Annotated in this window: 58 protein-coding genes (2 of these 58 running past the window's edge); 35 read left to right on the top strand and 23 right to left on the bottom strand. The window is 37.6% G+C overall.

Going from position 1 to position 57,671, the window contains the following annotated elements:
• Positions 1 to 246, bottom strand: the 5' portion of a protein-coding gene (gene gpmI / locus ACN1CD_RS13205) for a 2,3-bisphosphoglycerate-independent phosphoglycerate mutase (protein ID WP_419130862.1). Its footprint begins 1,278 nt before the window's first position; the window shows 246 of its 1,524 coding nt (coding positions 1-246); its start codon is at positions 244 to 246; its stop codon lies beyond the left edge, outside the window.
• A gap of 205 nt (positions 247 to 451) precedes the next feature.
• Here gpmI and ACN1CD_RS13200 point away from each other — a divergent pair, with 205 nt between their 5' ends.
• The 4 genes from ACN1CD_RS13200 (at position 452) to ACN1CD_RS13185 (ending at position 3,366) form a co-directional block, all read left to right on the top strand.
• Positions 452 to 817 (top strand): DUF4783 domain-containing protein, encoded by a 366-nt coding sequence (locus ACN1CD_RS13200; protein WP_419130861.1) that lies wholly within the window; start codon positions 452 to 454, stop codon positions 815 to 817.
• A 109-nt stretch (positions 818 to 926) separates the two neighbouring features.
• Entirely contained in the window at positions 927 to 1,769 is an 843-nt protein-coding gene (gene nadC, locus ACN1CD_RS13195) for a carboxylating nicotinate-nucleotide diphosphorylase (RefSeq protein ID WP_419130860.1), read from the top strand.
• A gap of 50 nt (positions 1,770 to 1,819) precedes the next feature.
• On the top strand, positions 1,820 to 2,467 hold the full coding sequence (plsY, locus tag ACN1CD_RS13190; RefSeq protein WP_419130859.1) for a glycerol-3-phosphate 1-O-acyltransferase PlsY: 648 nt from the start codon (positions 1,820 to 1,822) through the stop codon (positions 2,465 to 2,467).
• A gap of 92 nt (positions 2,468 to 2,559) precedes the next feature.
• Positions 2,560 to 3,366 (top strand): M48 family metallopeptidase, encoded by an 807-nt coding sequence (locus tag ACN1CD_RS13185; RefSeq protein ID WP_419130858.1) that lies wholly within the window; start codon positions 2,560 to 2,562, stop codon positions 3,364 to 3,366.
• Between the two features lie 284 nt (positions 3,367 to 3,650).
• On the opposite strand, the gene ACN1CD_RS13180 is transcribed toward ACN1CD_RS13185, so the two are convergent.
• From ACN1CD_RS13180 to ACN1CD_RS13160, 5 genes are all read right to left on the bottom strand, one after another.
• Entirely contained in the window at positions 3,651 to 4,907 is a 1,257-nt protein-coding gene (locus ACN1CD_RS13180; protein WP_419130857.1) for an anthranilate synthase component I family protein, read from the bottom strand.
• A 44-nt stretch (positions 4,908 to 4,951) separates the two neighbouring features.
• Complete coding sequence (locus ACN1CD_RS13175; protein ID WP_419130856.1) at positions 4,952 to 5,788, bottom strand: Bro-N domain-containing protein; 837 nt, start codon at positions 5,786 to 5,788, stop codon at positions 4,952 to 4,954.
• A gap of 161 nt (positions 5,789 to 5,949) precedes the next feature.
• Entirely contained in the window at positions 5,950 to 7,230 is a 1,281-nt protein-coding gene (locus ACN1CD_RS13170; RefSeq protein ID WP_419130855.1) for an adenylosuccinate synthase, read from the bottom strand.
• A 32-nt stretch (positions 7,231 to 7,262) separates the two neighbouring features.
• Positions 7,263 to 7,760: a Fur family transcriptional regulator gene (locus tag ACN1CD_RS13165; RefSeq protein WP_419130854.1), complete on the bottom strand. Its 498-nt coding sequence runs from the start codon at positions 7,758 to 7,760 to the stop codon at positions 7,263 to 7,265.
• 202 nt (positions 7,761 to 7,962) lie between these two features.
• Positions 7,963 to 10,170: a RelA/SpoT family protein gene (locus ACN1CD_RS13160; protein ID WP_419130853.1), complete on the bottom strand. Its 2,208-nt coding sequence runs from the start codon at positions 10,168 to 10,170 to the stop codon at positions 7,963 to 7,965.
• 110 nt (positions 10,171 to 10,280) lie between these two features.
• Here ACN1CD_RS13160 and ACN1CD_RS13155 point away from each other — a divergent pair, with 110 nt between their 5' ends.
• From ACN1CD_RS13155 to ACN1CD_RS13140, 4 genes are all read left to right on the top strand, one after another.
• Positions 10,281 to 10,895 (top strand): DUF4294 domain-containing protein, encoded by a 615-nt coding sequence (locus tag ACN1CD_RS13155; protein WP_419130852.1) that lies wholly within the window; start codon positions 10,281 to 10,283, stop codon positions 10,893 to 10,895.
• A 5-nt stretch (positions 10,896 to 10,900) separates the two neighbouring features.
• Positions 10,901 to 11,416, top strand: a complete 516-nt coding sequence (locus ACN1CD_RS13150; protein ID WP_419130851.1) for a glutathione peroxidase — start codon at positions 10,901 to 10,903, stop codon at positions 11,414 to 11,416.
• 2 nt (positions 11,417 to 11,418) lie between these two features.
• The gene (gene bshB1, locus ACN1CD_RS13145; protein ID WP_419130850.1) at positions 11,419 to 12,135 is read left to right on the top strand and encodes a bacillithiol biosynthesis deacetylase BshB1; all 717 of its coding nucleotides are present in this window, start codon (positions 11,419 to 11,421) and stop codon (positions 12,133 to 12,135) included.
• A gap of 290 nt (positions 12,136 to 12,425) precedes the next feature.
• Positions 12,426 to 13,787, top strand: coding sequence for an acyl-CoA dehydrogenase family protein (locus ACN1CD_RS13140; protein WP_419130849.1), 1,362 nt, complete (start codon positions 12,426 to 12,428; stop codon positions 13,785 to 13,787).
• A 75-nt stretch (positions 13,788 to 13,862) separates the two neighbouring features.
• Here the strand turns inward: ACN1CD_RS13140 and ACN1CD_RS13135 are convergent, their stop codons facing one another.
• Entirely contained in the window at positions 13,863 to 14,264 is a 402-nt protein-coding gene (locus tag ACN1CD_RS13135; protein ID WP_419130848.1) for a hypothetical protein, read from the bottom strand.
• Positions 14,265 to 14,267: 3 nt separating this feature from the next.
• Complete coding sequence (gene lat / locus ACN1CD_RS13130; RefSeq protein WP_419130847.1) at positions 14,268 to 15,599, bottom strand: L-lysine 6-transaminase; 1,332 nt, start codon at positions 15,597 to 15,599, stop codon at positions 14,268 to 14,270.
• A gap of 680 nt (positions 15,600 to 16,279) precedes the next feature.
• Here lat and ACN1CD_RS13125 point away from each other — a divergent pair.
• The 12 genes from ACN1CD_RS13125 to ACN1CD_RS13070 all read left to right on the top strand — a co-directional run bounded on the left by ACN1CD_RS13125 (position 16,280) and on the right by ACN1CD_RS13070 (position 23,963).
• A complete protein-coding gene (locus ACN1CD_RS13125) occupies positions 16,280 to 16,825 on the top strand; it encodes a transposase (protein WP_419130846.1) in 546 nt (181 codons plus the stop codon).
• A 224-nt stretch (positions 16,826 to 17,049) separates the two neighbouring features.
• On the top strand, positions 17,050 to 17,376 hold the full coding sequence (locus ACN1CD_RS13120) for a hypothetical protein (protein WP_419130845.1): 327 nt from the start codon (positions 17,050 to 17,052) through the stop codon (positions 17,374 to 17,376).
• 245 nt (positions 17,377 to 17,621) lie between these two features.
• A complete protein-coding gene (locus ACN1CD_RS13115; RefSeq protein ID WP_419130844.1) occupies positions 17,622 to 17,969 on the top strand; it encodes a hypothetical protein in 348 nt (115 codons plus the stop codon).
• A 214-nt stretch (positions 17,970 to 18,183) separates the two neighbouring features.
• On the top strand, positions 18,184 to 18,735 hold the full coding sequence (locus tag ACN1CD_RS13110; RefSeq protein WP_419130843.1) for an REP-associated tyrosine transposase: 552 nt from the start codon (positions 18,184 to 18,186) through the stop codon (positions 18,733 to 18,735).
• Between the two features lie 74 nt (positions 18,736 to 18,809).
• Positions 18,810 to 19,052, top strand: coding sequence for a hypothetical protein (locus tag ACN1CD_RS13105; RefSeq protein ID WP_419130842.1), 243 nt, complete (start codon positions 18,810 to 18,812; stop codon positions 19,050 to 19,052).
• A gap of 5 nt (positions 19,053 to 19,057) precedes the next feature.
• On the top strand, positions 19,058 to 19,528 hold the full coding sequence (locus ACN1CD_RS13100) for a hypothetical protein (RefSeq protein ID WP_419130841.1): 471 nt from the start codon (positions 19,058 to 19,060) through the stop codon (positions 19,526 to 19,528).
• A 429-nt stretch (positions 19,529 to 19,957) separates the two neighbouring features.
• The gene (locus tag ACN1CD_RS13095) at positions 19,958 to 20,368 is read left to right on the top strand and encodes a transposase (RefSeq protein ID WP_419130840.1); all 411 of its coding nucleotides are present in this window, start codon (positions 19,958 to 19,960) and stop codon (positions 20,366 to 20,368) included.
• 256 nt (positions 20,369 to 20,624) lie between these two features.
• Positions 20,625 to 21,176 (top strand): REP-associated tyrosine transposase, encoded by a 552-nt coding sequence (locus tag ACN1CD_RS13090; protein WP_419130839.1) that lies wholly within the window; start codon positions 20,625 to 20,627, stop codon positions 21,174 to 21,176.
• Positions 21,177 to 21,278: 102 nt separating this feature from the next.
• Complete coding sequence (locus ACN1CD_RS13085; protein ID WP_419130838.1) at positions 21,279 to 21,608, top strand: toxin-antitoxin system YwqK family antitoxin; 330 nt, start codon at positions 21,279 to 21,281, stop codon at positions 21,606 to 21,608.
• A 14-nt stretch (positions 21,609 to 21,622) separates the two neighbouring features.
• Entirely contained in the window at positions 21,623 to 22,126 is a 504-nt protein-coding gene (locus tag ACN1CD_RS13080) for an endonuclease V (protein ID WP_419130837.1), read from the top strand.
• 373 nt (positions 22,127 to 22,499) lie between these two features.
• Positions 22,500 to 22,997: a hypothetical protein gene (locus tag ACN1CD_RS13075; protein WP_419130836.1), complete on the top strand. Its 498-nt coding sequence runs from the start codon at positions 22,500 to 22,502 to the stop codon at positions 22,995 to 22,997.
• 669 nt (positions 22,998 to 23,666) lie between these two features.
• Positions 23,667 to 23,963: a GIY-YIG nuclease family protein gene (locus ACN1CD_RS13070; RefSeq protein ID WP_419130835.1), complete on the top strand. Its 297-nt coding sequence runs from the start codon at positions 23,667 to 23,669 to the stop codon at positions 23,961 to 23,963.
• Positions 23,964 to 25,431: 1,468 nt separating this feature from the next.
• On the opposite strand, the gene ACN1CD_RS13065 is transcribed toward ACN1CD_RS13070, so the two are convergent.
• Together ACN1CD_RS13065 and ACN1CD_RS13060 are read right to left on the bottom strand one after the other, a co-directional pair.
• On the bottom strand, positions 25,432 to 26,349 hold the full coding sequence (locus tag ACN1CD_RS13065) for a 1-aminocyclopropane-1-carboxylate deaminase/D-cysteine desulfhydrase (protein WP_419130834.1): 918 nt from the start codon (positions 26,347 to 26,349) through the stop codon (positions 25,432 to 25,434).
• Between the two features lie 17 nt (positions 26,350 to 26,366).
• Complete coding sequence (locus ACN1CD_RS13060) at positions 26,367 to 27,392, bottom strand: DUF6588 family protein (RefSeq protein WP_419130833.1); 1,026 nt, start codon at positions 27,390 to 27,392, stop codon at positions 26,367 to 26,369.
• A gap of 101 nt (positions 27,393 to 27,493) precedes the next feature.
• Here ACN1CD_RS13060 and ACN1CD_RS13055 point away from each other — a divergent pair, with 101 nt between their 5' ends.
• Together ACN1CD_RS13055 and ACN1CD_RS13050 are read left to right on the top strand one after the other, a co-directional pair.
• Positions 27,494 to 28,522, top strand: coding sequence for an RluA family pseudouridine synthase (locus tag ACN1CD_RS13055; protein ID WP_419130890.1), 1,029 nt, complete (start codon positions 27,494 to 27,496; stop codon positions 28,520 to 28,522).
• A 3-nt stretch (positions 28,523 to 28,525) separates the two neighbouring features.
• Positions 28,526 to 29,365 carry an aminotransferase class IV gene (locus ACN1CD_RS13050; protein WP_419130832.1) on the top strand — a complete coding sequence of 280 codons (840 nt, stop codon included), beginning with the start codon at positions 28,526 to 28,528 and terminating at the stop codon, positions 29,363 to 29,365.
• 62 nt (positions 29,366 to 29,427) lie between these two features.
• Here ACN1CD_RS13050 and fmt read toward each other — a convergent pair whose 3' ends face one another.
• Positions 29,428 to 30,336, bottom strand: a complete 909-nt coding sequence (gene fmt, locus ACN1CD_RS13045) for a methionyl-tRNA formyltransferase (protein WP_419130831.1) — start codon at positions 30,334 to 30,336, stop codon at positions 29,428 to 29,430.
• An 87-nt stretch (positions 30,337 to 30,423) separates the two neighbouring features.
• Between fmt and ACN1CD_RS13040 the strand changes: the two genes are divergently transcribed.
• Positions 30,424 to 31,470 (top strand): DNA topoisomerase IB, encoded by a 1,047-nt coding sequence (locus tag ACN1CD_RS13040; protein ID WP_419130830.1) that lies wholly within the window; start codon positions 30,424 to 30,426, stop codon positions 31,468 to 31,470.
• A 284-nt stretch (positions 31,471 to 31,754) separates the two neighbouring features.
• Here the strand turns inward: ACN1CD_RS13040 and ACN1CD_RS13035 are convergent, their stop codons facing one another.
• Positions 31,755 to 31,964 carry a hypothetical protein gene (locus ACN1CD_RS13035; protein WP_419130829.1) on the bottom strand — a complete coding sequence of 70 codons (210 nt, stop codon included), beginning with the start codon at positions 31,962 to 31,964 and terminating at the stop codon, positions 31,755 to 31,757.
• 334 nt (positions 31,965 to 32,298) lie between these two features.
• Positions 32,299 to 33,570 carry an exo-beta-N-acetylmuramidase NamZ domain-containing protein gene (locus ACN1CD_RS13030; RefSeq protein ID WP_419130828.1) on the bottom strand — a complete coding sequence of 424 codons (1,272 nt, stop codon included), beginning with the start codon at positions 33,568 to 33,570 and terminating at the stop codon, positions 32,299 to 32,301.
• A 136-nt stretch (positions 33,571 to 33,706) separates the two neighbouring features.
• Here ACN1CD_RS13030 and ACN1CD_RS13025 point away from each other — a divergent pair, with 136 nt between their 5' ends.
• Positions 33,707 to 34,927, top strand: a complete 1,221-nt coding sequence (locus ACN1CD_RS13025) for an ABC transporter permease (protein ID WP_419130827.1) — start codon at positions 33,707 to 33,709, stop codon at positions 34,925 to 34,927.
• A 169-nt stretch (positions 34,928 to 35,096) separates the two neighbouring features.
• Here ACN1CD_RS13025 and ACN1CD_RS13020 read toward each other — a convergent pair whose 3' ends face one another.
• From ACN1CD_RS13020 to mdh, 8 genes are all read right to left on the bottom strand, one after another.
• Entirely contained in the window at positions 35,097 to 36,023 is a 927-nt protein-coding gene (locus tag ACN1CD_RS13020) for a bestrophin family protein (protein ID WP_419130826.1), read from the bottom strand.
• 26 nt (positions 36,024 to 36,049) lie between these two features.
• The gene (locus ACN1CD_RS13015; protein ID WP_419130825.1) at positions 36,050 to 36,547 is read right to left on the bottom strand and encodes a hypothetical protein; all 498 of its coding nucleotides are present in this window, start codon (positions 36,545 to 36,547) and stop codon (positions 36,050 to 36,052) included.
• Positions 36,548 to 36,681: 134 nt separating this feature from the next.
• On the bottom strand, positions 36,682 to 38,037 hold the full coding sequence (locus ACN1CD_RS13010) for an ATP-binding protein (protein WP_419130824.1): 1,356 nt from the start codon (positions 38,035 to 38,037) through the stop codon (positions 36,682 to 36,684).
• Positions 38,037 to 38,714, bottom strand: a complete 678-nt coding sequence (locus ACN1CD_RS13005) for a response regulator transcription factor (RefSeq protein ID WP_419130823.1) — start codon at positions 38,712 to 38,714, stop codon at positions 38,037 to 38,039. Before ACN1CD_RS13005 ends, ACN1CD_RS13010 begins: the two co-directional genes overlap by 1 nt.
• A 186-nt stretch (positions 38,715 to 38,900) precedes the next feature.
• On the bottom strand, positions 38,901 to 39,437 hold the full coding sequence (locus ACN1CD_RS13000) for an SRPBCC family protein (protein ID WP_419130822.1): 537 nt from the start codon (positions 39,435 to 39,437) through the stop codon (positions 38,901 to 38,903).
• 55 nt (positions 39,438 to 39,492) lie between these two features.
• Positions 39,493 to 39,888 (bottom strand): group III truncated hemoglobin, encoded by a 396-nt coding sequence (locus tag ACN1CD_RS12995; RefSeq protein WP_419130821.1) that lies wholly within the window; start codon positions 39,886 to 39,888, stop codon positions 39,493 to 39,495.
• Between the two features lie 75 nt (positions 39,889 to 39,963).
• Positions 39,964 to 40,389, bottom strand: coding sequence for an aspartyl protease family protein (locus ACN1CD_RS12990; RefSeq protein ID WP_419130820.1), 426 nt, complete (start codon positions 40,387 to 40,389; stop codon positions 39,964 to 39,966).
• An 85-nt stretch (positions 40,390 to 40,474) separates the two neighbouring features.
• The gene (mdh, locus tag ACN1CD_RS12985) at positions 40,475 to 41,413 is read right to left on the bottom strand and encodes a malate dehydrogenase (protein ID WP_419130819.1); all 939 of its coding nucleotides are present in this window, start codon (positions 41,411 to 41,413) and stop codon (positions 40,475 to 40,477) included.
• Between the two features lie 187 nt (positions 41,414 to 41,600).
• On the opposite strand from mdh, the gene ACN1CD_RS12980 reads away from it, so the two are divergent.
• The 8 genes from ACN1CD_RS12980 (at position 41,601) to ACN1CD_RS12945 (ending at position 52,564) form a co-directional block, all read left to right on the top strand.
• Entirely contained in the window at positions 41,601 to 42,053 is a 453-nt protein-coding gene (locus ACN1CD_RS12980) for a lipocalin family protein (protein WP_419130818.1), read from the top strand.
• A 363-nt stretch (positions 42,054 to 42,416) separates the two neighbouring features.
• Positions 42,417 to 46,850 carry a DNA polymerase III subunit alpha gene (gene dnaE, locus ACN1CD_RS12975; protein ID WP_419130817.1) on the top strand — a complete coding sequence of 1,478 codons (4,434 nt, stop codon included), beginning with the start codon at positions 42,417 to 42,419 and terminating at the stop codon, positions 46,848 to 46,850.
• Positions 46,851 to 47,028: 178 nt separating this feature from the next.
• A complete protein-coding gene (gene trxA / locus ACN1CD_RS12970; RefSeq protein WP_029275428.1) occupies positions 47,029 to 47,349 on the top strand; it encodes a thioredoxin in 321 nt (106 codons plus the stop codon).
• Between the two features lie 99 nt (positions 47,350 to 47,448).
• Positions 47,449 to 48,663, top strand: a complete 1,215-nt coding sequence (locus ACN1CD_RS12965; RefSeq protein ID WP_419130816.1) for a PQQ-dependent sugar dehydrogenase — start codon at positions 47,449 to 47,451, stop codon at positions 48,661 to 48,663.
• 108 nt (positions 48,664 to 48,771) lie between these two features.
• Positions 48,772 to 49,689, top strand: a complete 918-nt coding sequence (locus ACN1CD_RS12960; RefSeq protein ID WP_419130815.1) for a DUF58 domain-containing protein — start codon at positions 48,772 to 48,774, stop codon at positions 49,687 to 49,689.
• Between the two features lie 128 nt (positions 49,690 to 49,817).
• Positions 49,818 to 51,554, top strand: coding sequence for a thiamine pyrophosphate-dependent enzyme (locus ACN1CD_RS12955; RefSeq protein WP_419130814.1), 1,737 nt, complete (start codon positions 49,818 to 49,820; stop codon positions 51,552 to 51,554).
• A gap of 22 nt (positions 51,555 to 51,576) precedes the next feature.
• On the top strand, positions 51,577 to 52,038 hold the full coding sequence (locus tag ACN1CD_RS12950; protein ID WP_419130813.1) for a redoxin domain-containing protein: 462 nt from the start codon (positions 51,577 to 51,579) through the stop codon (positions 52,036 to 52,038).
• A 7-nt stretch (positions 52,039 to 52,045) separates the two neighbouring features.
• The gene (locus ACN1CD_RS12945; RefSeq protein ID WP_419130812.1) at positions 52,046 to 52,564 is read left to right on the top strand and encodes a DsbA family protein; all 519 of its coding nucleotides are present in this window, start codon (positions 52,046 to 52,048) and stop codon (positions 52,562 to 52,564) included.
• A gap of 240 nt (positions 52,565 to 52,804) precedes the next feature.
• Here the strand turns inward: ACN1CD_RS12945 and hppD are convergent, their stop codons facing one another.
• Together hppD and ACN1CD_RS12935 are read right to left on the bottom strand one after the other, a co-directional pair.
• Positions 52,805 to 53,935 (bottom strand): 4-hydroxyphenylpyruvate dioxygenase, encoded by a 1,131-nt coding sequence (hppD, locus tag ACN1CD_RS12940; RefSeq protein WP_419130811.1) that lies wholly within the window; start codon positions 53,933 to 53,935, stop codon positions 52,805 to 52,807.
• Between the two features lie 169 nt (positions 53,936 to 54,104).
• Complete coding sequence (locus ACN1CD_RS12935) at positions 54,105 to 55,271, bottom strand: homogentisate 1,2-dioxygenase (protein ID WP_419130810.1); 1,167 nt, start codon at positions 55,269 to 55,271, stop codon at positions 54,105 to 54,107.
• A gap of 388 nt (positions 55,272 to 55,659) precedes the next feature.
• Between ACN1CD_RS12935 and ACN1CD_RS12930 the strand changes: the two genes are divergently transcribed.
• From ACN1CD_RS12930 to ACN1CD_RS12920, 3 genes are all read left to right on the top strand, one after another.
• Positions 55,660 to 56,655, top strand: coding sequence for a fumarylacetoacetate hydrolase family protein (locus ACN1CD_RS12930; protein WP_419130809.1), 996 nt, complete (start codon positions 55,660 to 55,662; stop codon positions 56,653 to 56,655).
• A gap of 173 nt (positions 56,656 to 56,828) precedes the next feature.
• Entirely contained in the window at positions 56,829 to 57,041 is a 213-nt protein-coding gene (locus ACN1CD_RS12925) for a four helix bundle protein (protein WP_419130808.1), read from the top strand.
• Positions 57,042 to 57,433: 392 nt separating this feature from the next.
• On the top strand, positions 57,434 to 57,671 hold the start of the coding sequence (locus ACN1CD_RS12920) for a flavin reductase family protein (RefSeq protein WP_419130807.1). The gene runs 650 nt beyond the window's last position; 238 of the gene's 888 nt are visible here — the first part of the coding sequence; the start codon lies at positions 57,434 to 57,436; its stop codon lies off the right edge, out of view.

Here is a 57,671-nt window from a genome sequence, read left to right as displayed (position 1 = left end):
TCTACCAAGTTCCTGATAAACAACTCGACCAGCACCTAAATTCATGTGCCCAACCTCTGAGTTTCCCATTTGTCCGGCAGGTAATCCTACAGCTTCACCAGATGCTTCTAGTTTTGAGTGAGGATAATTTTGTAGTAAGGAATCAAAAAAAGGTGTTTTTGCGGCATAAGCAGCATCAGAATTATCCTGACGTCCGTAGCCCCAGCCATCTAAAATTATAAGTGCGAGTTTTTTATTGTTTATCATATTAATTCAAAAATTTATTCGTCGATACCAAAACATTTTCTGATAAAACATGTTTTAGTGTTTTATTCATAAGGCAAATATAACTTTATTGAAGGTTATACAAATTAAGAAATCGTTTTTTGATACGCTAATGGCATAATTTTAGCTATACGGTTCTGTATAAAATACAGAAATGATCCGGAGCTTGTTTTTACTTGTTGTTAGTTTGACATCGTTATATCTTCCTAGTGCTATCCAGGCAGATATTATTGATGATTTATCATCTTATTTCAAAGCTGGAAACACTAAGGAAATTGCTAAAAATTTCGCCTCAACAATCGAATTAATTATTATTGACGAAGAAGATGTCTACTCTAAAGCACAGGGTGAACAAATTTTGCGTGATTTTTTCATTAAACATCCACCAGTTAAAACAAGTGTTTTTCATAAAATTAATAATAGTCCAAACTATCGGTTTGGCGTTGTGATTCTTAATACTTCAAAAGAAACTTTCAGGGTTTCCATTACCATGAAAAAATTCAATAACAGTTTTTTAATAACGGAATTAAGAATAGAGCCTGCCAAAGATTAGCTTTCTTCTCCCGAAACCCTCATTTACCTCCTTATAACCTTTCTTAATATCCGCTTGTAAATTGTGTGCTAATAAATATTTCTTATTTTTGCAGCATAAAACCTATATTTTGGATATTCAACTGATACATCAATTCATAAAAAATGCCCTGGCTGAAGATGTTGGCGATGGTGATCATACTTCATTATCAACAATTCCTGCCGGTACGCAAGGCAAGGCTAAGCTCATCATCAAAGAAGACGGTATTTTAGCAGGTATGGAATTGGCGTTTGAAATTTTTGCCACTGTTGATCCGGATTTGAAAGTAACCGTGTTATTGCAGGATGGAGTAGCGGTAAAAGTTGGCGATATTGGTTTAACCGTAAGTGGAAGTACGCATTCGATTCTAATTGCAGAGCGTTTGGTACTTAATTGCATGCAGCGAATGAGCGGCATTGCAACGAAAACCCACCGTATTGTTTCCCTTTTAGAAGGTACCAACACTAAAATTTTAGATACCCGTAAAACAACTCCTGGTTTACGTTACCTGGAGAAATGGGCGGTACGAATTGGCGGAGGTGTAAATCACCGTATCGGTTTATATGATATGATTTTGATTAAGGACAACCATGTCGATTATGCTGGCGGAATTGCAAATGCAATTACATCTGCCAAAAAATATTTAGCCGATCACCACAAATCGTTGCAAATTGAAATTGAGGTGAGGAATTTGGAGGAATTATCTCAGGTATTGGCTGTTGGCGGCGTAGACCGCATTATGCTCGATAACTTTAATTTTGACACATTGAAAGCTGCGGTTAAACTAATTGATGGCCAATTTACTACTGAAGCCTCAGGGGGGATCACTGAAGAAAACGTAGAGGAATATGCTGCTTGCGGAGTAGATTTTATTTCAATGGGGGCACTTACACATTCAGTGAAAAGCCTCGACATCAGTTTAAAAGCATTCTAAAAGTGATGTGTTATAAAATTGAAAGCTTATTTTTTGTATCATTGTAGGCTATGGTTACGGTTTATTCGCTCACTGCTTTATTATTTGCGTATCTATTTGGATCCATACCAACCGCTGTATGGCTCGGTCAGGCCTTTTATGGTGTAGACGTTCGGGAGTATGGAAGTGGTAATGCCGGGGCAACCAATACCTTCAGGGTTTTAGGTAAAAAGGCAGGTATAGCCGTTATGGTTATCGATATTGCCAAAGGCTACACGGCTACCAATCTAGCCTATCTTATCGGTATGTCTGTTACCGGGCCACAAAATTCAGTTGTTTTTGTTAACTATCAGCTTGCCCTGGGTGTAACTGCTGTGATGGGACATTTATTTCCCGTTTTTGCAGGTTTCAGGGGAGGAAAAGGAGTGGCCACACTTTTTGGAATGATTTTGGCAGTTAACTTCGAGGCATCTATGCTTTGCGTTCTGGTTTTTGTGATTGTATTACTATTAACGAAATATGTTTCATTAAGTTCAATCTGTGCAGGCTTTACATTTCCGCTCAGTGTTGTCTTTTTGTTTCAGGTTTCTATAAAATCAGAAGTGCTTTACGGCATGGTTGTCTGTGTTTTAATTTTAGTTACGCATCAGAAAAATCTCGAAAGATTGCTGAAAGGCAAGGAATCAAAAGTGTATTTGTTTAGGAAGAAAACCAATTAACAACAAAAATACAATCATTAAAACTTATTCGGCAGCTTACTGTTTAAATTTCGGTTTGCCTGAAGGGTTACTAAACTAAACTAAATCAAATTATGAAAAAGTTATTTTTAACAGCAAGCATTGCTGGCATTTTATTATTTAATTCATGTTCTACTGTTCCATTAACAGGGCGTAGTCGATTTGATTTAGTTAGTAACGATCAGGTTTTGCCGATGGCATTTCAAGCTTATAGCACATTCTTAACGGAGAATAAAACTACCGTATTATCTGCCTCAAATGCACAAGCACTGAAAGTTAAAACTGTAGGCAATAAGTTAATTGCAGCAGTTAAATCGTATATGAACAGCAATAACTATGGTAATTTAATTGCAGATTATCAATGGGAAGTTAACGTAGTTCAAAATAACGAGAAAAATGCATGGTGTATGCCCGGTGGTAAAATTGTGGTTTACACTGGTATTTTACCGATTACACAAGACGACGCTGGTTTAGCAACTGTTATGGGACATGAAATTGCTCACGCGATTGCTGGTCACTCAGCAGAGCGCATGTCGCAAGAGATGGTGGCCCAGGGTGTGGGTGCCGCGGCGGGTGTAGCCTTATCAAAAAATCCTAAAACACAATCTATTTTCAATACACTTTACGGTGTAGGTACACCAGTTGCGATGCTGAAATTCAGTCGTAACCAGGAGTTAGAAGCAGATCGTTTAGGTTTAATTTTTATGGCAATGGCCGGGTACAATCCACAGAATGCAACGAGTTTCTGGAATAGGATGTCGGCTGCATCTGCAGGAGCGCAAAAACCAGCAGAATTTTTAAGCACTCACCCAAGTGATGCCACTCGTATCGCTCAGATTCAAAAATATTTACCAGAAGCGCAACAGTATTATAAAAAATAAGGCTTTCGAGGTGAAAAGCTTTTAAGGTGGAAAGCTGAAGATTTAAAGGTGGAGGGTTTTTGCATTAAGCAGAAATTTCCACCTTTTTTATGTTTAAGCGAGACGCTATTACTAGAAATGATGCTACAACTGGAAAAGATTTATTTATTGTTTTTCTAAAACAACGCTCTAGTCAAGCTGTTTTCACTAACGACTAACGACTAACGACTAACGACTAACGACTAACGACTAACGACTAACGACTAACGACTAACGACTAACGACTAACGACTAACGACTAACGACTAACCTTCCAACACCTTTAACATTGCACTCGCTTTAAGTAAGCACTCCTCATATTCTTTTTCAGCATTACATTGATAGGTGATGGCCCCACCAACTTGGAAGGATAAGTATTTCTGGCTTGCATTATAAAGAATACTTCTGATGACCACATTAAAATCAAAATCTCCAGTTGGGCTAATGCACCCAAAAGAACCAGAATAAATGCCTCTTTTGGTTACTTCGTAGGCTTCAATTAATTCCATCGCTTTAACCTTGGGAGCACCAGTCATAGAACCCATCGGAAATGCATTTTTTATGGCGTCAATCAAATGAATATTTGGGTCTAATTCACAACTGATGGTGGAAATCATCTGGTGAACCTGCGGAAAGCTATAGATGCCAAAAAGTTCGTCTACTTTAACAGAACCTTTTACCGCAGATTTTGTAAGATCATGGCGCACCAGATCTACAATCATTACATTTTCAGATTGTTCTTTCGAATCGTTTTTAAGCTGAATGGCAATGCGCTCATCCTCTCGTGGATTATTGCTTCTCCTTGCCGTTCCCTTTATGGGTTGCGAAATGAGTTTGTTATCCCGTTTGCATAAAAACCTTTCCGGCGTTGCCGATAAAATGTAATGGTTTCTAATTTTAAAATAACCTGCAAATGGAGTAGGAGACAAGCTATTTAATGCCTCGAAGGTTTGAATAGGATTTATTATCGCATGTTCTGCGAAGAACTCTTGACAAAAATTAACTTCATAAATATCTCCTCGAAGAATGTGATTTTTTAAAGCGTTTACTTTATTGATGTATTGATCTTTTGTTATTCGCTTAGCAATCTTCAGTCGATTGGGCTTAGTGCTATCGCTAATGTTAAATTGCTTAATCTCATCTATAATCGAATCACTACCAATTAAAACTTTTATTTCACCATTTTTAACGCCGATTAAATACTTCGGAACAAAAAAATATAAATCAGAAAAAGCCAACTGGTCGGGATGATTCGATTCGAGATCTTCAATTCCATTTTTGAGATCATAACTAAAAAAGCCGAACACCCATTCCTTATGTAGCGAATAAAAACTTTTTAATTGATCAAATGCCTGAATAGTCGAACATTCTAATTCATGGTGAACGCCAGCTGCTATCATGAAATCATAAGCTGAATAAACGTCCTTATAATGATTAGAATCCAAAAAACAGCAAACATCAAACTGATTAGCCCAATGCAATGCTTTTTGTTTGAAATCAGGTCTGTTTTGTAGGGTTTTCAAAGATGCTATTTTTGTTTTTGATACGTTTTAAGACTATTTGTTTACTATTCCAGGTTTTTCTTGTCCCCTTTTTCTATAAGTCCCTTAAAATTTTGATTACTTACTATTTTCTTACCCGATTTTTGCTCTAAATCTTCTCGAGCTTTACCCGCAACGCTGCCACCTGCTTTTGCTGCGGTATGATTTTCTTCAAACCCTTTAGCATCTTTGTTTTTGGCAATTTCTGTTGTTGAGGCCTCGCCCAGCATCGAAAAAATCAGTTCCAAATCCGTCATGTGGTCTCTTAAATTCTCATTCGCCTTTGTTAGGCCTTTTAATTTTTTGTAGTCGCTTGGAAGGATGCCGAACGTTGCTTTGCTAATTTCGGCAGTTAAAATGGCATATTCTTTACCTTCTTTAACACCTCTTTGTTTCCATTCGTTAGTGAGTTCATCGCGAACAAGAATGCCGCGAATTCGCTTTTCTATCCATTCATCACTATATCCTTTGGCTTTATATGTTGCTCTAATTCTGGCTTGTGCTAATTCGGGATTCTCTATTTCGGCAATTCTTTCTGCTCCAACTTGTGCCAACCACTGTTTAAAAGGTTCGGCTTTTGGCGATGGGATAGATTGAATAAGACGTAGCAATTGCTCGGTATTGGCAACGTCAGTCATCCTCATTTTTCCATCATCTGCTGACATTTTCAACTGTCCCAATTTATGGGACAGTTCACTGCCTTCATTTTGTAGTTTTGTTTTTAAAGCGTTCCAATATTTCCTAGGGCGCGGTGAATCCGTTAATACTTCTACAACATCAATGACCGAAAAATACCATTTATTTTCCTGTTCATTCCACTCAGAACGTACTTTCCTATCTTCAAATAATTTCAAGTCACTCATTTTTATTTAAATTAATGTGTTGTAATAATTATATATAGATGAGATGTATATTATTGATAGGGAGTTCGAAGATAGATAAAGGACACTAAAAAATTAAAAAATATTATAAACAAAAAAAGCAACCTTTATCGGGTTGCTTTTTTGTGAATATCTAAAATATTTTAACGTAATTCTAAAGTTTGTGCTCTATCTGGTCCCACAGAAAGGAATTTGATTGGCACTTCTAATTCTTTTTCTAAAAACGCGATGTAATCATTTAATTTAGCTGGAATCTGATCAACTGAGGTGATTTTAGTCACATCAGTAGCCCATCCATCAATTGCTTTCAATACGGGTTTTGGTTCAATAGAAATGATATCGTATGGCATGTAATCGATAGTCTCGCCGTTGTATTCATAATGTGTACAAGCGTAAATGGTTTCGAATGTATCCAACACATCAGCTTTCATCATAATTAATTCGGTTACTCCGTTTAACATGATGGCATATTTTAATGCAGGAAGATCAATCCAGCCACAACGACGGGCACGACCTGTAGTTGCACCAAATTCATGACCTAAAGCACGCAAATTCTCGCCAACTTCATTATCTAATTCAGTAGGGAATGGACCACCGCCAACACGCGTACAATAAGCTTTAAAGATACCGTAAACAGCACCAACTTTGTTAGGTGCAATACCTAAACCCGTACAGGCACCAGCAGTTGTAGTATTGCTAGACGTTACAAATGGATAAGAACCAAAATCAACATCTAATAATGTTCCTTGTGCACCTTCTGCTAAAACTGCTTTTCCTTCTTTTAAATAACCATTAACGAAATGCTCGCTATCTACATGAGGAATGCTTTTTAAGAATTCGATGGCTTCAAAGAATGAGGCTTCTTTTTCTGCCAGTTCATATTCAAAACCTTCGTAATGAGAAAGAATTTCAGTGTGTTTTTCTACTAGTTTAGCATAACGCTCTTTGAAATCTGGTAATGTGGTATCGCCAACGCGTAAACCGTTACGACCAGTTTTATCCATATAAGTTGGGCCAATACCTTTGAGTGTTGATCCAATTTTGTTTTTACCCATGCGCGCTTCATTAGCGGCATCCAATAACTGGTGAGTGGGTAAAATTAAATGTGCTTTACGAGCGATAACTAATTTGCCTTCGGCAACAGGATCATGACCAGCTTTTTTTAAGTTATCTAACTCTCTTTTTAAAATGATTGGATCGATTACTACACCATTACCAATAAGGTTCATGGTTTTTTCGTTGAAAATTCCTGATGGGATAGTATTTAAAACAAATTTTTTGCCATCGAACTCTAGAGTGTGTCCGGCATTCGGGCCACCCTGAAAACGGGCTATAAGATCATATTTCGGACTGAGTACATCAACGATTTTTCCCTTTCCTTCATCACCCCATTGCAGGCCGAGAAGTACATCTACTTGCGTCATTATTAAAAATTTAAGCTGGTTTTATTGTGGATTTATTTAATTGCTTCAGTTTTAGCCGCTTTGGCTGTTTCGTTTACTTTTCTTGCCATGCTGCAATCAGAGCAAAATCCGTAAAGGTTTAACGAATGGTGTTTCACATCGAATTTCAACAGATCACCAACCATGGTTTGAATCTGGTGAATTCGCGGATCGCAAAACTCTACTACTTTACCGCACTCTATACAGATCACGTGATCATGTTGACGGTAACCGTAAGATTTTTCGAATTGTGCCATATTCTTACCAAACTGGTGTTTGGTAACCAAATCACATGAAACCAATAACTCCAAAGTATTATAAACCGTAGCACGACTTACGCGATACTTCTGGTTTTTCATGTGGATATAAAGGGTTTCAACATCGAAGTGATCGTTTCTAGAATATATTTCTTCCAATATGGCGAAACGCTCTGGTGTTTTGCGTAGATTTTTGTTTTCTAAATAAGCTTCAAAAATCTTACGAACTAGCTCATTTGTTTTTTGTTCAGACATAGTATTTAAACTCCGTTCAAAGTTAGGTAAATTGTTTTTAAAAATGATTATACCGACTAAATGATTACACAGATTTGGTAATTGTTATACCGTTCTCTTGGTTAAATGTTTTAAGATTAGTCAGAAGTCGAAAGTCTTAAGTCCTAAGTCGGACTATACTACTTCAGGCTTCGGACTCCTGACTTCGGACTTTCCGACTCCTTTATGCATCAAACCTGGTTACCCCGGTAACGCCCCGTACCTTCATCAAATTCTTAATTAAATTCTCCAGATGCTCGGTATCATTCACGAAAATCATAATTGAACCATCAAATATTCCCTCATTCGTATCAACCGTAATGGAGCGCATGTTTACTTTAAAATCGGTAGAAATTACGCGGGTTATATTATTGATTAATCCCACATCATCGATCCCTACAATTCTTAACCCGGTTAAGAAAGTTAATTCCTGCTGTTTATTCCATTTGGCTTTGACTACACGGTAACCGTAGTTAGCCATCAGTTGTGCGGCATTTGGGCAATTTGTCCGGTGGATTTTGATTCCATCGCTCACGGTAATAAATCCAAAAACATCGTCGCCGGGAATAGGGTTACAACAGGCAGCAAGTGTATAATCTATACGCTGCATGTCTTCGCCGATCAATAAAATATCAGATTCACCACCTTTAATTTTACTCTTGATTCCATCTACTGATAAATTTTCCGGCCGCTCCGGACCTCGGGTTTCGACTTCTTTCTCGCTATTGAGGTATTCTTTAATATCACGAAGCTCAATTTTCCCAAGCGCTACGTTTACAAAAAGCTCTTGTGTAGATGGCAGTTTAAAGAAATAGCTTAATTTCTGCAGATTATCGGTGTTATAAGTGATTTTGAGAGATTTAAGTTTTCGCTCCAGAATTTCCTTCCCGTTATCAGCAATCTTCCGTTTTTCTTCCTTAAGTGATGATTTAATTTTGGATTTAGCTTTCGCCGTCACCACAATATTTAACCAATCCTCTTTAGGTGTTTGTTTATTTGAGGTAATGATCTCTACCTGATCTCCATTTTGGAGCTTATATGATATTGGTACCAGTTTATGATTAACCTTTGCACCGATACAGGTTGCACCTACGCCGGTGTGAATTTCGAAAGCAAAATCTAAAGCAGTTGCACCCAATGGAAGTTGAAGCAGGGCTCCTTTTGGCGTGAAAATAAAAATCTCATCAGAGAAAAGGTTCATTTTAAAATCATCAAGGAAATCTAAAGCATTCGCTTCCGGATTACTCAACATTTCCCTTACTTTTTGAATCCACTGGTCAAGTCCATTGTCATTGCTTGATTCTTTGTATTTCCAGTGAGCAGCGAAACCTTTTTCAGCAATCTCATTCATTCGTTGCGTACGAATCTGAACCTCAACCCATTGTCCGCGAGGACCCATTACCGTTGTGTGCAAACTTTCGTAGCCATTTCCTTTTGGTGACGATACCCAATCTCGCAAGCGATCCGGATTCGGACGATATAAATCTGTTACGATAGAATATGCTTTCCAGCAATCTGCTTTCTCGTTTTCGTAAGCACTATCTAAAATAATCCTGATGGCAAAAAGATCATAAACCTCTTCAAATGGAATATTTTTCTTCTTCATTTTATTCCAGATGGAATGGATGGATTTCGGACGGCCATAAACATCGGCTACTAACCCCTGTTCATGTACGATTTCATCGATCGGTTCTACGAATTTTTTGATGAATAAAGCACGTTCGGCCTTTTTCTCATTGAGTTTTTTAGCTATAAATTTATAGGTATCAGGATCGAGATATTTCATCGAAAGATCTTCTAATTCTGATTTTATGGCATATAAACCTAAACGGTGGGCAAGCGGTGCATATAAATAAATTGTTTCAGATGCTATTTTAAGCTGCTTATGGCGCGGCATAAAATCCATCGTCCGCATGTTATGTAAACGATCGGCCAATTTGATTAAAATTACCCGAACATCATCTGCAAGGGTAAGCAGCATTTTACGGAAATTCTCTGCCTGTAAAGAACTATTGGTATCAAAAACGCCCGATATTTTAGTTAATCCATCGATAATTTTTGCTGTTTTCTTACCAAATTCACGTTCAATATCTTCCAGGGTAATATCGGTATCTTCTACTACATCATGCAGTAAAGCACATACAATAGAAGTGGTACCAAGTCCGATTTCTTCGGCAGCGATTTGCGCAACGGCAATTGGATGATAAATATAAGGTTCGCCAGATTTTCGACGCATATCTTTATGGCTTTCTAACGCCATATCGAATGCTTTCCTGATTTCTTTCTTATCCCCCTTCTGTAGCGTAGATTTGCTGGCCCGTAATAATGCCCTGTATCTTTTTAAAATCTCCTTCTTTTCCGCCTCTAAATCAATCACTAACTCTGTTTTCATTTGTTTTTTTTGCGTAAAAATTTGCGTCTTATTTATGAATAAAACTTATATTAGTTCTGTTAAACGACTAATATATGAAATAACACCTAACTTTGTTGAAGTATAAATTTATGAAATTTAAAGGGCTAATCATTCTGTTTATTGTCATGATTTTTAGTAGCACACTAAAAGCGCAAGACCCTATAGCACCGGTTTTTCCAAAACAAGGTAAAACAGATACGATTAGAGTGGGTTCTACGAATGATAATGGCATTATGATTCCATGGATGCAATTGCACGACGTGAGTATTTTTGCCAACAGGCTTTGGAAATCTCCAGCTGAACAAATGGCTTATAGCAGATTGCGTTATAATGTTTTAAAGGTAATGCCTTATGCCTTGTATGCCAAACGTCGCTATCAGCAACTGGAAGATGATATCGCCCGCACACCTGAGAAAAAAGAGCAGAAAAAACTGGTTAAGCAATGTGATAAGGAAATTAAAGACATGTTTAACCGCGAGATAAAAGAATTAACCATTACCCAGGGACAAATTTTAACTAAACTGATTGACAGGGAGGTTGGAAGAACAACTTATGACATTGTGAAGCAAACCAAGGGCGGTTTTGCTGCTTTTTCTTATCAGATTGTTGCCCGTGTGGTTGGTCATAATTTAAAAAGTACTTACAATCCTAACGAGGATCGCGATATAGAATCTATTATCCGCACTTCAGGGTTTTATCAATAAACATAATGCAGGAAAGCATTCCGAATATCTATTCTTTCAAGGTTAAGAAAATTAATGGTGAAGATCAGTTGCTTTCTGCCTATCGAAATAAAGTTGTTTTAATTGTAAATACGGCGTCTGAATGTGGTTTTACACCTCAATTGAAAGAATTGCAGCAATTGAAAGATGAAATTAATCATCCGGATTTTGAAATTTTGGGCTTTCCTACCAACGATTTCGGTAAACAAGAACCTTTGGTGGGCAATGAGCTCGCTTCATTTTGTGAAATCAACCACGGTGTTAAATTTCCGATTTTTGATAAAATAATGGTTCGTGGTGAGCATGCCCATCCGCTCTATCAATTTTTGAGCAACAAGAAGCAAAACTCGAAATTAAGTTCTAAACCCAGGTGGAACTTCCATAAATACATTTTGAATAAAAAAGGAGAATTGGTAGATTTTTATCTGCCTTTCACCAAACCTTTGAGTTCAAAAATTAAAAAGAAAGTTCAGCAATTGCTGAATGAAAACCTCCAAAAATAATCATGAAACTAGATATTTTAGTGATAGCTGTACATCCTGATGATGCAGAACTTTGCTGTTCAGGAACAATTTTAAAACACATTGCGTTGGGTAAAAAAGTTGGCATTGTAGATTTAACCAGAGGCGAACTCGGTACCCGCGGAACTGCTGAAACCAGAGATGAAGAAGCTGCAGATTCTGCCAGAATTTTAGGTTTACACGCCCGTGAAAATCTTCGTTTCAGAGATGGTTTTTTTCAGAATGATGAATTTCATCGCCTGGAAGTGATTAAGGCAATCAGAAAATACGAACCAGAAATTATTTTAAGCAATGCGCTGGAGGATCGCCATCCTGATCATGGCAGGGCCGGTGATTTGGTTTATGATTCGGTTTTCCTTTCTGGTTTACCAAAGATAGAAACGGAAGTTGATGGGGTGAAACAAGCTGCTCATCGGCCGAGATTATTGTTGCAGTATATTCAAGACCGTTATTTAAGGCCAGATATTATTGTTGATATTTCTGAGCACATGGATCAAAAAATTGAATCCATTAAGGCCTTCAAAACACAATTCTATAATCCCGATGTAGAGGATTTGCAAACTTATATATCCTCACCAGAATTTTTCGAAACAGTGATTGGTCGCTCCAGAGAATTCGGTAAAAGCATTGGCGCTACGTTTGGGGAAGGTTTTACTTCGAGGAAGTTATTGGGTGTGGATGATTTGTTTGATTTGAAGTAACTGCATTTTTATTAACCGCAAAGAAAAAGAAGTAAATCGCAAAGGACGCAAAGCCGGATGGCAAGTTGATTATTAGGTTGAAATTTAACCGCAAAGAAATAGAAGTAAATCGCAAAGAACGCAAAGCCGGGTGCAGAATTAAAATCAATAGATTATTTGATGTTATCTTTTGTCGATACAGTCAAAGCATTTCTTCTTCTTTTCTTTGCGTGATACTTTGCGCACTTTGCGGTTAAACTCGCAAGTCCAACAAAATCTCAACTCGTTTGTTACTCTTTAAACGAATAATAATGGCGAATATATTCTCTTCACTCAAAAATGCGTACCATCTTTTCAAACATGTAGATTTCGATAAGTTGGATGCGCTATCCAGAAAAGTAGATCTACTAAAAATGGTCGAAACGATTTCCAATCTGGATGAAAAACAAATTCAGGGGATGATGAAAATGATGGGCGGATCGGGTAAAAAGAAGGAGTTGCCTCCAATTGAGGGCGACTTCTACCATCTCGGAGACGAAGCTTTGAAGGATGAAGATCGCCAGTTGCAGTTAAAGGTTCGTGCATTTTTAGAGAAGGAAGTCAAACCTATTGTAAATCACTATTGGAATAAAGCAGAATTTCCGTTTGAAATTATTCCGAAACTCGCTGAGCTGAATATCTGTGGCTTAACCTATCAAGGTTATGGTTGTCCGGGGAAATCCAATTTAATGGAGGGAATTCTGGCAATGGAAATGGCCAGGATTGATACCTCTATATCTACTTTTTTTGGTGTGCAAAGTGGCCTGGCGATGGGCTCTATTTATCTTTGCGGCTCAGAAGCCCAGAAACAGCAATGGCTTCCGTTAATGCAACAATTTAAAATTATTGGTGCTTTCGGTTTGACAGAGCCAGAAGTTGGATCAGCAGCTGCCGGAGGTTTAACCACAACCTGCAAAAAAGTAGGGGAGAAGTGGGTTTTGAACGGACAGAAAAAGTGGATTGGCAATGCAACTTTTGCAGATATATTAATCATTTGGGCACGTGATGAAGGAGACGGTGAAGTAAAAGGCTTCATCGTGAAAAAAGATAATCCGGGCTTTGCAGTAGAGAAAATGCAGGATAAAATGGCCTTGCGGATTGTTCAAAATGGAATCATCACCTTAACCAATTGCGAAGTGGAAGAAATAGATCGCTTACAAAATACGAACTCATTTAAAGATACAGCAAAGGTTTTGCAAATGACGAGGGCTGGAGTGGCCTGGCAAGCAGTAGGCTGCGCACGTGGGGCTTATGAAAATGCTTTGGAATACACCCGAACCCGGAAGCAATTCGGGAAACCAATCGCTTCCTTCCAGTTAATTCAAAACCATTTGGTAGAAATGCTTTCTAATTTAACGGCTATGCAAACTTTATGTTTCAGGCTTTCACAATTGCAGGATCAAGGATTATTGAAAGATGAACACGCATCATTGGCGAAGGTTTTCTGCTCATTGCGCACGCGCGACGTGGTAAGCAAAGCCAGGGAAGTAATGGGTGGAAACGGAATCTTGCTTGAATATAATGTAGCCAGATTCGTGGCCGATGCCGAAGCGATTTATTCTTACGAGGGAACAAAAGAAATCAATACGCTGATTGTAGGACGAGCTATAACCGGATTTTCCGCATTTGTTTAATCTCTAAATTCTCCCGCAGATCAAGATGATTTTCGCTAATTTTTCTGCGGTTATCTTTTTGATCTGCGGGGAATTTTATAAAGGATATTTATTAAATGCCACCTGACTCATCGCACTTTTTTCATACAATGCGATACAAGACTTATTAAATGCCGGATCAAAATTTACTGCGCCCGGGTGCAAAGCCTTGGGTACGTTTGTGTTTTCCATAAAGAAATAAACCTTAGTACTTCCATATTTGGTATGTGGCATTAAATTGCCATAATCTTCCAGTTCCTTCCAAATAGAATCTTTAACCGTTACCACATAAATGCGTTGTACCGGCCCGGTGTTGTTGGCATTTCTGAATTTTGCCACTTCTGTAAAGCCGGCTTTCATATTTTCGACACCGGGCTGGTTAAATGTATCTTTAACGATAAAGAAAACCAGAATTAAAACGATAACTGCAACTGAATAAATTATTGATTTTCTGCTCATGTTTTACAATAAAGGCAATATTTTCTCCATCACCGTCAAGCCTTCGTCAATATGTTTTTGTTCGATACAAAGTGCAGGTCTGAAGCGGATGGTTCTTTCACCACAACCTAAAAACATTACATTATGTTCCAGGCCTTTAGAAATAAAAGTGTTTCGCATGTCCTTGTTCGGGAAATCGAAAGAACACAGTAAACCACGGCCACGGACGTTAGTCATTTTGTCGAATTTTTGTGCAAGATTAGCCAGGTTGTTTTTTAAATACGAACCCACATTTGCTGCGTTTTCGCAAAGTTGATCATCTGCTATGATTTGTAGAATTTGAGATGAACGCACCATATCAACTAGGTTACCACCCCAGGTAGAATTGATTCTACTCGGAACTTTGAATACATTTTTTTCTACTTCATCAACCTTGTTCCCAACCAATATGCCGCAAACCTGCATTTTCTTTCCGAAGGCTATAATATCTGGTCGTGCCTTTTCACTAAAGTTCTGGTGACACCAGAATTTACCCGTTAAGCCAACACCGGTTTGCACCTCATCGTAAATTAAGAAAGCATCGTTTTCATCGGCTAGTGCCTTTAATTGAATCAGAAATTCTTCACGCAAGTGATTATCACCACCTTCAGATTGAATTGGTTCTACAATAATGGCGCAGATATCATCTTTATTTTCATTAAAGGCTTTTTTGATTTGCGCAATAGATGTTTCTTCTGTTTGAATGGCATGATTTAAGTTCTCGCCAGAGAGTGGGAAATTCACTTCCGGTACCGAAACTCTCGGCCAATCGAATTTAGCAAACCATTTTGTTTTATCAGGAAGGGTATTGGTAAGGCTTAAGGTATAGCCCGTTCTGCCATGGAATGCCTTTTCAAAATGCAGTACCTTGAACCCCTTTTCCTCCGTATATCCTTTGGCGAAGTTTTTCTGTACTTTCCAGTCCATGGCTACTTTAATCGCATTTTCCACTGCTAATCCGCCACCAGCGATAAAGAAAGCATGCGGCAAATAATCAGGAATTCCAATTTTGGAGAAGGTTTCTAAGAACTGTGCATATTGCTGGGTGTAAACATCAGAATTAGATGGATTTGCCATAGCGGCCAGCAGTAAATTCTTTTTAAAGTTTTCATCATCAACCATCTTGGGGTGGTTATATCCCAGGGGTACCGATGCAAAACAGGTAAAAAAATCAAGGAGTGTCCGGTTGTATTTAGCATCGTAAATGTAAGCTCCATGACTTTTTTCCATATCATAGGTCAGATCGAAACCATCGGCTAATATATGCTTGCTTAATGATTCTTGAACTTGGTCGGCAGGTACGGTTAATTGATACATAAATTTGGTTTTGGTATATTTCAAATTTAGTAAAATGTGCCTGGAATCAAAATTTAAGCACTTTTTGTGGTTTTTAGATAAAAAATAGGTTTAAACAGTTTAAACTATGATTATAGACAAAATTGGCTTTTGGACTTAGGGAATGTGGAAAACTTTTTTGGCTAAGCAACCAAGTAAATGATTGATGAAACGATAAGTATTACTGATTTGTACAAGTAATGTATTCAGGTATCGTAGAGCCAATTTAATAATCTATATATACATCCTCTCACCAGCGCGTTCCTGCTGCATCTGAAAATATAAAATAATAGATCACGAGGCATTCAGGATGTGATTAAATTATTTATGAATTGAATGCTAGCGCACGCGTGCCGCGTGTGAAATATTATTATAACAATTCATACTGATTTTTTATTAAAGAGAGCGTAGTTCTAGTGGTTTCTTTAATAAAAGTATTAGCAAAAGGAAATCAATGATGAGTAGTAAATCCATTTATTATAATACTCAAACTAACGGAAATATTTAAGAAGTACTATCTTATTTCCGTTCACTTTCTTATATTTAGATCATTATAATTCACCTATTAAAACTATTACCCCAACCAGCTATCCCATGGTTTAATTCATCCCGATTAAAAATGTAGATGCTTCCGCTAGCGTAGGCATGTATAAAATAAGGGAATGAGCCGTAAATACAAATTCTATAATAAGGAAGGATTATACTTTGTAAGTTTTGCAACCGTATATTGGATAGATATATTTGTGCGACATTTATACTGCGATATTATCGTTGATAGCTTAATTTACTGTAAGAAAAATCTAGGCTTAGAGCTTTATTGCTGGTGCATTATGCCAAGTCACATACATTTAATTTTTAGTGCAAAAAATCATAATCCAGATATTCTACTAGGGAGGATAAAAGAATATACTTCTAAAGAAATTGTAAAGGCAATTCAAGCGAGCAGTCAGGAAAGTAGAAAAGAATGGCTGCTGTGGATGTTTAAGCGAGCAGGCCTAAAAAGTAGTAATGTTAAGGGATATCAATTTTGGCAGCACAACAATAGGCCAATAGAATTGTGGAGTACAGTAGTTATTGAGCAAAAGGCAGATTACCTTCATGACAATCCGGTAGCGGCAGGTTTTGTTAACGAGGCCTGGCATTGGAAATATAGCAGCGCAATAGATTATTGCGGAGGCAAAGGACTGATAGATTTAGATGAACTGTAAAGGTAATATGAAAATGCACACGCGGCACGCGTGCGCCAGCGAGGGAATAATTGAAATAGAAGAATTATAATGTGAAATGATGTGAAAATCCGCCACCGAGTGAATGTCTAATTTATGTTTTGGTAAAGCTACTAATGGACGTATAATAAAATTTCAATAATAATAGGAATATAAGAACGAGTAAGTCAAAATCAATTTATCCAGCTAATTTCTTAAATGAGATAATGAATATACAAATTTTAAACAAATACGGATTTAATTTTATTAAAAAGATCGACGGAACAAAAGTAATTTCAAATACACCCACAAGTTATATCGCTAGTTATATATCTGCATATAATGCCCCAGAACTTATTCAGGAATATATCGATGATATTGATCTTTGCTTATCTGGTCAATACGATTTAATAGATGATACTACTAAAAGTACTGATTTAATTTATGCTAAATTATATGCTGATGGGTTATATTTTGATGACACGGAAATGTTGCCACTTTATGATCTAAGAGAACTCTTAAGTTCTTGGAAAGAATTTTTAGAGGAAAATTGACTTTTATCTCATTGTAAAGGAGATATAGAAAAGCACACCCCCCTCGTTGGCGCACGCATGCCGGTTTGAAAAATATGGACTACCTATGAGCCCCTTGCTGGCGCACGCGTGCAGCGAGTAAAATGTAAGATCAGCCGTATACTTGAAATATGAGATCGCAGCTTTTAGCTTTACCCATGGTTGATGTTTTAAAGGTGCGGTGATAACACCGACCAAAGGGAAAATATTTTTAACTAAATTTCAAAATGAACAAACAAGTTTTAATGCAATATAATATAGAGTTTTATAAAGGTGTAGAAGGAATTAAATTCTTAAATTCAGAAAGCAATTGGCTAAGTACCTACCTATATATATATCGTGATGTAGATACTTTAACTGATTTTATTAATGATTTAGATCTGGCAATAAATGATAATTTTAATCAAATTATTGATCCAGATTGGAGCTCAAGAATGGGAGAATACTGGAATGCTCATATAACCTCATTAGGATTTGAAATTTGGCAAAATGGAACAGAAAAAACAACAATTCCCTTGATAGATATGAGAGAAATTTTAATTTCTTGGAAAGAATTTCTAGAGCCTGGGGGATGATATTGCTGAATGGAAAGGTTAAACTCTCGCTGGCGCACGCCTGCCGCGTGTGAATAAATAATAAAATACAGTGAGTCATAAATACAAATTCTATAATAAAGAGGGCTTATACCCCAACTGGTTTAAGTGTTCGCTGTTTCAGCGGCCACTTAAATATAGAAACTAAGACTTTGTCTGAAAATTAAGCAAAAACAATGCAATGAAAAACTGAAAGATGGCGACAAAATATAGGTTTGGTGATAGTGGAGTTCCTCATTTTATAACATTTGCTGTTGTAAACTGGATAGATGTTTTTAGCAGGGAGTGTTATAAAGAGATAATTGTAGAAAGTTTAAAGTTCTGTATAACTGAAAAGGGGCTAAACTTAAATGCATGGATAATTATGAGTAATCATGTTCATTTAATTGCTACTGCTAAAGAGGGTTTTGAATTAGTTAACATTATTAGGGATTTAAAGAAGTATACCAGTAAAATGATAATTGCCAAGATAGAGGCCAACATACAGGAGAGCAGAAAAGATTGGATGATATGGATGTTTAAGCGTGCAGGAGCAAGGAATAGTAACAATAAGGTTTATCAGTTCTGGCAACAGGATAACCACCCAATAGAATTAAGTACGAATGAAATGATAGAACAAAGGTTGAATTATTTACATGAAAATCCTGTAAGAGCAGGGTTGGTTACGGAGGCTCAATATTATAAATACAGTAGTGCCGTAGAATATTATGAAGAAAGGGAGGGGCTTTTGCCAATAATGTTTATGTAGTTGCTGTATTTCGGTCTGGAGACCTGGTTTTTCAAAAGGGATTTAAGTGATCCGTTGGAACACTTAAACCAGAGGTGGGTATAAGATTAAATGATACAGAACTTAAGTTTATATTTAACTTACTTGAAAATCATTGGAATGATGGTAATCGCATTGTTCTAACAATAGAATCTACTTTAGATATTTGTACAAGCTGCCGTGGCTATCTTGCTTATTTAAAAACATTGGCTAAGAATGAAGGTAAAATTTTGGATATTGAAATATTTTCAAATTCTAAGGCGACTACGATTGATGAATTAAACAAGTTGTTAAATTAAACGTTATGGAAATAAAATATTTAACTTATTTAATGGATAATCCGATAATAAAAGGGCCCTTTTATGAAAGGACTAATGAATCTATTCAGTTGTCTGAAATAGCCCAATTAGAAAATTTGTATAATGAAGGAAAGTCTTTTCCTCAAGTATTAAAAGAATTACTTTTTTTAGCTGGAGGTGGCACTTGTGTGCTTGATAGAGGAAGAAATAAAACGCAACAAGAAATGCAGGAACATGTAAGGTCGTGTTTGGTTAGGTATAATAAAAGTATTGACAGGCCTTTCTATGCTATAGATGTATATAATCCTGGAGATCAAATGTTATTTATTTATCTAGACGAAGGGGACAATCCAATTGTTTATAACGCAGTTTATGATGAACCAATCGAAGAATGGTTGCCGCCAACTAATTTGACTATTCCACAAATAATAAATGGTAGAATAGATAATGTAAAAAAAGGATGGAACCCATTTTAGAAGAATTTCTTGGCAGCCCCTCGCTAGCCCCCCTGCTGGCGCACGCGTGACGCGTGTGAGAATAAAAGCTACAACATTTTAAAAGACCGCTAGTGCCGCGGTCTTTTTGATTTTTAAGGTATTTTTACGGATACGAGGTGGTTAAATATCTTATTAACCATATTCTATTTCCTATATTTAATCGAAGATATTATTGAACATAGCTAAAGTCTATCCCTGTATGTTGAATTATATCTAGCAACGAGTAAATATGACATAGAGTAATAAGTTTAACCATATTCCATAGAATAAATGAGCCGTAAATATAAGTTTCATGATAAAGAAGGCTAGTATTTTGTAAGTTTTGCAGCCGTATATTGGATAGATATATTTGTTCGCCCGGTATATTGTGACATTGTAGTAGATAGCCTAATTTATTGTAGGCAAAACTTGGGGCTCGAATTGTATTGCTGGTGCATTATGCCAAGTCATGTACATTTGATATTCAGTGCGAAAAATCATAACCCAGATATTTTATTGGGTAGGATAAAAGAATATACATCCAAACAAATCGTAAAAGCCATTAAAGAAAACAGCAAGGAAAGTAGAAAAGAGTGGATATTTTGGATGTTTCAACGTGCCGGTTCAAAAAGTAGTAACGTTAAAGGATATCAGTTTTGGCAGCATAACAACAAACCTATAGAATTATGGAGTACAGCTGTTATTGAGCAAAAAGCAGATTATTTGCATAATAATCCGGTAGCGGCAGGTTTTGTTGATGAGCCCTGGCACTGGAAATACAGCAGTGCAATAGATTATAGTGGAGGCAAAGGATTGATAGAATTGGAAGAGTTAGGGTAAAAACGGTACACGCGACACGCGTGCGCCAGCGAGGGGAATTAACATTACAACTTTAAAATCATTTTTAAAAAGACCGTAATAAATGGAAATACCCCTCTGGTTTAAGAGTTCGCTTTTTCAGCGGTCTCTTAAATTTAGCTTGAAAACGAAGACTTTGTCTGAAGATATAGCAGAAACAAAACGACTGAAAAACAGCTCTGAAATAGTTACGAATAATTGTTTGGGAATAAAATTTAAAAAATGAAATGCATTACCCATGGCAACAAAATATAGGTTTGGCGATAGTAGCATACCACATTTTATAACCTTTGCTGTTGTAAACTGGATAGATGTTTTTAGTAGAGAATGTTATAAAGAGATAATTGTAGAAAGCTTAAAGTTCCGTATAACAGAGAAAGGACTGAATTTGCATGGTTGGGTAATTATGAGCAAGCACACCCATCTTATAGCTACCGCAAAAGAAGGCTTTGAATTGGTTAACATCATCAGAGATTTAAAGAAATATACCAGTAAGATGATTATTACTAGCATAGAAACCAATATGCAAGAAAGCAGGAAAAATTGGATGATATGGATGTTTAAACGTGCTGGTGCAAAAAACAGCAACAACAAGGTTTACCAGTTTTGGCAACAGGACAACCACCCTATAGAATTAAGTACAAATAAAATGATTGATCAAAGATTAAATTATCTGCATGAAAATCCTGTTACCGCTGGTTTAGTTACAGAAGCACAGTATTATAAGTATAGCAGCGCTGTAGATTATTATGAAGAAAGAGGAGGTTTAGTGCCAATAATGTTTATTTAGAGGTTGTATTTCGGTCTGGAGACCTGGCTTTAAAAAAAGGTTTAAGTGATCCTTTGGAACACTTAAACCAGAAGGTGATTTAGTTACCTTTATTAAATAGATATGAGAATAAATATAGATGATAGTAATTTGGAATATGCAGGGATAGATGCTGGTGGTGGTAATATGTGGAATTACAATGGAACCCCTTTCACAGGTATAATTGAAGAATTTTATGATAATGGAAATCTAGTTGGAGAAAGAGAATTTAAAGATGGTTATACTGACGGCATACAAACAATTTATTACGGAAATGGACAAATTAAGGAAGAATATTTTCTAAGATATAACAGAAATTATAATACTTATAAGTATTGGAATGAAAACGGCGTTTTACTTATGCACATAGTTTTCGATGATCATGGAAATGAAATTAACAGAATTTTAGGGTAGATTACATTTATTAAATGATACTCGCGCTTGATGTCCACTACAAAGATGATGGTTCAGCTAAGTCCGTTGGGATTTTATTTAATTGGAATGATATTCAACCAAAAGAGGTTTTGATAGAATACATTAAAGAAACAGCTGAGTATATTCCTGGCGAGTTTTATAAAAGAGAACTACCATGTCTATTAAAAATTGTAGAAAAGGTATGTATACATGAGCTGGAAGCTATTGTTATTGATGGATATGTTTATATTGATAATGATAAAAGATTTGGTTTAGGTGGATATCTATGGGAAACATTAAATGAGCAGATTCCAATAATAGGAGTAGCGAAGAACTTTTATCAAGGTAATATTGAAACTGTTAAACAAATATATAGGGGTAAAAGTAAAAAACCTTTATACATTTCATCAGTTGGTCTTGAACTAGGTATGGCATCAGATTTTATTTTACAAATGCCAGGTGTATTTAGGATACCTCACTTATTAAAACAATTAGACACTATAACAAAGGAAAAATAAGTTACCTTAACTGACTTCGCTCGCTGGCGAAAGCACGCGTGCCGCGTCTGAAATATTATTATAACAATTCATACTGATTTTTATTAAAGAGCGCGTAGTTCTAGCGGTCTCTTTAATAAAAATATTACCAAACGAAATCCCTGATAAGTAATAAAGCCATTTACAGTCGATACTCAAGCTTACCCGAATATTTAAAAAACACAACTTTATTTAATGTCAATTTCCTATATTTAAATCAGAATAAAGTCCCACAATTAAAACCATTATCCCACCAGCTATCCCATGGTAAATGGTTAATTCATCCCGCATTTTTTGAATAAAAAATTAACAGGATTAACAATTAACCTTAATATTTAACTAAAAACACTTTACCATGAGTTTAAGCAACAGGATTTCGATCGAAATCACCACAGAACAATCTGCAGCCATTGCGGAAGCATTTCAACAGTTAAAAACAGTTTTAGCGCCGATGTTAGTGATCAATCTAACTGCTGAAGAGCGCCAATCGACACTTAAGATGGGTGATAAGACCCTTGCCTTTGTAAATAAAACCCTCGATTATGCCTCGCAAAACCCAACTTTGGTTCCTAACTATGTCGATTTAGCCGAAGCCAGGAAAGACAATAAACTAGCTGCTGATATTTATGTTATTTTCCAGCAGCTAAGCATTCTGCTAAGAGCAGTAGAAGATACCGGTATGGTTGCGGGAAGCGAAGCTTATGAAGCTGCTTTGGTGATTTATCATTCTATAAAGGGTGCCAGCCGTTCTGACATTCCTGGTACACAGGTGATGTATGATGATTTGAAACAACGTTTCCCGGGGCGTGGTAAACAGATTAATGAATCTCCACAATCCGGATCTAATTTGTAAAAATGCCTTCTACTGGCATTTAAAAGTACCTTGGAGCACTAAATTGGTGCTTCGAGGTACAAAAAGGTAGCTCTAGGGTAGAAAGATGTAGCCCTGAGGTACAAAAAGGTGCCTTGAGAATAGAAAGATGTCGCTCCGAGGTATTAAGACAAAGCGGTGAGGTAGAAAAAGGTAGCTCTAGGTTACAAAAATGCACCTTAAAAGTAGAAATAACTAGCTCAAAGGTACTAAAGGTTACATTTTGGCTGCTTGGATGTAACGCTTAGATAGATTTAGGATTTATGACCATTGTTGTAAGATGCTGAACTAAATTCAGCAGGACGAATCTTTCATAGCGATGTGCTCATGCAAACGCTATGGCCACCACGTCACCCTGATCCGATAGCTATCGGATTTATTTCAGGGCCTTTTCTATGTAATGTGCAGAACTTGATTTAAGAAATTAGTCGTAATTTAAGATGCTGAACTAAATTCAGCAGGACGAATCTTTCATAGCGATATACTAATACGAACGCTATAGCCACCACGTCATCCTGATCCGATAGCTATCGGATTTATTTCAGGGCCTATTTACAGAAATAGATGCTGAATCAAGTTCCGCAGGACGCTACTTTTTACAAAACATAAAGCAATTCACTAAAATTCTAGATATTCAAATAAAAACCAAATATGGAAAGAGGCGGCTGTATTTATATATTAACCAACTTCAATAATACTGTGTTGTATATTGGTGTAACATCAGACCTATACTCCCGGATTGTTGAACACCGTGAAAAGAAATATCCTCAATCTTTTACTGCCAAATACAACTGTATTAAATTAATATACTATGAGCAATTCTCTACCATTACTGAAGCAATTGGCAGGGAGAAACAATTAAAAAACTGGAGACGGGAATGGAAAATAAATTTGATTCAAACTCAAAACCAGAACTGGGATGACCTTTTTTTATCTTTAGATAATTAAAAATGACTTCTTAAGAAGATGCTGAATCAAGTTCAGCAGGACGATTTTTCGAAAAATTCATAAAACGCCACGTCATCCTGATCCGATAGCTATCGGATTTATTTCAGGACCTTTCTATGTAAGATTCTGTATTCATTTCAGAACAAGGCCTATTTATGAAATAGATGCTGAATCAAGTTCAGCAGGACGATTTTTCGAAGAATTCATAAACGCCAGGTCATCCTGATCCGATAGCTATCGGATTTATTTCAGGACCTTTCTATTTAAGTTTCTGATTCATTTCAGAATAGAACCTATTTACAAAATAGATGCTGAATCAAGTTCAGCAGGATGATTTTTCGAAAAATTCATAAACGCCACGTCATCCTGATCCGATAGCTATCGGATTTATTTCAGGACCTTTCTATTTAAGATTCTGATTCATTTCAGAATAGAACCTATTTACAAAATAGATACTGAATTAAGTTCAGCAGGACGATCTTTCGAAAAATTCATAAACGCCAGGTCATCCTGATCCGATAGCTATCGGATTTATTTCAGGACCTTTCTATGTAAGATTCTGTATTCATTTCAGAACAAAGCCTATTTACGAAATAGATGCTGAATCAAGTTCAGCAGGACGATTTTTCGAAGAATTCATAAACGCCACGTCATCCTGATCCGATAGCTATCGGATTTATTTCAGGACCTTTCTATGTAAGATTCTGATTCATTTAAGAACAGGGCCTATTTACGAAATAGATGCTGAATCCAGTTCAGCAGGACGATTTTTCGAAGAATTCATAAAACGCCACGTCATCCTGAATTTATTTCAGGACCTTTCTATGTAAGATTCTGATTCATTTCAGAACAGAGCTTATTTACGAAACAGATGCTGAATCCAGTTCAGCAGGACGATTTTTCGAAGAATTCATAAAACGCCACGTCATCCTGAATTTATTTCAGGACCTTTCTATGTAAGATTCTGATTCATTTCAGAGTAGGACCTATACAAAATAGATACTGAATCAAGTTCAGTTGGACGATTTTTCGAAGAATTCATAAAACGCCACGTCATCCTGAATTTATTTCAGGACCTTTCTATGATTCTAATTCATTTCAGAACAGGGCCTATTTACGAAACAGATGCTGAATCAAGTTCAGCAGGATGATTTTTGGAAGAATTCATAAAACGCCACGTCATCCTGAATTTATTTCAGAGCCTTTCTATGTAAGATTCTGATTCATTTCAGAGTAGGACCTTTACAAAATAGATACTGAATCAAGTTCAGCAGGACGATTTTTCGAAGAATTCATAAAACGCCACGTCATCCTGAATTTATTTCAGGACCTTTCTATGTAAGATTCTGATTCATTTCAGAACAGAGCTTATTTACGAAACAGATGCTGAATCCAGTTCAGCAGGACGACACATCGATACCCAAATCGTTATTATTAGCGCTTGCCCGTATTTCTCGGAAGCCAAAACTCAAAATTTCTCTTTCATTCCTAACAAACCAAGCAATCCACCTGTGTGTATAGCTAAAATTTTATCTGTAGAAAGAATCTGATTTTGCGCACACAAATCAATGATTGCGAAAAACATTTTTGAAGTATAAACAGGATCAATCAGCACACCCGTTGCGCTGGTAAACTTTTTAATAAAAGCAACAAGCTCGGGTGTGGTTTTAGCATAGCCACCAAAATGATAATCGGTATGCAAAATTAAATGGTTTGAAATTTCGGTATACCTGGCGATTTCATCAGCAATAAAACCCCCACCTTTTAAAACAGGAATAGCATGAAGTTTGGTATTTAAACCCTGTTCCTGAATTCCCTTTAATAAACCCGCTGCTGTGGTGCCTGTTCCTGCTGCTACGAAAATATGATCGTAAGTATCTTTTAGTTCGGTAATAATTTCACCGCAACCTGTTACTGCTTCTGCAGATGCACCACCTTCATCTATAAAATAAGTGTCGTCATTCGAACCATAATACTTTTGGTATAATTCCGACTTGTTTTTGTAAGACTCCCGATCTGTAAAAATGAGTTCCATGCCATAAAGTGAACAGATCAGAAGCATTTCGTTTTTCACTTCTTCTCCTCTTACAAATGCGGTTGCTTTCAAACCAGATCGGGCTGCGGCGGCGGCAGTTGCCACCAGGTGATTGGAATAAGCCCCTCCGAAGGTAACCAAATGGGGTTTATGCTGTGCCTTTGCCTTTTGCAAGATGTATTTCAGTTTGCGCCACTTGTTTCCAGAAATATAAGGATCAATCAGGTCATCCCTTTTAATGAATAAATTGCTGAGCGGATGCAGATTGATTTTTTGTACCGGGCTATAGATTTCTTCAAACACGTGTAAAACTACAAAACACCTGAAGATTTCAGGTGTTTTGTGATTCAATTTGGAAATAATTTTACCTATTCTCCGATTCCAAATCCTAATCCGGCATTAACCATGCTGTATTTAGCCTGGGTATAAGAACCATAGAATTTAAAGAATCCAAATTTCAGTTGAAAGCCTAAGCTTCCACGAATCCCATCAATATCCGTTTGTTTGACCGAAACAGGATCTACGTAACTTACAGATGTAACCGGGCTGGTGGCAAAACTATAGGTGCCCAATGCTTTCAAATTCGTTTTCGCGGTTTGGTAACCGATACTTGCAAAGGGCGTAAAAAACATAATTTTCTTCGAAACAATAGCATCGAAATTAACGCCATTAAAGCGGGCATCTATGCGTTGATTTTTATCAGACGTATTATCGATATGCAAATCCAGGTTGTATTTATATTGGGTAAAGCCTCCGGCAAGGGCAATGTCTACCGGGATAAGCCGATCCGTTTCGCCTAAAATAAGCGGTAATAACTCAATCTTCGCGCCAACGCCAATCATCGACATGCTTCCGAAATCGTCTCCAAAATTAATTTTTGGCATCGCCCTTAAAGAGATGTCGATGTTTTTTGGTAAGCCTAGTGTGGCTTGAATCTGAGGAGAAGGAACGGCATGGAAGCCAATGCCCCGTGGCAAATTGAAGAATCTTCCGGTGGGAATCCCATCACTGGTATACACTTCCATTCGGCCGCCATCCTCATCTTTGCCAAAAGCCGTTGGACCGATTGAAGATGAACCAAGCGCAGGCTTAATGTTACTTAAACCCAGCGTGTTTACATCATAGGTTCGGGATGATTGAGGCACAAATGCAGCGGATGTGGAAACCCTGACTTCAAATTTCAGAAAACCTTTTGATTTAGCGGTGTTGGTCCAGCCATCATTTAACCCTTGTCCGAAGCCCTTGTATAAAGGATCGAGGTAGGCATTAACTAATTTTGTGGCATCTTCCGGACCAGATACGAAGAGATTTCCGACGTCTTGTTGGGCATTCGCTCTCGGTGCGAGCGCAATTAGCGAGAAAGCCAGGATGGCTTTAGCATAGGAGTTTTTCATGGTAGAATGGTTTAGAACGGTTTGTATCACTAAGATAGCCTAGATTTTTAAATTATAAAATGATTTCAAGATTCTTGGTCGTAAAAGATTATTTTTGCATCATGGAAAATGTGGTAGAATTGCAGGAATCAGAGGAGCAGGAATTATATGAACATTTAAAAATCATTGTAGATAAGGGTCAGTCTTTGCTCCGTATCGATAAATTTTTAATGGTTCGTGTGGAGAATGCATCCCGCAACCGGATTCAGAATGCAATTGATGCCGGCAACGTTTTGGTGAATCAGAAGCAGATTAAGGCGAGTTATAAGGTTAAGCCTCATGATGAAATTTCGATCGTTTTGCCACATCCGCCACGCGATACAGAAGTTTATCCGGAAGATATTCCATTAGACATTATTTATGAAGACAGCGACTTGCTGGTGGTAAATAAAGCTGCAGGAATGGTTGTTCATCCTGGTTTTAACAATTATACAGGCACGCTTGTTAACGCCTTGGCTTTCCATTTTGAACAGTTGCCGCAATTACCAGGAAATGATGGTCGGCCCGGTTTAGTGCACCGGATAGATAAAGATACTTCAGGTTTGCTGCTGATCAGTAAAAATGAAAAATCCATTACGCATTTGGCAAGGCAGTTTTTCGACCACAGCATCACCAGAAAATATATTGCCCTGGCCTGGGGTGATATCGAAAACGATGGTACCGTAACTGGTTATATTGGCAGAAGTGTGAAAGATAGGAGGGTGATGGATATTTATGATGAAGAGGAAAAAGGAAAATGGTCAGTTACCCATTATAAAGTTTTAAAACGTTTGGGCTATGTTACGCTCATCAGTTGCGAACTGGAAACAGGCCGTACCCATCAGATTCGTGCACACATGCAACATATTGGCCATCCGCTATTTAACGATGCCATGTATGGCGGCGATAAGATTTTGAAAGGAACTACGTTTAATAAGTACAAACAGTTTGTAGATAATTGCTTCGATTTGTTACCAAGACAGGCTTTACATGCACAAAGTTTGGGTTTTATACATCCAACAACAAAAGAATATACGCACTTTGAATCGCCTTTGCCGGCCGATTTTAAAGCAGCTTTAACGAAATGGGAAAATTACATCGCCGCATCATAAAATATGTCTTCAGAGTACCTTTTATTTAATGATGAATTTCATGCCGTTGATGTTCCCGTTTTAACCACATCAAATCGAGGGTTTAAATTTGGCGATGGCCTGTTTGAAAGCATGCGGATGATTAATCAGAAACTTCAGTTTGCAGATTTACACGCCGATAGGCTTGCTGCGGGGATGAAAGCTTTGAAAATTGATGGTCATGCTTTGATGGATGATTATTTCCTCCGACAGAAAACGGCAGATTTGGCGAAGAAAAACCGGTGGAATGGAAATGTACGTTTTCGTCTTTCTGTTTACCGGCAGGGCGCAGGTGTTTATACTCCTGAAAGCAACAAATCCGGATATGTTTTAGAAGGAATTCCGCTAAAATCAATTGCTTATGAATTGAATGCTAAAGGCTTGATTATTGATGTTTTTGATGAAATGACCAAATCAATCGATAAGCTTTCTAACTTTAAAACCTCAAATGCCTTGCTTTATGTAATGGCAGGCCTTTTCAAGACTCAAAATCGTTTAGATGAAGCAATTATTCTAAATCAAAGTGGTTTTTTATGCGAAAGCATCAGTTCGAACATTTTTGTTGTATACGATAAACAAATTTACACACCTGCTTTAACAGAGGGTTGTGTTGGTGGAGTGATGCGGACGACCATCATGCAAATTTGTAAGATGAACGATATTCCATTAATCGAAGCGCAGATTAGCCCGGAAGTATTGAAGGAAGCAGAGGAAGTTTTCATTACAAATGCTACTCAAGGCATCCAATGGATTATGGGCTACGGCCGGAAAAGGTATTTTAATGAATTTTCTAAATACCTGAACGAAAAGCTGAATTTACTGTAACTGCGGATTTGATGAAGTCATCGGGTAAATAATAGCAAACTGTCTAGGTATTCATCCAATGATTATAACCTCATTCCCCTTAAAAAATCCTCAATCAGCATGCGTTTCTTTCCTTCAAACTGAATATCCATTAGCTTAATAAAACCATCTTTTGTTGCGAATTTTAAATAGGTTTTACCATCTGTTAAAAAGCCACCGGCGGCAATTGCAGGTTCCGTATTTTCATGCTCAGCCTTAAAAATTTTGAGTGTTTTTTCATTGAGCATGGTGAAGGCAGTTGGATAAGGACTCAAACCTCTAATCAGGTTGTGAACCTTTGCCGATGGATTGTTCCAATCGATCTTGCAATCCTCTTTGAAAATCTTTGGCGCGTGTTTTAATTCATCACTTTGTGGTTGCGGTTGTTCGGTGAAATCGCCACTAGCAATAGCCGTAACCGTTTTAACCAGCAGGTTTGCGCCGATAACCATCAATTTATCATGGAGTTCTCCGGCAGTTTCATCATCACCAATGGGTGTACGATCGCTCAAAATAATGTCGCCGGTATCAATTTCGTGCGTTAAAAAAAAGGTGGTGACGCCACTTTCTTTTTCGCCGTTAATGATGGCATGGTTAATCGGCGCTGCGCCACGATATTGTGGAAGGAGCGAGCCATGAAGGTTAATTGTTCCTTTGGGTGGCATATTCCAAACCACTTCCGGAAGCATTCTAAAAGCAACCACCACTTGTAAATCGGCCTGATAGGATTTTAATGCTTCCAGAAATTCCGGATTTTTAAGCTTTTCTGGTTGTAATACGGGGATGGAATGTTCCACAGCATATTTTTTTACCGCACTTTCATTAAGTTTTTGTCCACGACCAGCAGGTTTATCAGGAGCCGTAACCACTGCAACAATATCAAAATTGGCCTGTACCAAAGCATCAAGAGAAGCAACTGCAAAATCGGGCGTGCCCATAAAAACTATTTTCATACGGAAGTGTTGTGTTCTAAAATAATGTGATCAGTCACCTTAAGTTTTACAAAATAACTAAAAATTAATTCATCCTGATAAGTAAAAATGGTACAAGGCGAAGATGTTGTTAAAGAGAGCGGATTAGTTTATGTAACCGATTCTATGCCTGGTATTTATCGAAAAGGGAAGCCAGGTAAATTTTATTACGAAGATAAAAAAGGAATAAAAATCACAGAGGAAAAGCACCTTTCACGGATAAAAGCTTTGGTTATTCCGCCTGCATGGCAAAACGTTTGGATCGCCAATAAACCCAATGCGTATTTGCAGGTAACGGGAACTGATGCTGCCGGGCGTAAGCAATATAGGTATCATGCTAAATGGACGAGCAGACGCTCTGAGGATAAATATTTCAGACTTTATGAGTTCGGAAAAATTTTGCCTGAAGCCAGAAAACAAATTGTTAAAGATCTAAAACGCAAAGATTTAGATGAACGAAAAGTGCTTGCGATTTCGGTAGATGTACTTCAGAAATCGCTCATCAGGGTGGGTAATGAGAATTACAAACAGCTTTATGGCTCTTTCGGTTTAAGCACCTTAAGGGATAAACATGTTAAAATTGAAGGCAGCAAAATTAATATCGATTTTATAGGTAAAAAGGGTGTGAGGCAAACGCTTGTGTTAAATGATAGAAGCCTAGCTAAGCTGGTGAAAAAATGCCGCGATATTCCCGGTCAGGATCTTTTCCAGTATTATACTGATGGCAAGGAGCATAGAGGAATAGATTCTGGAAAAATAAATAATTACATTAAAGAAATTACTCAAAACGATTTCACGGCAAAAGATTTCAGAACCTGGGGTGGAACGCTCGAAGCTTTGCGACAGTTCTCAAAATGCTCTATTGATGCAAACGTAGAATTAAATACTAAAAAGACTGTTATTAACGTGTTGGATTGTGTGGCGAAAAAACTAGGAAATACCAGGGCGGTTTGTAAAAGTTCTTATGTATATCCTTTACTGATTACAGCTTATGAAAATAATGAGCTGGTGAAGTACATGAAAAAAATGAATAACAATAAAACGGTAGGCAAATTAGGATTAGAGCACGATGAAAAAGTACTGCTTTCTTTTTTGAAATCGACCGGGAGTAAGTAAAATGCTGCTTTTTTAGAATTTAATTGATACTGAAGAAATCAGCTCTTTATTGTAGTCGGATATCAGAACTATACTATTTTTAAGAATGCTCGCACTTAATCATTTATATTTAAGTAAGAAGCTGTCTAAAAATTATAATTGTCAACTTACGAAATTTCCAAGGCCTGAGCGCTGAAGAATTTCGCAAGTTTTATAATAATACTATAAAACTTGCGAAGTATTTCCCAAAACAGAGGCCACCAAAACTTTGCAAGTTGATCTTTACTTATGAAATTAGATAGTTTTTATTGCTCTTTAGGCGCTTTTTTTATGGAATGAACAGGTTGCTCCTCATTCTCTCTTTTTTCTGCAGGATTATCTGTTTTCACAGGCTTATTTGGACTACTATCATTCGGTTTTCTAACAGTTTGATTGTCCACTGGTTTGCGTCCTTTAGGCACTTCTTCTTTATAATTGCTTCCGGGTTGATCACTTGTTTCTTTGGGTCCGCTCATGGTAGTTGATTTATTGAATGATTGAATTTTGAATGAATAAATGTTGACTTATAGAATGTTGAAAGTATTGAATGAATATTGAAAGTTCATTTAGCAATACGCCAAGTTTCTTGTATAGATAACAAAGCTTAATCGGCATTGTTTAGTGGTATTATTGAATGATAGCAATTTGAAAGAAGGAATGTAGCAAAGTGCCAATTTGTTACTCGCATTTATTCGCTAATTCTATTATTCCAAGTTCAATTATTTATTCACTTTATCATTCCCTAATTCGTTCATTTTATAATTCATTCCTTCACTCATTCATTCCCTCATTCATTCCCTCATTCCCTAATTATTTATAAAGCAGGTATTTCAAGCGTGTTTTTTTGTAAGCATTTAATCCTGGTGCCCAGCTTGCCCTGATTTGTTTTTCGCTTTTGCCGGCAATAACTTGTTGTCTGAAATCAGCTACGCCAACTAAACGTTCAATAACGCCCATTTCTTTACTCAGCTTGGTATTGAAAAAATCTTCTTTTTTGGGTGATGCATTATAAAGTTCGATCAGCCATGAAATATTAAGTTGTTTCGATTTTCTCAATATTGAAGTATCATAATCTCTCAAATCCAGTCCATAACAAAGCTGATTCTCAAACAATGGCGTTTCCGACATTCCCTTAATACTTTTTGGCGTAAAGCTGAACGCAAATTTATCCTTCAGGTAAGGTGCACCCACAACTGTAAAGGGAAACATTGTACCACGGCCATGGTTTAAATAAGTGCCCTCAAACAAGCATGTAGATGGATAGAGCAAAATGGCCTGCTGTGTATTTAAGTTAGGTGATGGCTTTACTGGCAAAACATATTCCATATCGTGTTCATAGTTCAGGTTTTTGATCACGGTGATTTTACATTTCACTTTGTTCTTTAACCAGCCTTCGCCATTTAACATCCCGGCATATTCGCCAATGGTTAAACCATGCGCAATTGGGATAGGTTGTACGCCAATACCCGATTTGAATTTAGGATCTAAAATTGGTCCATCAATTAAATAACCATTGGGATTTGGGCGATCTAAGATTACCAATTCTTTGTTGTTTGCGGCGCAGGCTTCCATTACATTCTGGAGCGTGTTAATGTAAGTGTAGAAACGTACGCCTACATCCTGAATATCAAATACCATAATGTCAATATCAGCCAGATCTTCTGCAGTTGGTGTGCTATGTTTTCCATATAAGGAAACGGCTTTAATGCCTGTCTTTGCATCAACTGAATCATCGATTTTTACGCCTGCACTGGCATCACCCCTAAAACCATGCTCCGGGCCAAAAATTTTCAGAATTTGTATCCCCAGGCTTATTAAACTATCCACTGAAGTTTGTGATCCAATAACAGAAGTTGGATTGACTACCATTCCTACACGTTTTCCTTTTAAGAGTGGCAGGTATTTTTCAGTTTGTTCAGCACCTGTTTTAATGGATGTTGGTAACTTGAAGTTATCTTTAATTAGTAATTTATTGGTTCGATACTCTCCCTGTCCAATTTGCTGTTCTAAAGGTTTTGGGTTCTGGCCACAGGCAGAAAAAGCAATTAAACATCCAAAGGCAAAGCTGATGTGTTTTTTCATATTCAATCTTTATAAATCAACAATAAAACAATTTAAGATTATAATGATTAAGTAATAAACTATTGCCATTATATTCCAAATATATGTCATTTTTAAAAAGGATTTAAGCATTTTTGCTGTTACAAAATTATCAAAATTGAATTTCGAATATTTCATAGCAAGCCGTATAGCCATCAAATCTGAGCGAACTTTTTCTAAGTTAATTGTTCGTATCGCTATTGCAGGTGTGATGCTGAGTCTGGCCGTCATGATTCTGTCTATTGCCATTATAAAAGGTTTCAAAACTGAGATTCAGGATAAAGTGAGGGGCTATCTCGGCGATGTACAAATTACCCGTTACGATCTGAACAATTCTTTTGAGCATTCTCCTTTTGTACTGGATGCGGAAACTAAAAAGCAGCTTAAAAATAATCCAGACATTGATTTTTATTATCCATTTGCCACTAAACCAGCCATTCTTTCTGCCAATAATGAGATCGAAGGCATCAATTTTAAAGGCGTTGATAAAAGCTATAACTGGGATTACATTAAGCAACACATCATTAGCGGTACGATTATCGATTTTGCGGATAGCACTGCCGCCATGCAGGAATTGCTGATCTCAAACTATACTGCAAATAGGTTGAGGCTTAAAACTGGCGATGATTTTATTATGTACTTCGTGCAAAACCAGTTGCGGCCAAGAAAATTCAAGATAGTAGGGGTTTACGATATCGGCGTAGAAGATATAGATAAGGGCTTTGTATTAGGGAATCTGAATATTATCAAACGCCTAAATAACTGGAAACCAGAGGAAATTGGAGGGGTTGAAATCCGGATTAAGGACTTTAACAGATTAAAGCCTGTTGCAGACGAAATTTTTGAAGGACTACCTCAAAATCTCAGGTCGTTTTCCATTAAAGAAAATTTTCCAAACATCTTTACCTGGTTAGGTTTACTGGATGTGAATACCCGGGTACTGTTGATATTGATGCTGATTGTTGGTGTAATTAATATGGTTACCGCATTGTTAATTATGATTCTCGAACGTACTAATATGATCGGAATGCTAAAATCTTTTGGGGCGAGTAACTGGTCAATTATGAAAATATTTCTCTATAACTCTGCTTATCTGATCGGCATCGGATTGCTGCTTGGAAATATCCTGGGTCTTGGTTTAGGATTCTTTCAGCAGTCTACGCACATTTTTAAATTGAATCAGGCTTCTTATTTTCTGGCTTATGCACCGATAGAATTCCACTTTCTGGATGTGCTGGCATTAAATGTGGTTACAGTTGTAGTGTGTTTGGCTGTATTAATTGTTCCTTCTTTATTAATTAGTAAAGTCTCTCCATTAAAAGCGATCAGATTCAAATAAGGGATCTTCGAATCACGTTCGTATTGCTTTTAAAAAATTAATGCGGCAATAAAATCGCCGCACCAATTTATCATTATAATATTGCCAGTTAAGCTTCTCTCCATCCAGAGAAAATACCTATGGCTTTAACTAACCATTCCAAATTGGAATAGAACTAAGAATTAAGATTTTATAAAATATAATAAGAGCCAACTGATGCCAGTTCTGTTTGTGGCTTGTCTTCATATATTTTGTCGTCGTCGATCATTTGCAAAAGATCGCGCTCAATATTTCTACAGATGGTGGTGGTTGGCGTATCTGTAGGTTTATTTTCAAATGGATCCTGTAAATGAACTGCCATTTTTTCTACTAATAAAAAGAATGCTGCAATGGCTATTACCAAAGGCACTTCCATATAGCCAAAGTATTCTATCAAACCAAAAGGTAGCAGCACGATAAACAGGTGGATAGACATATTGATATATTTACTGTAAGTAACAGGGAAAACCGTGTTTTTGATTCTTTCACAGCCACCCATGTGGTTACACAATGCAGTGATCGATTTGTCAATTTCAATTTGCTGGTATTTGTTAATCCATCCCTCGTTTAGTGCCTTTTTCAAATCCATGCCATGCAACTCCAACAAAGATGTGGTTACATTTCTGCGTTTCTTAATAAAAGCAAGTTCTTCCGGACTTAAAAATTCTTCCAGTCCTTTGCGGGCGTTGAAACCTCTTAGCGTCTGACTTAAGGCGTAACACCAGGCAATTTGCCTTTTAATGAAATGGTCTTTGAATTGATTCACTTCTTCTAACTCATAAGGATTTTCTACAAAGGATAAGATCTGGCGGGAGATTGATCTCGAATCATTTACTATCGCACCCCAAAGCGTTCTGGCTTCCCACCATCTATCATAAGCCTGGTTAGATCTGAAAGCCAGCAACAGGGATATTATGGTTCCTAATAAGGCAGGCACAGCAACCGGAATAGAAATTCTGGTGACGTGAAAATTCTGATAAAGCACAACAATACCTACAGAATAACTGATTACAAAAAGTAATTCGGTCTTGATTTTTCCAAAGGTGTAGGTGAGCGGGATGTTATTTCGTAGTAGCATAATATCTGATCTTAATTCGTTAATAACTAGGCATTTGACTCTTTTAACTGCGATTCCGGAATGCGGCTCTCGATTAAATTTTCCTGAACATGAATGGTCATGATGTTTAAATAAACCACTTCGCAACCTGATCGCTCTGTTAAAAACTTCGGATCGATGCTGTATTTATTTAGGGCTTTAAAATTATAATCTTTTGGATATGCAATGCAGTCAACATCGAATGCTTCTATAAAATTTTTGAAAGCCGATACCGTACTTCCATAAAAGTATTCTATACCTATATTATTGATTTGATGGGCATATCGTTTTTTGTAATCATTTAATTTCTGATAAAACTCATCGCTTACATTTTCATAATCGCGACTGCGACGACTTAACATCAACATATCGCTTATAGAATCTGATAATTTGAAAGCATGTAGAAATATCACGTTCAAGGTTTCATTAGGCTGAGCTTGAACAAGCGCATCAATAATCTTTGTACTTTCTAAGTTGAAGTCTGTTGGTACTAATACTGTTTTCATTGCTTACTTGTTTAAATGAATAATTAATACAAGTTTAAGCCGATGATATTATAGCCGAATAAGAACGAGATTAGAATGAGATTAGAATTTACTCGAGGGAGGGAATATTAGGTCAAATATAACAACTTTTAGCGCTATAGGCTTAATAAAGGCAGTATTATTTTAATTTCTGTTCCAATACCTTCCTGAGATTTAATGGCGATGCTACCTCTGTGTAACCTGATAATATTTAGCGATAGGGGTAAGCCAACGCCGTAACCCTTGTAGGCATTTGTGTTCGAAGCACGATAAAAGGGTTCGAAAATATGTTGAATATCGGTCTGAGGAATGCCGATGCCTCTGTCAGTTACGGCGATAGACAACGTTTGTCCGTTACTTTCTATTCCTACACTCACCGGTTTTTCGTTAGAATATTTACAAGCATTACTTACTACGTTGGATATGGCCAGCTTAACCAGATTTTTGTTTACTTTCAGGGTTAACAGCGATTCATCTTCTGGTAATTTGCTAAAGTCGATTTGAATGACACTATTAGGATAGACCTGGTTAACAGAATCTTTGATTTCCCAGAGCAGTTCATCCATCCGTACTTCTTCCCAGGGCTGATTTTTTCCGTTAAAACCAGATTGCGCCAAGCCAAGTAAGCTGGTGAGGATATGTTCCAGCCGTTCAGCTTCATTTTTTATTTTTGCCAATGCCTGTTGTTGCTGAGCCAGATCTTGTCCTGGTTTCATGGCAAGTTCTACCTCTCCGCTAATTACCGTTAAGGGTGTTCTGAGTTCGTGTGAGGCATTACTAATAAAATTGTTTTGGGTCTCGAATGCGGTTTCCAAGCGGTTTAACATGTTATTAAATGTTTGGGCCAGTTGCGACATTTCATCACTTCCTTTTTTAACCTCCAGGCGCATATGTAAATTTTCTGCCTTTATTTTTTTTACACTTTTAATGATGTTCCGGAGCGGGGTGAGCATGTAATCGGAGAATTTCCATCCTACTACAAATGATAAGAAAATGGAAAGGAAAAATCCAATAATCAGAATTTTCTGAAGATCCTCCAATTCTCTGAATCCAAAAGGATCGTTGGCTGAAATGATAACGATGTAGCCACCTTTGGATGTTTTAAAGTATTTTCCTGCATAAAAATGGTTCTCCTCACGATAGCGAGCCATAGCGCCTGAACTAATTTTGCTGTAAAAACTTCTAGGGAGTTCACGGTCAACCTGCGAGGTGGTTTTCTTAGGGTCTATGATAAATTCTCGTTCTGATGGAAGACGCTCCAGGTATTGGTTACGCATTTTAGCATAAACACTATTGTTATCGTCTTCGTATAATTTAATTTGTGCCGCAATATTTACCCTTGCTTCCAGCCGTTTATAGAAATCTTCAAAAGCAAATTCATTAGAGAAATACCAGACAAAACCACTTAATAACGAAATGATTACCGCCGAAAGAATAGCGAAAAGTAAGGTGATTTTTTTGGCGATTTGCATTATTTCTCTTTTAGAACATAGCCCAGGCCTACCGCAGTATGGATAAGTTTTTGGTCGGCAATTTTATCAATTTTCTTCCTAAGGTAATTCACGTAAACATCTACCACATTAGTGCCCAGGTTGAAATCGATGTCCCAAACGTTTTCCAGGATATCAATTCTGGAGAGTATTTTGCCTTTGTTTTTAGCCATATACTCCAGCAAGCGGTATTCTGTAGCGGTAAGCACCACGTCGGTTTTATTGCGGTTAACTGTTTTTGCGCTGAGGTTAATCTGTAAATCAGCAATGCTGATAATCTGATCAAGGTTAACGGTGCCGTGATAGCGCCTTAAAAGCATCCTGATTCTGGCGAAAAGTTCGGCAAATTTGAAAGGTTTAACCAGGTAATCGTCTGCACCATTATCTAATCCGTTAACCACATTTTCGGTAGTACCCAAAGCAGTAAGCATAATTATAGGCGTACTTGGTTTAAGGTCTTTGATGATTTTACAAAGTTCAAGACCATTAATGCCAGGGAGCATAATATCGAGAATAATTAAATCGAAATGATTCTCGATAGCCATTTGTTTGCCAATCAAGCCATCGGGAGCAATACTCACCGTAAAACCTTCATCTGTTAAACCTCTGGAAATTACTGAAACCACATTTGGCTCATCTTCTACTACTAATAAATTCATCTAAGACAAAATAATTGTAAAAATTGCAGATTTACAAAATCTAAATTCACGTAATTTTCCAATATAATTGTTTTCAGTGAAAGGAAGGCATAATTATTTGCCATTTTCTCTTAAATGCTTGCAGAAAGCCCTCCTGGTTCAACCAATCTATTAATTTTTGCTTAGATCTTAAAACGGAAAAATTGATCAAATGTCTTTTTCTGATTTATCTTTCAAAGATTTTAATCCGTTTTCGAAATCTTTACCGATCATGGAATCCATACTCTTGAAAACACACATCCATTTGCTGATCATGTTATGGTCTCCGCTCATTGTCCATGTTACTTTGTTGCCATTTCCTTCTGGTATTATATCAAATTTAGTATCGGCCACACTCTCGAAAGGCTCGAAAAATTTAAGTTCCATATCAACAAGCCTATTTGGTGTTACGGTTAAGATTTTCATATAACCTGATCCAGTCTCTTTACCCTTCCATTCATATAAGTGATTTGGTAATAAGGGTTTTCCAGAAAACTTCACTTTTGCAGATGGTTCCATTTTTGCCCAGGGATTCCATTTATAGAATTCATTAAAATCGGCAATGTTTTTATAGATTACATGATCAGGTGCATTGATCATTGTAGTGCGATTTACTGTGTAATTTTTTGGGAGGAAGAACGAACCAACCACAAATACAACAGCCAATAGGATAATGATACCGAGCAGGATTTTTAAGAATTTCATATTAAATTTATTTGGTTAAATAAATTTAACATAAAACGCTCAAAATCAAAGCATTTTAAACGATGTTGATTTTTGATTGAGGTGAATTAATTTTGTAATGCATTAAGTCAGCAATAGATTGCGCTTTTTGCTTAATGATTTCTGCGTTTTCTCCTGCGAAAAGTTCATCAACAACTTCAAAAAAAATTGTTTTCCAGGCATTAAATTCTTCGGTTTTTAAGGGAGCTTTCTCATTAAGTGAAAAATGGGTGAGCATGGGATTGCCTTTGTAAATCGCTTTTCCAAAAAGAATACTTTCCCAGAAATCGTACATTTTAGGCAAATGATGTGACCAATCAACATTTGCCACCTGGGTAAAAATAGGGCCAATGGTTTGGTTCTCTTGTACTTTAGTGTAAAAGTGATCAACTAAAAGGATAATGTCGGCTCTGGTTTCAATATCTTTCATCATGCAAATATTTTGGTCACAAATATCAATGAAAAACACCTAAAGAAAAGTGAATTAGGTTATTAAATGAATTTGCCTTTACTTATATAACCTCATGAGGAGTTTATCGTAATAAATAACCGCTTTATATTGCATTAAAATATCGCCGCCAATGATACCAACAATGGGTGGATGACCAAATTGCTGATAAGTTTCACTCACCGATTGCAAATCAAAAGCAACCGTTTCGTAATTTTTTAACTTTAGGGCGCCAATTCTAACTTCAGGAATAGTAGCCTGAATGGTTGTGGTGGTAGTAAAAAGTGTAGCTGCGTTAATTTCATTTGATACCTGAAGTGTTTCGGAGAGGTGTTTTTCTATAATGGCTTTATCAAATACACTTCTGGAGGCACCTGTATCAAGTACGGCAAAATGTGTTTCTTTAAAAACGACAATTTCCACCAGTAAATGGAAACCGTCGTCTTGTAAATTGATTAATTTAAGTGGGATTGGTATTGATCTCATTTATGTTTTTACTACCTAAGGCAGCTAAGTAAGTTGAATTATTTTAAACGCATATTCTTAGGTTCCTAAGGTGGTAATTATGAGACTACACTAATTTCATTTCCGATAGCACATTATTCATGTTCCTGACAGCATCAGCACTTTTATTAAATGCCGCTTGTTCGTCTTCGGTCAATTTGAAATCGATAATTTTTTCACATCCGCCACGGCCAATAATTACCGGAACGCCTAAACAAATGTCTTGCTGGCCGTATTCACCTTCTAAAGAAACCGAGCAGGTAAATAGTTTTTTCTCATCACGAACAATGGCTTCAACTAAAGCGGCACCAGCAGCACCAGGGGCATACCAGGCAGATGTACCAATTAAGCCTGTTAATGTTGCACCACCAACCATGGTATCTGCTGCAACTTTTTCAAGCGTTGCCTCATCCAATAAATTACTTACAGGTAAACTTTGGTAAGTGGCCAAACGCGTAAGTGGAATCATAGTGGTATCGCCATGACCACCAATTACAAAACCCTGTAAATCATTTGGGTTACAATCTAAAGCCTGAGATAAATAGAATTTGAAGCGGGAGCTATCCAATGTGCCACCCATACCAATAATACGGTTTTTAGGCAGACCAAGCGATTTCAGCGCCAGATAAGTCATGGTATCCATCGGATTACTGATTACGATGATAATGGCTTCCGGAGAGAATTTTAAAATATTCTCCGTAACGCCTTTTACAATACCAGCATTAATACCAATCAAATCTTCACGGGTCATTCCCGGTTTACGGGGTAAGCCAGAAGTGATCACCACAACATCAGAGCCTGCTGTTTTACTGTAATCATTAGTCACTCCGGTGATTTTCGTGTCGAAACCCAGCAGAGTAGCGGTTTGCATCATATCGATGGCCTTACCTTCGGCAAAACCTTCTTTGATATCAAGTAGAACGAGTTCGTTGGCTAATTCCCTACGGGCAATATTATCTGCACAGGTAGCACCAACAGCGCCTGCACCTACAACCGTTACTTTCATATATCTATATTTTAATGGTTTGCTCTTCTAAATATTAATCGAAGGTAGAAATAAATATAGGGTTAAAAAATCCTTTTAAAACTTTATAATTCTGCCGGGGTTAATGATTTAGTAGAAAAGCTAAGGCTGAAAGATTAAAGCAGAAAAGCTAAAGCTGAAAAATAATGATAATTCAACAACTATAAATATGGAAAATAAACCCATCTCCAATATTGATTACAAAGCCTTTGAAGGCAAATGGTATTCTCTTTATTCGATTCCAACTTTAATGGATAAAAACTGGAAACAGACTACCGAAACTTATACGCTCAAAGACGATGATCATTTCGATGTACTGACCACTTACCATAAAGAAGGGAAGCCGGAGGAGAAAACAATTACTTCCAAGTTATTTTTTGATCATGATAAAGCTGATGGCGATATGAAGGCGCAGTTTTTATGGCCATTTAAAATAGGGTATTGGATTATAGAAATCGCAGATGATTATCGTTATGTGGTGGTTGGGCATCCAGATGAAAAATATCTTTTTATCATGGCCCGAGAACCTAAAATGGAAGCTGATTTATTAGTGGATATTATCGAAAACTGCCGGGTAAGGGGATATGATGTTAGTGAATTGGTGAGTCAGGAGCATTTTTGAGGAATTTCTAAACCTTACAGGTTTTAAAAACCTGCAAGGTTTAAGAAGATAATCTAGGTAAGATCCTTTATCCAGTTCAGGAGGACGATTCGTCGCAAAATGGATTTCTCGATGGATAAACTAACCGACTCGTCATGCTGACCTGTAGCGCAGCGGAAAGCTACGCAGTAAATTTAGTTCAGCACCTATCTCGGTAGCTTTTGAGTCAAGTTCAGGCAGACGATTCTTCATAAAAGCGATTTCTCGAAGGATGCAATCAAGGCTAATCTTTTATTGATAATTTACTGACAACTTCCGTTCTCAAATTCCTTATTTTTGAAGAACCGTTATCATTCCTGAGCGGCTAATTCTTTAGATTACAATATGTACTTAATTTTTGATACAGAAACCACGGGTTTGCCTCGTAATTACAACGCACCAATTACCGATACGGATAACTGGCCACGTTGTATTCAAATTGCCTGGCAGCTACACGATGAGATGGGGAGGATAGTTGAGCATCAGGATTATCTGGTTAAGCCAGAGGGTTTTAATATCCCTTACGACGCTGAGCGTATTCACGGAATTTCGACCGAACTGGCCGAAGAGCAGGGTATTACGCTAGCTGAAGTACTGGAGAAATTTAATATTGCCTTATCAAAATCAAAATTCATCGTTGGCCAGAATGTTGGTTTCGATGTGAATATTATGGGATGCGAGTTTCACCGTTTCGGGGTAGAAAACCGCATGGCAGAGATGCCAGTATTGGATACGTGTACCGAAATTACTGCCGATTTATTAAAGTTACCTGGCGGTAGAGGTGGTCGGTTCAAGTTGCCAACCTTAACGGAATTGCATTCTTATTTATTTGGTGTTCCTTTCAATGAGGCGCACAATGCAACTGCCGATGTGGAAGCAACAACCCGTTGCTTTCTGGAACTGATTAAAAAAGAAGTTTTCAAAAAGGAAGATTTACTGGTTGATGCTGAATATTTCCCACGTTTCAGGGAAGTAAATCCAGCATCTATGCCAGATTTTGGCATTCAGCATGTCAATCTAAAATCAGCATCTGATGAAATTCGCAAGCGACTCCAAAAAGCTGAAGGTGGTGGCGTTTCTAAACAGGAAATTGAACGAAACAAGCAGGAGCTGGCTTCTGCAACATTTGTACACCTGCATAACCATACCCAATTTTCGGTTTTACAAAGTACCATTAGTATTCCAGCCCTGATCAAAGCTGCGGCATCATTAAAAATGCCTGCCGTAGCCATGACGGATCATGCGAATATGATGGGGGCATTTCACTTTGTGAACAATGTTTTAAATCACAATAAAGCAGCAGAGGCTAAAAATGCTGCTTCAATTGAAGCAGGTGAAAGACCTACTGAAGTAGTGATGACGCCAATAATTGGTGTAGAGTTTTTTGTTTGCAATAATCACTTAGATCGAACTACAAAAGACAATGGCTACCAGATGGTGCTGTTGGCGAAGAATAAAGCCGGCTATCATAATCTGGCAAAAATGTCATCTATTGCCTATACAAAAGGCTTCTATTATGTTCCACGGATTGACAGACAAGTAATTGAGCAATATAAAGATGATATCATCGTACTTTCCGGAAACCTTTCTGGTGAGATTTCGAATAAAATCTTAAACATGGGTGAAAACCAGGCAGAGGAGGCTTTGATCTGGTGGAAAGAACAGTTTGGCGATGATTTTTATATCGAGGTGATGCGCCACAGCCAGGAAGATGAAGATCGTGTAAATGCATCTTTAATTTCACTGGCTAAAAAGCACGAGGTTAAATTGGTCGCCACCAATAACACCTACTATATTAATAAGAAAGATGCTAACGCCCACGATATTTTACTTTGTGTAAAAGATGGTGAAAAGCAGGCAACACCGATAGGCCGCGGTCGTGGATACCGTTATGGCTTGCCAAACCAGGAATACTATTTCAAATCGGGCGATGAAATGAAATCGCTTTTTGCTGATTTACCTGAGGCGATTTTGAACATACAGGAGATTGTAGATAAAATTGAAATCTACAAACTTGCTCGTGAAGTACTTCTGCCAAAATTTGATATTCCCGCACAGTTTCTGGTGGAGGAAGATGAAGTTGATGGAGGAAAACGAGGGGAGAATAAGTTTTTAAGACATTTAACTTACGAGGGGGCAAAAATCAGGTATGGAGAACTTACTCCATCTATAATTGAGCGTCTGGATTTTGAATTGGCCACGATTGAAAAAACCGGTTATCCTGGTTATTTCCTGATTGTGCAGGATTTTATCGCCGAGGCCCGTCGGAGAGATGTATCTGTTGGACCTGGTCGGGGTTCTGCAGCAGGTTCGGTGGTAGCCTACTGTTTATGGATTACGAATATTGATCCAATCAAATACGATTTGCTTTTTGAGCGTTTCCTGAATCCGGATCGTGTATCCATGCCCGATATTGATATCGATTTTGATGACGAGGGCCGTGGTCGCGTAATGGAATACGTAATTAACAAATATGGTTCCAGTCAGGTAGCACAAATCATCACTTATGGTACTATGGCGGCTAAGTCATCCATTCGTGATACTGCCCGTGTGTTGGATTTACCTTTGTTCGAAGCAGATAAAATTGCGAAGCTGATTCCAAATATGAAGCTGGCGAAAATCTTTACCCTCGACGAAAAGAGTTTAAAAGATGCTTTGAGACCTGATGAATACGAACGTGTTCAGGAGTTAAAAGCCATGGGCTTGCTGAAAGATTTAAGTGCAGAAACTATACAACAGGCACAGGTTTTAGAAGGCTCGTTAAGAAATACAGGGATTCACGCCTGCGGGGTAATTATCACGCCGAGCGATATTACCAATTTCGTTCCGGTAGCAACCGCAAAAGATTCTGATTTATATGTTACCCAATTTGATAACTCGGTTGTAGAAAGCGCTGGTTTATTGAAGATGGATTTCTTGGGGTTAAAAACTCTAACCCTGATAAAAGACACCGTTAAACTGGTTAAGAAAAGGCATGGCATCGACCTCAATCCGGATAATTTCCCGATTGATGATGTGATGACTTATGAACTTTTCCAGCGCGGTGAAACCATTGGGATCTTTCAATACGAGAGTCCGGGGATGCAGAAGTACATGAAGGAGTTGAAGCCAACAGTTTTCGACGATTTAATTGCCATGAATGCATTATATCGCCCGGGACCAATGGAGTATATTCCGAGTTTCGTTCGCCGTAAAAATGGTGAAGAAGAAATTCAGTACGATTTAGATGCCTGTGAAGAATACCTGAAAGAAACTTATGGAATTACCGTTTACCAGGAACAGGTGATGCTTTTATCGCAGAAACTGGCCGGTTTTACCAAAGGTGAGGCCGACGTTTTGCGGAAGGCAATGGGTAAAAAGCAGAAGGATGTTCTGGATAAAATGAAACCTAAATTTGTGAAGCAGGCGGCCGAAAAAGGCCATAACGCTACAACTTTAGAGAAAATCTGGAAAGATTGGGAAGCATTTGCATCTTACGCCTTCAATAAATCTCACTCTACCTGTTACGCCTGGATTGCTTACCAAACGGCTTATTTGAAAGCGCATTATCCGGCAGAATATATGGCGGCGGTACTGTCTAACAACATGAGTGATATTAAACAGGTGGCTTTCTTTATGGAAGAATGTAGACAAATGGGTGTGGTGGTTTTAGGGCCTGATGTTAACGAATCTGACCTTAAATTCTCCGTAAATGCCAAAGGCGAAGTCCGCTTTGGGATGTCTGCAGTAAAGGGTGTTGGTGAGAAAGCAGTGGAAAGTATTATTGAAGAGCGTGGTACAAATGGCCCATATGCTTCGGTTTACGATTTTGCAAAACGTTCGAATACCCGTATTGTAAATAAGAAGGCTTACGAGAGTTTTGTATATAGCGGTGCATTTGATGCTTTTGGAGGCCACAGGGCACAATATTTCTACATCGGGCCACACGACAAAATGAATGGGATCGAAAAGATTATCAAATTTGCCAACGATTTCCAGAACAATGAAAATACCTCACAAGCTTCATTATTTGGCGGTTCAAAAGCTGATTTGATTTTGGAACCTTCCTTGCCGGTTTCACCGGAATGGGCATTGATGGATCGCTTGAAATATGAAAAAGATGCTATCGGAATTTTTCTTTCTGGTCATCCTTTGGATAACTATAAGCTGGAACTTGATAAATTCTGTACACATGGTGTAAGGCAGTTGAGCATTATCAATAAAGTGAGAATGGGCGATACCAATGAGGATATTCTGGCTGAATTTACCAAGCTTCAAAACCGCGAACTTTGTGTAGGCGGGTTAGTTGTTGCTGCATCTCAGCGGATCACAAAAACCGGTAAACCTTTTGGAACATTTGTATTTGAAGATTATGATGATGCCTGTGAAATGGCACTTTTCGGTGAAGATTTCCTTAAATTCAAATCATTTTTAACAGAAGGATACTTCTTGCAGATAAGAGGCAGGGTAGGAGAAAGATTTGGAAAAGCAGGAGATTGGGAATTTAAAATCACGGCGATTAACTTGATGTCTGAATTAAGAGATAAGCTGACTAAAAGTTTAACCATACAGGTGCCAATTGAGCGGGTAAATGATGAGCTAATGAAGGAAATTGAGCTGATTTTAGCAGACAATAAGGCAAATTCAGATCAGCAAAACTGCCAACTTAACTTCGCTGTTTTTGATAGTGAAAAGCAGATTATGTTAGATTTGTCATCTAAGAATTTAAAAATCAATCCTAACAATAAGTTTCTAGAACAATTGCTGGGTCTTAATGTTGTTAATTACAAATTGAATTAGGTTTCTGGTTATTTTGTTGGTTAGTTAGTTTGTTGTTTAGGTGTATACTTATCGTGAAATTATTTTCCCAAAATCCAATTAACTAAAAAACCAACAAACCATAAGAGTGTCAAATTGACATTACGTTATAGTTGGCATTGCAATTGAATACATATATTTGAACATAAAAAAAATAATTATGGCATTAGAAATCACCGATGCAAACTTTGAGGAGCTTGTATTAAAATCAGATAAACCCGTGTTAGTAGATTTTTGGGCAGAATGGTGTGGCCCTTGTCGCATGGTTGGTCCTGTTGTAGAAGAAATCGCTAAAGAATACGATGGTAAAGCAGTAGTTGGAAAAGTAAATGTTGATAACAACCCTCAAATTTCAATGCAGTTTGGTATTCGTAATATCCCGGCCTTATTATACTTTAAAGACGGTCAGGTTGTAGATAAGCAAGTTGGTGCAGTTCCAAAATCAGTATTGGCTGAAAAATTGAACAAACAATTAGCTTAATTAAGATTTAAGTTATTTAAATATACTACCCGAATTCGTTACAGAATTCGGGTTTTTTATTGCGTTATTTTTTTGTTTATTTAATAAAAATATTGAATCATGCCTATCAATCTATTCAACAACAAATCATTAGGGGTTATTATTGCAGGTTTCGCTTTAAACTGCGTAAACATTGCATACGTTTCAGGCCAGAATCCTGTTGAAACCGACAAACCTACAGCAGACTATAAACCAGCATTTGAAGGGCAAACCAGAATCGCCGGGGTGAAAACAGAAACGCCTTTATCGATTTCGGTCATCAACGAGAAACTGGAAAATCCCTGGGGGATTGCAGTTCTACCAAATGGAGGGTTTTTAATCACTCAGAAACAGGGATCGATGGTTATATTGGGCCCGGATGGAAAACTCCTGAAGAAAATCGAAGGTTTACCCAAAGTAGATGCATCCGGACAAGGTGGTTTATTGGATGTAACTTTAGATCCTGACTTCGCCAAGAATAAAATGATTTACTGGGCTTATTCAGAACCTCAGGCGAAAGGTGTTTTATTAGCCATTGCCAAAGGAAAGTTATCTGCCAGTGAAACGAAGATAGAAAATCAAGCCATTATCTATCGGGCAACACCAGCACACACGGGTAAATTGCAATATGGATCGAGAATCGTTTTCGATAAAGATGGGAACCTTTTTGTAAGTGCGGGTGAAAGATCAGATAAAGAAGTTAGGATCCAGGCGCAAGCGCTAAATTCTTCTTTAGGAAAAATCTTACATATTACGAAGGATGGAAAGCCAGTGCCAAATGGGCCATTTGCAGGAAAAGCAGGAGCAAAACCAGAGATCCATGCTTATGGGTTTAGAAATCCTGATGGTTTGGCTATTAATCCGCAGACAGGTGATTTATGGGAAGCAGAATTTGGTCCGCGTGGTGGCGATGAAGTTAACCTCATCAAACCGGGTAAAAACTATGGTTGGCCAGTAATCACTTACGGGATTGAATATAGCGGAAAGGCTGTGGGCGATGGGATTCAACAGAAAGAAGGAATGGAACAACCCGTTTACTACTGGAACCCGGTAATTTCGCCAGGCTCAATCGCCTTTTACAACAGCGATAAAATTCCGGCATGGAAAGGGAATTTATTTGTCGGCGCATTGAGTGGCTCGCATATTATCCGCCTGGTAATTAAAGACAATAAAATTGTTGGTGAAGAAAGACTATTGGAAGGAAAGGGTGAACGTTTCCGCGATTTAGTCGAAAAAGATGGTGCTTTATACGCCATAACCGACAATGGAAAACTTTATAAAATAGCAGCAAAATAAGTTTCGGCAGTTGGAACACCAGCCGATAAATAAAATGTGTTTAAACCTCATAGGTTTCAAAAACCTATGAGGTTTTTATTACGCTAATCTTTTTATTAGCTTTACGATATGCAGGCCATAAAATATGATCAGGAAAGTAGCTTTGGGAATCTCGAGCTACTAGCAAGCCAGGTAGTAGAAGGTTTTATCACTGGATTACATAAAAGCCCTTTTCATGGTTTTTCGGTTGAGTTTGCAGAGCATCGCCAATACAATAGCGGTGATAACATAAAAAATATCGACTGGAAATTATTCGCGAAAACCGATAAGCTTTACAGCAAACGTTTTGAAGAAGAAACCAACCTTCGCTGCCAATTTGTAATTGATGCTTCCTCTTCGATGTATTTTCCAGAGCCGAAGAATAATAAACTTACCTTCTCAATCCAGGCCGCCGCATCATTAATGTACCTGCTGAAAAAGCAGCGCGATGCCTTCGGACTAAGTCTATTTACGGATGAAATTTTATTAAATTCACCTGCAAAATCGACTACGGTTCATCAGAAATTTTTATTTGCAAAGCTGGAGGAACTTCTGGAAAAACCAAAAGTTAATGCGAAAACGAATTTAAGCGAGTCACTTCACCAGGTTGCCGATCTCATCCATAAGCGGTCGCTGGTGGTTATTTTTAGTGATTTATTCAATACCCAAACCAGCCTAGAGCAAACCGATCTGTTTTTTGACGCTTTGCAGCACCTCAAATTTAATAAACACGAAATTGTAGTTTTTAACGTGGTTGATAAATCCAAAGAAGTCGCTTTTGAATTTGAAAATCGCCCATATCAATTCATTGATATGGAAACCGGAGATACCATCAAAGTACATACCAATCAGGTTAAAGATAATTACAAAGTAGCTATAACCGATTATCGGCAGCAAATTGCATTGAAATGTGTACAGTACAAAGTTGATTTGATCGATGCAGATATAGCAGATGGTTTTTATCCTGTACTTCAGGCTTATTTGATTAAAAGGCAAAAGCTCGGTTAAATCAGATCTAATTTCTTAACCAAATATTACAAAACACTGTAAATCCATGCAAACAATCCCATCGTTTTTTAAGTATAAATAGTAATCATATTTACTAAGGCGAATTGCCTTGCTTTAAAAATAATATCATGGCTAAAAATGTTGCAGAGCAGCTGGTAGAAATGCTGGTTGAGGCTGGCGTAAAAAGAGTTTACGCGGTTACCGGTGATAGTTTAAATTATTTTAATGATGCCGTACGGCGAAATGGGAAAATTAAGTGGATTCATGTTCGTAACGAAGAAGTGGGTGCATTCGCTGCCGCTGCAGAGGCAGAATTAGATGGCTTAGCCTGTTGCGCAGGAAGCTGCGGTCCGGGGCATGTACACCTTATTAACGGTTTGTATGATGCGCATAAATCTCACGTTCCGGTGATTGCCATTGCATCAACCATTGATACCGGGCAATTTGGAATGGACTATTTCCAGGAAACCAATACTACAAAATTGTTTGATGATTGCAGTTCGTATAATCAAATCGCAACTACTGCTGCTCAGGTGCCACGAATGTTTCAGGCCGCTATTCAACATGCTGTACACAACAAGGGTGTTGCTGTTTTTGGTTTGCCAGGCGATGTTGCACAGCTGGATGCGGTAGAAAGTGAAACTTCTATGCAATTATTTAGAAGCAAACCTGTAATTAGGCCTAATGATCATGATCTTAATTTATTAGCCGATAGCCTGAATGAAGGTAAAAAAATTACGATTTATTGTGGTATTGGCGCTGCTGAAGCTCACGATGAGGTAGTTGCTTTAGCTGAAAAACTAAAAGCGCCCGTTGGTTTCTCTTTCCGTGGGAAGATGGGCATTCAATATCATAATCCTTACGAAATCGGGATGACAGGCCTCCTCGGTCAACCGTCTGCTTATCACAGTATGCACGAATCGGATGTTGTATTGCTATTGGGAACTGATTTTCCTTATCAGAACTTCATGCCAGAGAAAAATAAAATCATTCAGATTGATGAAAGTCCTGAAAGGTTAGGCAGAAGGGCAAAACTTCATATGGGTTTATGCGGTGATATCAAAGATTCATTATCTGCTCTGCTGCCATTAATCGCCACGAAAGCTGATGATAGCTTTTTAAAAGCGCAACTTGAGTTTTATGGAAAAGTGAAAGAAAGTCAGCTTAGTTATGTTAAAGATCAGGGCTCAGAAAATAAAATTCAGCCAGAATATGTAGCTGATACGATTAACCGATTAAGCAATCAGGACGCAATTTATACGGTGGATACCGGGATGTGTTGTGTTTGGGGTGCCAGATTTATAGATGGAACCGGACAAAGAAAGATGCTTGGGTCATTTAATCACGGCTCGATGGCCAATGCCATGCCAATGGCAATAGGAGCAGCACTTGCTCATCCTGAAAAACAAGTTATTGCCCTTTGTGGCGATGGAGGATTATCCATGTTGTTGGGAGATTTGGCTACCATTAAACAATACAATTTACCCATAAAAATCATCGTGTTTAACAACCGTGCATTAGGAATGGTGAAGCTTGAAATGGAAGTGGATGGTTTGCCAGATAATGAAACAGATATGATCAATCCTGATTTTGCGCTGGTTGCACAGGCAATGGGTTTTAAAGGGGTAACCATCAGCAAACCTGAAGATGTAGAAATAGGCATTGCTAATGCTTTTGCAGAAGATGGTCCGGTGTTGTTAAACATTATGACCAATCCTAATGCATTGGCTATGCCACCGAAAATAGAATGGGAGCAGGTAAAAGGAATGACTATTTCGATGACCAAGTTAATGCTCGGCGGAAAAATGAGTGAAGTATTTAATACCATAAAATCCAACTACAAACATTTAGGCGAAGTTTTATAACCTGAAATAAATATAAAAAAGCATGTTAGAAAAAGGAACAATTGCACCCGATTTTGAATTGAATGCCACACCAGATCAAAAGATCAAATTGAAAGATTTTAAAGGGAAAAATGTCATTCTGGCTTTTTATCCTGCCGATTGGAGTCCGGTTTGCGGTGATCAAATGGCGCTGTACAATGAAATGCTGAAGTATTTTAGTAAACATGATGCACAGATAATTGGCATATCGGTAGATAGTACCTGGTGCCATAATGCTTTTCAGCAGGATAGAAAACTTCATTTTCCGCTCCTGGCTGATTTTGAGCCAAAAGGCGAAGTTTCGAAAGCTTATGGTGTTTATGATGATGAAGTAGGAGAGAGTAAAAGAGCACTTTTTGTTATCGATAAAGATGGGAAAATTGCCTGGAGTTATTTATCGCCAACGGCTGTTAACCCTGGTGCAGATGGAATATTAGATGCCTTGGAAGAATTAGAAAAAAAATAAAGCGCTTATGAGTACCTTAAAACCAGAAGTAAGCAGTAAAGATCATGTAGAAGGATCTGATGCTGCATCCATTACCATTGTTGAGTATGGAGATTATCAATGTCCACATTGTGCGCATGCCTATCCAATTATTAAAGAAATAGAGCAGACCTTTGGCGATCAGATCAGGTTTGTTTTTAGACACTTTCCACTTCAGGAAGCTCATGAGTTTGCTTTCCCGGCAGCACTAGCGGCAGAAGCTGCAGCATTGCAGGATAAATTCTGGGAAATGCATGAGGCTATTTATGAAAATCAATATCGCTTAAGTGATGATCTTTTTGAAGAACTGGCAGAAACCATTGGTTTAGATGTGGAACAATTTCAAAAGGATATTTTAGAAGAGGCAGTGAAGCAAAAGGTAGAAGACGATTTTGAAAGTGGTGTGAGAAGTGGTGTAAACGGAACGCCCTCTTTTTATGTTAACGGAACAAAATTCGACGGTGGACCAGATGAGCTGTTTGAAATGCTTAAAGAAAGTGCCGAATAGAAACAAAAAACCTCATGTATTTTGCAATACATGAGGTATCAGATAAGGGTAACCGGAAAACTAAAAAACTAATTATGAAGTTTTTAGAATTTAACAAAACGGAAATCGCTTCTGGTGTTTTGTTATATCAAAGGTGCACTTCGTTTATGAAGTTTTAGTGAAGAAACGAAGTAAGAAATAAAGATCAAAGCATAAATATATTCTGGTCTTTATTCCTGGCTCTTTGGTCTTTAATCTAAATTACAAATTACCTCTTAATTCCTGCTCTCGTTCCAGCGATTCAAAAAGTGCTTTAAAGTTTCCGGCGCCAAAGCTTTGTGCACCTTTCCGCTGAATAATCTCGAAGAATAGTGTCGGTCTATCCTCAATCGGCTTGGTGAAAATCTGTAGTAAATAACCTTCTTCATCACAATCAACTAAAATACCCAGGCTTTCTAAAAGAGCGATTTCTTCATCAATTTTGCCCACACGTTGTGGCATCATGTTATAGTAAGCTTCAGGTGGCGCGCTTAAAAATTCTACTCCACGAGATTTTAATTCTTTAACTGTTTTGACAATGTCTTTCGTCGCAACCGCAATATGCTGTACACCTTCACCTTCATAATACTCCAAGTATTCTTCAATTTGCGATTTCTTTTTGCCTTCGGCAGGTTCATTAATCGGGAATTTAGAGAAGCCGTTTCCATTGCTCATCACCTTGCTCATGAGGGCAGAATATTCTGTGTTAATTTGTTTATCATCAAAAGATAGAATATTTACAAAGCCCATCACCTCTTCATACCATTGCACAGCCTCATTCATCCGGTTCCAGCCCACGTTGCCAACACAATGATCGATATATAAAAGTCCGGCATCAGCAGGTTGATAATCACTTTCCCAAACGCAGTAGCCAGGCATAAAAGCTCCTGAATAGTTTTTACGTTCGATAAACATGTGAACCGTTTCCCCATAAGTGTAAATTCCACTCATTTTAACCTCGCCATTTTCGTCGGTTAGCGTTTTTGGCTCCATATATGGTTTCGCACCACGTTTAGTGGTTTCTTCGAAAGCATTGTAAGCATCTTCAACCCATAAAGCCAGAATCTTTACGCCATCACCATGTCTTTTTACATGTTCTGAAATTTCATGATCTGATTTTAAAGCAGTTGTTAAAATTAGCCTGATTTTTCCTTGCTGTAGTACGTAAGAGGCTCGATCGCGAACACCCGTTTCCGGACCGGCATAAGCCAGGCTTTGAAAGCCAAATGCCGTTTTGTAATAATGGGCTGCCTGTTTAGCATTTCCTACATAAAATTCTATATAATCTGTTCCGTTAATGGGCAGAAAATCTGGTGCCTTTGATATTTTTTCTGCAAAAGTTTGTGTTTCCATATAATTAAGGTAGTTCGGAGTCCGAAGTCGGGTGTCCGAAGATTATTTTTTTAAAGTCCAAAGTCGGATGTCCGAAATCGGAAGAATTTATTTTAAATAAACAATTTTTAGTGAATTGATGATATGAAGCATGATCATCGGACCTCGGTCTTCCGTCCCCCGACTTTCTTTATTCAACATTGACTTGCCAGCTTTTGTGATAATTTTCATCTTCAATTGAAATTGCCTCTTCAGTAAGCATCAACGGTTTAAAAGGATCAATCATCACCGCGAGTTCATCTGTCTTTTCCTTCCCGATAGATTTTTCTACTGTGCCGGGATGAGGTCCGTGAGGAATTCCACCAGGATGTAGGGTGATTTGTCCTTTCACCACACTTTTCCGGCTCATAAAATCTCCATCAACATAATAAAGTACTTCATCACTATCTACGTTGCTGTGGTTATAGGGAGCAGGAATGGAATCTGGATGGTAATCATACTTGCGTGGAACAAATGAGCAAACCACGAAATTATGGCCTTCGAAGGTTTGGTGTACAGGTGGCGGCTGATGAAGGCGACCGGTAATTGGTTCGAAATCGTGAATGGAAAAAGCGTAAGGGTAATGATAGCCATCCCAACCTACGTAATCAAAAGGATGAGTGCCGTAAGTGTAAGGATAAATTAAGCCTTGTTTTTTAATGAGCACCTTGAAATCGCCATGTTCATCGTGAGTTTGTAAATTTTCGGGTAACCGTAAATCCCTTTCGCAATAAGGAGAGTGTTCCATTAATTGCCCGTATTGGTTAAGATATCTTTTTGGAGGCCGTAGCGGACTAAAACTTTCTACGATGAACAACCTGTTTTGTTCGTTGTCAAATTCCATCTGGTAAATAGTGCCCCGGGGGATAATCAGGTAATCGCCATAAGCAAATTTGATCTCTCCAAATCCTGTTTTCAGCTTTCCCGATCCCTCATGAACGAAAATCATCTCATCAGCCTGGCTGTTTTTATAGAAATAATCAATCATTGATTTTTTAGGTGCAGCCAGTACGATATGTAAATCACTATTTACTAAAACAGGTTTCCGGCTTTTTAGATAATCATCCTCGGGTTTAATATTAAAACCCATTAAGCTGGTATGTTTCAGGTGTTTTTCTCTGGCAATTTTAGGCTCTACGCTGTAAGGCTCGCTCAAATGCTTCACTATTGTCGGCGGATAACAATGGTAAACAAGCGAATACAAACTCGAAAAGCCTTCGGTAGATACCAGTTCTTCAGCATAAAGATTTCCATCTGGTTTGCGAAAAACTGTATGTCGTTTTGCGGGTATTTGCCCCAATTTATGATAAACAGGCATATAGATTGATGTTAGGTTAGAAATAAAATCTAAAAGAAGAAATAATTAGAACGCCATGGCGTTTCAATCAAATAAAAAGGGGGAAAGACTATAAAGAATATTGTGCCATGATCAACTTAGATAGCATCTTATAGCGACGTGCAGCAATGGCGTCGTTCACTAAATTGATATGTAATGCTTTTAAGATCATGGTTTTGATGGTGCTAAATTAAGTATTTTTTTGTCAAGAAGAAATTTTTAATAATTTTAATTAGCAAGCTTTTTAAGTACCAGAGATCAATAATTCGATGTCCATTCCAGATTTGCTTATTATGGCAATACCAAAAACGGTATGATTTTGAACGCTACACCTTTTTACTATATTTACCCCGTATTTTAACCAAATCATATGAAATTCGTATCCTATAAAACCGAAGACATTATCCATTTAGGTCTGTTCATCGACGGACATATTTATAACTTAAATAGCTGCGATAAACTGCTGCCAGACAATATGAATGAGTTTTTGCAAGGTGGTGAAGTATTAATGGAGCGGGCTAAAAAGGTTGATACCCAGATAAAAGAGGGAAGCTTAGCCGCCAAGGAAGAGATCTTTTACGAAATTCTAGCGCCAGTGCCAAACCCTACAAGTTGCCGGGATGGCTATGCATTCAGGCAGCATGTTGCCGCGGCGCGCCGCAATCGTAAGGTAGACATGATCCCTCAATTTGATGAATATCCGATTTTCTATTTCACCAATCATAATGCCATTCAGGGAACTGGTGAAATTGAATGCATGCCGGATCATTTTGAAAAACTAGATTTTGAACTGGAATTAGCCATTGTAATTGGTAAAAAGGGTAGAAATATTAAAGCCGCAGAAGCTGATGAATATATTGCTGGTTATATGGTGATGAACGATGTGAGCGCCAGAACTTTGCAGATGGAAGAAATGTTGTTAAATCTCGGCCCGGCAAAGGGAAAAGATTTTTCGACTGTAATTGGCCCGTGGTTGGTTACGCCAGATGAATTGGAACCATACAAAGTTGCCGCGAAAGACGGTCACGTTGGAAATGCTTATAACTTAAAAATGACCTGCAGGGTAAACGGGATTGAAGTATCTAAAGGTAATGCCGAAGATATGGACTGGACTTTCGCTGAGATTATTGAGCGTTGTGCTTATGGCGTTGATATTCTTCCAGGTGATGTAATCGGATCGGGTACAGTTGGAACAGGATGTTTTCTGGAACTAAATGGAACGGGTTTATTAAACGATCCAAATTACCAGGCACAATGGTTGCAACCGGGTGATGTTGTAGAAATGGAGATTACAGGCTTAGGTGCTTTAACCAATACCATTACGAAAGCAAATACCGATTTTTCTATTTTGGCTTTGAAGAAATAAATATTGTTGAGAAGAGGTTGAAGGAAGTTGAAAAGCTGGAAGAAGTTGGAATGTTGGAAATTGGGAAGAGGTTGAAAAGTTCTAAGCGTTTAGTGTGTTTATCTCTGAATGCTGACATTTCCATAATATAGTTTGAGAATGGCAAAAATTGAGAAATTTGAAGATTTACAGATATGGCAGATTGCAAACAAGTTGGAGTAGAAGTTTATCGTATCTCTGATTTGGAGCCAATGAAATCTAATTTTGGATTAAAAGATCAGTTTCGTAGGGCTACAATGTCAATGTCTGATAATGTTGCAGAAGGATTTGAGTATAACAATAATCCTGATTTTATCCGTTTTTTAACTTATGCAAAAGGCTCATCAGGAGAGTTTAGAATAAAATAATTATCATGTTAGAAGCAAAGAAACTATCTGACGTAAATTTTAAATTTCTCTATGAAAAATGCATAGAATTCTCTTCCAAAACGAAACGTTTTATTGATTATCTGCAAGATTTCGAGAAGAAGAAAAAAGCATTAAAGAAGGGGATTTAGTTACTTGTATTTTCAATTGTTTTTATCGTTACAGATCTTTTATTTTTAATTTTTACGTTCACTTAGGCGAAATGCTGGCCAACTTTTAAACTCTTATTTCAACTTTACAACATTAACCCATTTAACATTAACTATACTTAATGCAGGCCAATTTTTAAACCCTTATTCTAACATTTAAACTTTACAACATTAACGCCTAACCCACATCTAAACCCCTAACCCCATAACCTCTTTAAAACACCTATGCTGACTTTAAAAACTGAAGATTTATCTGCTGTACAGTTGCAAGATTATCTGCAATATGCCATTGCACCAAGGCCAATTTGTTTCGCTTCAACCCTAGATCATGAAGGGAATATCAATTTGAGTCCATTCAGTTTTTTCAACATGTTTAGTACCAAGCCTCCGATTTGTGTTTTTTCACCTGCGCGGCGGGTGCGCGATAATACCACTAAACATACGCTTGAAAATGTGCTTCAGG

The sequence above is a fragment of the Pedobacter sp. N23S346 genome (genome assembly GCF_048515415.1).
Taxonomy (GTDB): Bacteria; Bacteroidota; Bacteroidia; order Sphingobacteriales; family Sphingobacteriaceae; genus Pedobacter.
The sequence above is the reverse complement of the archived record's forward strand: the minus strand, read 5'-3'. Positions and strand labels throughout refer to the sequence as shown.

What these genes read in the sequence shown, in the direction of transcription:
- plsY (WP_419130859.1), top strand. Translation starts at nt 1,820, where the DNA reads ATGGTTACGGTTTATTCGCTCACTGCTTTATTATTTGCGTATCTATTT.
- ACN1CD_RS13185 (WP_419130858.1), top strand. Translation starts at nt 2,560, where the DNA reads ATGAAAAAGTTATTTTTAACAGCAAGCATTGCTGGCATTTTATTATTT.
- ACN1CD_RS13175 (WP_419130856.1), bottom strand. Translation starts at nt 5,788, where the DNA reads ATGAGTGACTTGAAATTATTTGAAGATAGGAAAGTACGTTCTGAGTGG.
- ACN1CD_RS13170 (WP_419130855.1), bottom strand. Translation starts at nt 7,230, where the DNA reads ATGACGCAAGTAGATGTACTTCTCGGCCTGCAATGGGGTGATGAAGGA.
- ACN1CD_RS13165 (WP_419130854.1), bottom strand. Translation starts at nt 7,760, where the DNA reads ATGTCTGAACAAAAAACAAATGAGCTAGTTCGTAAGATTTTTGAAGCT.
- ACN1CD_RS13160 (WP_419130853.1), bottom strand. Translation starts at nt 10,170, where the DNA reads ATGAAAACAGAGTTAGTGATTGATTTAGAGGCGGAAAAGAAGGAGATT.
- ACN1CD_RS13155 (WP_419130852.1), top strand. Translation starts at nt 10,281, where the DNA reads ATGAAATTTAAAGGGCTAATCATTCTGTTTATTGTCATGATTTTTAGT.
- ACN1CD_RS13150 (WP_419130851.1), top strand. Translation starts at nt 10,901, where the DNA reads ATGCAGGAAAGCATTCCGAATATCTATTCTTTCAAGGTTAAGAAAATT.
- bshB1 (WP_419130850.1), top strand. Translation starts at nt 11,419, where the DNA reads ATGAAACTAGATATTTTAGTGATAGCTGTACATCCTGATGATGCAGAA.
- ACN1CD_RS13140 (WP_419130849.1), top strand. Translation starts at nt 12,426, where the DNA reads ATGGCGAATATATTCTCTTCACTCAAAAATGCGTACCATCTTTTCAAA.
- ACN1CD_RS13135 (WP_419130848.1), bottom strand. Translation starts at nt 14,264, where the DNA reads ATGAGCAGAAAATCAATAATTTATTCAGTTGCAGTTATCGTTTTAATT.
- lat (WP_419130847.1), bottom strand. Translation starts at nt 15,599, where the DNA reads ATGTATCAATTAACCGTACCTGCCGACCAAGTTCAAGAATCATTAAGC.
- ACN1CD_RS13125 (WP_419130846.1), top strand. Translation starts at nt 16,280, where the DNA reads ATGAGCCGTAAATACAAATTCTATAATAAGGAAGGATTATACTTTGTA.
- ACN1CD_RS13120 (WP_419130845.1), top strand. Translation starts at nt 17,050, where the DNA reads ATGAATATACAAATTTTAAACAAATACGGATTTAATTTTATTAAAAAG.
- ACN1CD_RS13115 (WP_419130844.1), top strand. Translation starts at nt 17,622, where the DNA reads ATGAACAAACAAGTTTTAATGCAATATAATATAGAGTTTTATAAAGGT.
- ACN1CD_RS13110 (WP_419130843.1), top strand. Translation starts at nt 18,184, where the DNA reads ATGGCGACAAAATATAGGTTTGGTGATAGTGGAGTTCCTCATTTTATA.
- ACN1CD_RS13100 (WP_419130841.1), top strand. Translation starts at nt 19,058, where the DNA reads ATGGAAATAAAATATTTAACTTATTTAATGGATAATCCGATAATAAAA.
- ACN1CD_RS13090 (WP_419130839.1), top strand. Translation starts at nt 20,625, where the DNA reads ATGGCAACAAAATATAGGTTTGGCGATAGTAGCATACCACATTTTATA.
- ACN1CD_RS13085 (WP_419130838.1), top strand. Translation starts at nt 21,279, where the DNA reads ATGAGAATAAATATAGATGATAGTAATTTGGAATATGCAGGGATAGAT.
- ACN1CD_RS13080 (WP_419130837.1), top strand. Translation starts at nt 21,623, where the DNA reads ATGATACTCGCGCTTGATGTCCACTACAAAGATGATGGTTCAGCTAAG.
- ACN1CD_RS13075 (WP_419130836.1), top strand. Translation starts at nt 22,500, where the DNA reads ATGAGTTTAAGCAACAGGATTTCGATCGAAATCACCACAGAACAATCT.
- ACN1CD_RS13070 (WP_419130835.1), top strand. Translation starts at nt 23,667, where the DNA reads ATGGAAAGAGGCGGCTGTATTTATATATTAACCAACTTCAATAATACT.
- ACN1CD_RS13060 (WP_419130833.1), bottom strand. Translation starts at nt 27,392, where the DNA reads ATGAAAAACTCCTATGCTAAAGCCATCCTGGCTTTCTCGCTAATTGCG.
- ACN1CD_RS13055 (WP_419130890.1), top strand. Translation starts at nt 27,494, where the DNA reads ATGGAAAATGTGGTAGAATTGCAGGAATCAGAGGAGCAGGAATTATAT.
- ACN1CD_RS13050 (WP_419130832.1), top strand. Translation starts at nt 28,526, where the DNA reads ATGTCTTCAGAGTACCTTTTATTTAATGATGAATTTCATGCCGTTGAT.
- fmt (WP_419130831.1), bottom strand. Translation starts at nt 30,336, where the DNA reads ATGAAAATAGTTTTTATGGGCACGCCCGATTTTGCAGTTGCTTCTCTT.
- ACN1CD_RS13040 (WP_419130830.1), top strand. Translation starts at nt 30,424, where the DNA reads ATGGTACAAGGCGAAGATGTTGTTAAAGAGAGCGGATTAGTTTATGTA.
- ACN1CD_RS13035 (WP_419130829.1), bottom strand. Translation starts at nt 31,964, where the DNA reads ATGAGCGGACCCAAAGAAACAAGTGATCAACCCGGAAGCAATTATAAA.
- ACN1CD_RS13030 (WP_419130828.1), bottom strand. Translation starts at nt 33,570, where the DNA reads ATGAAAAAACACATCAGCTTTGCCTTTGGATGTTTAATTGCTTTTTCT.
- ACN1CD_RS13020 (WP_419130826.1), bottom strand. Translation starts at nt 36,023, where the DNA reads ATGCTACTACGAAATAACATCCCGCTCACCTACACCTTTGGAAAAATC.
- ACN1CD_RS13015 (WP_419130825.1), bottom strand. Translation starts at nt 36,547, where the DNA reads ATGAAAACAGTATTAGTACCAACAGACTTCAACTTAGAAAGTACAAAG.
- ACN1CD_RS13010 (WP_419130824.1), bottom strand. Translation starts at nt 38,037, where the DNA reads ATGCAAATCGCCAAAAAAATCACCTTACTTTTCGCTATTCTTTCGGCG.
- ACN1CD_RS13005 (WP_419130823.1), bottom strand. Translation starts at nt 38,714, where the DNA reads ATGAATTTATTAGTAGTAGAAGATGAGCCAAATGTGGTTTCAGTAATT.
- ACN1CD_RS13000 (WP_419130822.1), bottom strand. Translation starts at nt 39,437, where the DNA reads ATGAAATTCTTAAAAATCCTGCTCGGTATCATTATCCTATTGGCTGTT.
- ACN1CD_RS12995 (WP_419130821.1), bottom strand. Translation starts at nt 39,888, where the DNA reads ATGATGAAAGATATTGAAACCAGAGCCGACATTATCCTTTTAGTTGAT.
- ACN1CD_RS12990 (WP_419130820.1), bottom strand. Translation starts at nt 40,389, where the DNA reads ATGAGATCAATACCAATCCCACTTAAATTAATCAATTTACAAGACGAC.
- mdh (WP_419130819.1), bottom strand. Translation starts at nt 41,413, where the DNA reads ATGAAAGTAACGGTTGTAGGTGCAGGCGCTGTTGGTGCTACCTGTGCA.
- ACN1CD_RS12980 (WP_419130818.1), top strand. Translation starts at nt 41,601, where the DNA reads ATGGAAAATAAACCCATCTCCAATATTGATTACAAAGCCTTTGAAGGC.
- dnaE (WP_419130817.1), top strand. Translation starts at nt 42,417, where the DNA reads ATGTACTTAATTTTTGATACAGAAACCACGGGTTTGCCTCGTAATTAC.
- trxA (WP_029275428.1), top strand. Translation starts at nt 47,029, where the DNA reads ATGGCATTAGAAATCACCGATGCAAACTTTGAGGAGCTTGTATTAAAA.
- ACN1CD_RS12965 (WP_419130816.1), top strand. Translation starts at nt 47,449, where the DNA reads ATGCCTATCAATCTATTCAACAACAAATCATTAGGGGTTATTATTGCA.
- ACN1CD_RS12960 (WP_419130815.1), top strand. Translation starts at nt 48,772, where the DNA reads ATGCAGGCCATAAAATATGATCAGGAAAGTAGCTTTGGGAATCTCGAG.
- ACN1CD_RS12955 (WP_419130814.1), top strand. Translation starts at nt 49,818, where the DNA reads ATGGCTAAAAATGTTGCAGAGCAGCTGGTAGAAATGCTGGTTGAGGCT.
- ACN1CD_RS12950 (WP_419130813.1), top strand. Translation starts at nt 51,577, where the DNA reads ATGTTAGAAAAAGGAACAATTGCACCCGATTTTGAATTGAATGCCACA.
- ACN1CD_RS12945 (WP_419130812.1), top strand. Translation starts at nt 52,046, where the DNA reads ATGAGTACCTTAAAACCAGAAGTAAGCAGTAAAGATCATGTAGAAGGA.
- hppD (WP_419130811.1), bottom strand. Translation starts at nt 53,935, where the DNA reads ATGGAAACACAAACTTTTGCAGAAAAAATATCAAAGGCACCAGATTTT.
- ACN1CD_RS12935 (WP_419130810.1), bottom strand. Translation starts at nt 55,271, where the DNA reads ATGCCTGTTTATCATAAATTGGGGCAAATACCCGCAAAACGACATACA.
- ACN1CD_RS12930 (WP_419130809.1), top strand. Translation starts at nt 55,660, where the DNA reads ATGAAATTCGTATCCTATAAAACCGAAGACATTATCCATTTAGGTCTG.
- ACN1CD_RS12925 (WP_419130808.1), top strand. Translation starts at nt 56,829, where the DNA reads ATGGCAGATTGCAAACAAGTTGGAGTAGAAGTTTATCGTATCTCTGAT.